A 57,671-nucleotide genomic window follows, 5' to 3' on the forward strand; every position below is an offset into this window, starting at 1 on the left:
ACAGGCTTCATGTCGCCTATCGTGGCAGGGAGTCCTCGAACCTCTACGTCTGCACCTCGGACGGCGTGAACTGGTCCGCGCAGAACCACATCACCGACAAGAATGGCGCGAAGAGCTCACATGGGCCCTCCCTGGCGGTCTTCAACGGCCGGTTGTACATGGCCTATCGCGGTGAGGACTCGTCGAACCTCTACTGCTGCAGCTTCGATGGCTCGACGTGGTCCGCCCAGACGCGCATCACCGACAAGAACGGCGCGAGGACCTCGGACACTCCCGCGCTGGCGTCCTTCAACGGCGCGCTGCACCTGGTCTTTCGTGGAGACGGCTCGTCGAAGCTCTATACCTGCACCTTCGACGGGACGTCGTGGTCGCGCCAGCAATGCCTGACGGACGTCAATGGCGCGAAGGCCGGGAGCGCGCCGACGCTCGCCATGCACGCGGACAGGATGTACCTGGCCTGGAAGGGCGAGAGCCTCACGAACCTGTGGGTGTGCTCGTTCGATGGCAGCAACTGGTCTGCCCAGACCCAGTTGACCGCGCTCAATGGCGCGAAGACCTCGGAGACACCGGCGCTGGCCTCGCTCGGTGACCGGCTGTATGCCATCTATCGAGGTGAAGGCTCGTCGACCCTCTGGAGCTGCTCACTCGAGGCGGGGCAGTGGGGCTTCCAGAACGACGTCACGGGGGTGAATGGCGCGAAGACCTCCAAGGCGCCCGCCCTGGCGGTACTCGGCAACGCCCTCCATCTCTTCTTCCGGGGAGAGAGCTCGGCCACCCTGCGCGCCTGCTCCATGTCACCCTCGACGTGACGCATGGCGGTGATGAGGCTCGAGTCTTCCCCGGGCCGTCACTTCCGGGGCGGCGGCTCGAGCGACGCGGGAGCCGTGGCGGGAGCCTCGCGCTTGAAGGGGCTCCAGGACACCACCACCTCCTTGCCCAGCGCGTCATGTCCATACAGGAAATCGAGGAGCTGTTTGATATCGCTCGACGCCTCGGAGGCGCTCACCGTCACGTAGCCACGGAAGCCCCCGTGCTCGAGCACCTCGTCCACATGGAGGGCCTCGGTCCAGGGCCGCGTGACGGTATCGGGCTGGCCGTCCCAGTGGAGGGAGATGCGCTCGAGGCGCTCCCAGGTGATGTCCGTCTCGCCCGGGGCACGGACCACCACGTCGCTGCGCCAGCCGCCCTCGGGGAGCGGGCGCCAGCGGGAGACCCGCAGCTCGACGGGGGACGGCACCTCCGAGGGAGGTTGCCCACGAGCGAGCGCGAACGCGGTGGCCTCCAGCGGCCCGCCCCGGTCGAGCCGGGCCTGGAGCCGCACGGTGAAGCTCCGGACCTCCTGGGCGCCGAGCTCCTGGAGTGAATAGGTGTGCTCGACACGAGGCTCGGACGTGGTGGCGGTGGAGCCATCGCCGAAGTCCCACGCGTACGAGACGACGCGCTCGGGTCCCGTGTGGAACGTCTGGAACTCGAAGGCCGCTTGCCCTCTCTGGGCCACGCTGAGGCGAAGGGGCTCGTTGCGCTGACTGTCCGAGTCACCGCACTGGCGCACGTCGATTTCGAGCTCGCGCTCGGCGAGCACGCCGACGCGCCGCCCCCCGAGGTCCGTGCACACCTGGAAGCGGACGAAGTACCTGCCGGCCGTCTCGGGGGCCCGCCACTGGAGCGTTGGACCGGGCTGCAGCTCGGCGCCGCCCCCGGAGACGGGCCAGACCCATCGGTAGACCGCGCCCGGCTCGGGCACGCCCCCGAGGCGAGCGGACAGTGACATGGATTCACCCGCGCAGACCCAGGGGCGATCCGTGTCGATACCCTCGACCACGACACTGGAGGCCACGGACACGCGCTCCTCGTGGAGGGCCGCGGAGAGTGCCTCCCCGGAGGTGGCCTGGGGCGCGGGCACGCGGGGTGGGGGAGTCGGCGGAGGCGTGGGAGGAGCCGCGGGCCGCACCTCGGTGGAGCGGGGACGGGGCTCGGCGATTCGGGGAGCCGGGGGCGGGGTTTCGCCGTCGGGCCGGGGCCAGAGCGCTACGGCGAACGAGAGCAGGACCGCCACGGCCACGAGCCCCCCGAGCATGAGAGCACGAGCCCTGGAGCCAGGACGTTCCGGGGTTTCGGGGGGCACGGGAGCGTTCCGCACGAGGGACTAGAACCCGAAGTCGTTCAGGTGGCGGCGATAGCCCTCCGAGTTGGGCCGGTACCACTGATTGTCCCAACCCGTGAACGCCACGTCATCGAGCAGCCACTCGGTGGCGCCATTGAGGGTGACCTGGTTGATGAGCTGCACGGCCGTGGAGCCCACGTTCCGGGAGACGAGCCGGCTCGAGGTATCGAGGTATTGATAGGCATAACGGCTGCAGTAATCCTGATAGGCGCAGCCGTTGTCGCAGGTGGTGAGGTTGTTGTAGGTGGCGTGTTTGTCTTCGGCGACGTAGAGCGTGGGCCAGCCGCGATAGGCATTGCGGGAATCACTCGCGGTGTCGTACTCGAGCTGACTGGACGAGTACCAGGCCGACGAGTCGCAGATGCTCTTGCGATGGGCGGACAGATAGGCCCAGTCGAGGTACCACCTGCCGCCGGAGTAATGGACCTCGAGGAGCTGGAACTCGGGATCTCCGTCGTGGCCGGTGGTGACACCTGTGTCGTCGAAGAAGGTGTCCATGTAGAAGATCTGCAGCGTGCGGGTGGAGAAGCTGGTGCTCTTCACCGCGTAGTAGGGGCGCCGGCCATAGCCGCTCTCGCCGCTGTCGAACCAGAAGAGGGGCATGAACCAGAAGGCGACCTGGTACTCGCAGTCGTCATTGAGCCCGTCGCGATCGGCGTCCGTACCGGAGCCCCAGCAGTTGTCACCATAGGGGATGGAGTCGAGCCCGTCGGCGAAGGCCGGGCCCGGTACGGCGAGGAGCAACCCCAACGACACGACAGCGATTCTGGTGATGCGGTCCATTCGAGCCTCCGGGGGGTGAGGAGGCGCGAAGAGTACATCGGAGCCCTCCCACGGTGGCGAGAGCGAACCGTGGGAGGAGGGAACAGCCGGCAGGGGAGGGCTCAGGACCGGGTGGGCGCCGCGGGCGACGAAGTGCTCGGAGAGGGATCGCGCATCACGAGCAACCGCAGCTCGGTCATGTCCTCGATGGCGTACTTCACGCCCTCACGCCCCAGTCCCGAGCCCTTCACGCCTCCGTAGGGCATCGTGTCGACCCGGAAGCTCGGCACGTCCCCCACGACGACGCCTCCCACCTCCAATTCGTCCCACGCCCGCATCGCCCGCGACAGGTCGTTGGTGAAGAGGCCCGCCTGCAGCCCGTAGCGCCCACCATTCACCACGCGGAGCGCGTCGTCGAACGAGGCGAAGGGTTGGAGCAGCACGACCGGCCCGAATGCCTCCTCCGCGCTCAGCGGCTCGTCGGCGGGCACGCCCTCCAGCACGGTGGCTTCCAGCAACGCACCGCGTCGTCCTCCCCCGCTCAGCACGCGAGCCCCTCGCGCCACCGCGCGCTGAATCCAGCCCTCCAGCCGCCGCGCGGCGGGTTCGTCGATCATGGGCCCGAGCGTGGTGGCCTCGTCCCTCGGGTCCCCCGCGCGCAGCGCCCGCGCCCGGGAGACGAGCCGCTCACGCAGCGCGCCATACAACTCCTCGTGCACGAGTACGTGCTGCACCGAGATGCAGCTCTGCCCCGCCTGGAAGAAGGCGCCGTGGGCCACGCGATCCGCGATGAAGTCCAGGCGCTCGCCCTGGTCGCGGTCCACCACGCAGGCCGCGTTGCCTCCGAGCTCCAGGACCACCTTCTTGCGGCCGGCGCGCGCCTTGAGCTCCCAGCCCACCTTCTCCGAGCCGGTGAACGAGAGCAGCTTCAGCCGGTCGTCCTCGATGAAGGGCCCCACGTCCTCGAGGCGCGTGGGGAGGACGGAGAAGGCACCCTCGGGGAGGTCCGTCTCGGCGAGCACCTCGGCCATGATCATCGCGCTCACGGGCGTGCGATCCGACGGCTTGAGCACGAACGGGCAACCGGCGGCGATGGCGGGCGCCACCTTGTGCGCCACCAGGTTGAGCGGGAAGTTGAACGGGGTGATGAACGAGCACGGGCCCACGGGCACGCGCTGGGTGAAGCCCCGGTAGCCCGCCGCGCGCCGGGACACCTCCAGGTTCAGCACCTCGCCCTCGATGCGCACGGCCTCCTCGGCCGACGCCTTGAAGGTGTCGATCAGCCGGGAGACCTCGCCCCGCGCGTCGCGAAGGGGCTTGCCCGCCTCGATGCAGAGCGCGAGCGCGAGCTCCTCGGCCCGCTCGCGGAAGCGGCGGACGCAGTGCTCGAGCACCTCTTGACGCGCGTACGGCGCCAGGCGCCGCATCGGGCCGGCCGCGCGCACCGCCGCGGCGATGGCCTCCTCCACGGCACCCGCGTCCGCGAGGGCGACGTGCGTCACGACCTCGCCCGAGAACTTGTTGGTCACGGCCAGCTCCGCGTTGGGCTGCCGCGGGCGGTTGGCCAGGTAATAGGGGTAGCGTTCGGCCAGCATGGTGCTCCTCGCTTTCTCTCTCGTGCTCATGGTTCAGCGCGTGGTGGCGTCCTCGTCACCGGCTCCGAGCGCGCGGGTGTTGTCCGAGTAATCGATGGGCAGGTCGATGACGTGCACTCCGCCCGAGTCCAGGCAGCGCGCGAGCGTGGTTCCGAACTCCGTGGCGCTCGCCGGACGGTGACCGCGTGCGCCGTAGGCCTCCGCGTAGCGGACGAAGTCCGGGTTGCCCAGCTCCATGCCGAAGTCCGGGAGCCCCATCTGCCCCTGCTTCCAGCGAATCATCCCGTAACCGTCGTCGCGGACCACGACCACCGTCAAATCCATCCGCAGGCGCACCGCCGTCTCGAGCTCCTGCGAGTTCATCATGAACCCACCATCGCCACAGACCGCGAGCACCTTGCGCCGCGGGTGGACCATCTTGGCCGCGATGGCGGAGGGGAGCCCCGCCCCCATGGTCGCGAGCGCGTTGTCGAGCAGCAGCGTGTTGGGCCGACGGCAGCGGTAGTAGCGGGCGAACCAGAGCTTGTACATGCCGTTGTCCAGACACACGATGCCGTCGTCCGGCAGGGCGCGCCGCACCTCGGCGACGAGCCGCGCGGGGTAGATGGGGAAGCGCTCGTCGTCAGTGCCGCGCGCGAGCTGCGCGTCGAGCCCCGCGCGGGCGCGCTCGAAGGGTGCGAAGTCCCAGTGCGTGCGCGGGCCGACGCCCTCCGCGATGCGCCACACCGCGTTGGCGATGTCGCCCGTCACCTCCACCTGCGGGAAGTACACGGGGTCCACTTCGGCCGACGAGAAGTTCAGGTGGACCACCGTGCGGCGGTGGTCGCGCATGACGAATGGCGGCTTCTCGATGACGTCGTGGCCCACGTTGATGATGCAGTCCGAGGCCTCGATGGCGCGGTGGACGAAGTCTCCGTCGGAGAGCGCCGCCGTGCCCATCCAGAGCGGATGGGTCTCATCCACCACGCCCTTGCCCATCTGCGTGCTGAAGAAGGGAATCCCCACGCGGTCCACGAGGACGCGGAGCATCTCCGAGGTGAGCTTGCGGTTGGCGCCCGCGCCAATCATGAGCAGCGGGCGGCGGGCGGATGCGATGGCCTCGACCGCCAACGCGATGGAGGCCTCGTCGGCCACGGGCCGGCGCTGGGCACTGGGCGCGAGCGGCACGGCGTCGGAGGACTCGCGTGCCACGTCCTCGGGGAGCTCCAGGTGCGTCGCACCGGGGCGCTCCTCCTCCGCGCGGCGGAAGGCCTCGCGCACCGCCGAGGGGACGTGCTCCGCGGAGACGAGTGTGCGGGTGGATTTGGTGAGCGGCCGCATCATCCCCACGACGTCGACGATCTGGAAGTGGCCCTGCTTGCCGGCCTTGATGGGCTTCTGTCCGGTGAGCATCACCATGGGCATGCCGCCGAGCTGGGCGTACGCCGCGGCCGTGACGAGGTTGGTGGCGCCAGGCCCCAGCGTGGAGAGGCACACGCCCGCGTGTCCGGTGAGCCGTCCCCAGGTGGCGGCCATGAAGCCCGCGGCCTGCTCGTGGCGCGTGACGACGAGGCGCATGCCCGAGGCGCGCATCGACTCGAGCAGATCCAGGTTCTCCTCGCCGGGCAGTCCGAAGACGCAGCGCACGCCCTCCGCTTCGAGTGCTTTGACGAACAGGTCCGATGCCTTCATTGGGGTTTCTCCTCTCGGTACGGGAGAAGATTTACGCGCCGCCGTCGATTCGTACATTCGTTTGTTCCCATGGAGTCGATAGGCAATGCCTATGATGGAAGAATGGAGCTCCGTCACCTCCGCTACTTCTCTGCCGTCGCCGACACGCTGCACTTCGGACGCGCCGCTCGGCGCGTCCACGTCTCGCAGCCCACGCTGTCGCAGCAGATCCGCCAGCTCGAGGAGGAGCTGGGCTCGCCCCTCTTCGAGCGCGCGCGCACCGGTGTGCGCCTCACCCAGGCGGGGGAGTTGTTCCGCACGTACGCCTCGCGCGCGCTGGAGGACGTGGACGCTGGCCGGATGGCGGTGGGCGCGCTGCGCGGGCTGGCCACGGGGGCGCTGCGCGTGGGCTACCCGCCCAGCATGCGAGGCGTCGTGGTGCCCGCGCTGGCCGCCGTGCTGCGCAAGCATCCGGGCCTGGCACTGAGCGCCGAGGAGGCCATCGTGCGGAGGCTGGAGCGCCGGCTCTCGGACGGCAAGCTGGACGTGGGGCTGGGGTATGCGCCTGCTCGCCTGCCGGACCTCGACGCGGAGCCCGTCTTCGACAGCAGGCTCGCGCTCGTCGTGGGCCGGGGGCATCCGCTGGCGGGAGCGGAAGCCGTGGGGGCGCGGCAGCTCGCGGAGGAGCCGTTCGCGTTGCTCTCGCGCGGGCTGCGAGTGCGTGCGCGCGTGGACGCCTGGTTCTCCGCCATGAGGCTCGCGCCGCCCATTGCGCTCGAGTCCAACGCGGTGGCCACCGTGCTCGCGATCGTTCGCGCGGGCCTCGCCGTCACGGTGCTCCCAGAGCCACGGCTCGCGGACGTCGAGCGGTTGGTGGTGAAGCGGTTATCGCCCGCACCACGCTCCGAGCTCGCGGCGCTCCTCTGGCGCAAGGGCGCGCCTCGCACGCCAGCGGCGGAGTTGTTCGCGGCGGAGGTCCGCGCACGGTCGAAGGAGGGCGGGGCGTGACCGGGCGACGTGCGGAACATTAAAGTCCTCCGCATGCGAACGCGCATCGTTGCTCTCCTGCTCCTCTTTCCGCAGCTCGCCTTCGCCGGGGGCCTGCGACTGGCGGCCGAGCTTCCAGACGTGAAGTACACGAACGTCGCGAAAGTAAGCGCGCAGCGCTTCGTCCTCGTCGGCGTCACGTGGGACCGCGACGAGAAGAACCGCGCCACGATGCCGCATTACGAGCTCTTCGATTTCCAGGAGCGCAAGGTCATCGACGTGCCCGTGCCGTTGCACCAACTCCCGAAGGCACACACCGACACGCTGGGCCGCACGAACCCGTCCGCGACCGTCATCCATCACGACGGCCAGGTCACCTCGCTCACGTTCAACGCGACGAGGGGCTACGCGGCGGTGGCAACCTACTTCTGCCAGTACGACCAACGCACCAGGCAGTTCTCCGACCTCGTGCTGCTCGGCCCCTGGGACGACACCCGCTACTTCTACGACATCGGGTTCGATCCAACTGACACGTACTTCTATTACGCGTCCGCCGTGAACCCCGCGGGCAATGTGCTCAAGGATGGCTACACCTCGTTCGAGGTCGCCCGCATCGATCTCAAGACGCGCGCCATCGACTGGACGATGAAGGTCGACTTCCCCAAGCGCGACAAGCCGATCAAGTTGGTGTCTGGTCCCAAGGTGTTCAGCCCTGACGGCAAGAAGCTCGCGCTCGTCGAGTACAACGACAGAGGTAACGAGCGCGACCACCCCGCCAAGCCGCAGCAACAAGTGCTCGTCATCGACATCCCGTCGAAGCAGGTGGACTCCTATCCAGTTCCGATCACCACCTACGGTACGGCCTTCACGTCCGACGACCGCTACCTCCTCCTCGGCTCGAACGAGCTCGGCGACGTCATCCGCATCGACCTCCAGAAGAAAACGATCGACGCGAAGACGCAGGGAATGAAGAGGGTCCACCGCTTCGTGCTCACGCCATCGGGCAAGAGCTTCCTGGTGATCTCGAATACGCAGCAGATCTCGCCGAAGGTCGTCGAAGTGCGGCGCGTCTCTGACTTGAGCCTCCAGACGTCGATCCCGATGCGGATGCTCTTCCCCGGCAACGACGGCGTCGCGGCGGAAGCCATCGTCGGGCTCAATGGGCGGATTCTCATGACCCCGTTCGTCGACGAGAAAGGTTGGCCCGGCAGGAAGGGAGTGCGGCTGTACGAAGTGCCCGACGACGTGGATTCGCCGGAAGTCGCCGGCAGCGCGGGCGGCGACTTGAAAATTGCCCAGGGAGTGATCCTCGGCAAGCAGTACGCGGACAACCACGGCATCCACTACGCGGACTTCAAGGTCGCTCCGGCCGCGACGTTCGAGCAGTTCGTGGTCGCGCCGAGCGGCGACGTCCTCCTCATCGGAACGCTCAGCGGCAATACCGACTACGATTACAAGCCGGGGAGGACGAAGCCGGTCGTCGCGCGACTGGATCCGACCGGCAAGCCGCGTTGGCAGAAGGTGCTCGTGAAGAAGGGCTTCCTCGACTACGAGGGCGGCACGGTTGCGGCGACGCCGGACGGCGGCTGCGTGGCTCAAATCCTGTCGTACGTCCACCCCGGCCGGCATCCGGTCACCCGGCTCGTGAAGCTCAACGCGAAAGGGAAGGTCCTCTGGGATTACCAATTCCGCGGCGATGGCGGACCCCAGACGCCGCTGGGCGACCATTTCGAGCTGCTGCCCGACGGCTCGGTCTTGATCACCGGCCGGTACTACGACGATGTGCACGACAAGCAGAAGCACGACTGGAAGGCGGTCCTCGACCCGAACGGGAAGGTGGTGTCCGACGAGGTTTCGCCGTAACGCTCTTCTGCACGGAATTCACAGGCGGAGAGACTGCCCGTCTTGGAGGAAACATCCGTGACCCCAATCAGGAGGAATGAGCATGTTGCTTACAATGCGTGCTGCGCAGAGCCTCGGCCCGATGGATCGTTCGGGGAGGCCCATGTTCTCACTGCCGCTCCGAGGGAGCCCATTCGGCGTCTCGGCCCGGTCTGCCCCGCTGGTGCAGCGGGCCGAGGAGTTGGTGGAGGAGACGTTCGAACGGCACGCGGCCACGGCCGAGAACATCAACGCCGCCGATACGGATCGGGACAAGAACATGACTGCCTACTCCGGCGACGGGAAGACGCTGAAGTCGTTGCTCGGCGCGCGCCCCGACAAGATCCAGTCCGACCGCCTGTTCCGGATTCTCAACTTCCTCGTCGAGGACAGGCTTGGTGGCCGCAACCGGGGCATGCACCAGTTCGACTGCGCGGAGCCGCACGCGGTCGCGTGGCAGGCGGGCTTCAACGTTCCCCTGGAGGACATTCGGGTGCATTCGATCAAGGTCGTGTCGGGTTCGAATGCCGGAGAGGAGAGGCCGCCGTGCGAAAATTGCAGTCAATGGCTTGAGCCGGATGGGAGGAAGATCGACCCCCACGGCTATCTCTCCTACCGGATCCGCCAGACGATGCTCGATCGCTCGTGGCGCGACCGTTACCGCATCGGCATGGGCAGGATGTCGGGGGCTCGGCTCAAGGAGCTCCTGAAGTAGGAGGGATGCACGCACTCGAAGTAGAGCCACGACATGCCGTCTGTCTCCAGATTCCACACTGTGGAATTCGGCAGGCTCCCGGTAACACGCAACTGCTCGGGATGGCAGCCGATAACCAGGGAGTACTCCCTACCGTCCCTGGTGTCCCGATGAGCCTGTCCCTTCTCAATCGCCTCGCTCAGTCCATCAAGCCCGCGGTCCGGCAGGTCCCCCCCGAGCTGAAGCTGCCGGCCCGGCCCACTCAGCCATCCTCGCTCCCCCAGCAACAGCTTCGTGACACGTTCTCGCCCGCCCGCACGAAGACGCTGGTCGACTTGCAAGGGGGCCCGGCGTCATCGCTGCTGACCGAGGACGCCCGGGACGCGAAGCGCAATTGCCTCGATCAGGCGGTCGACTACATTGGCAAGCTCCCCGCCAGTGAGCAGAAGAACGCCGAGTTGGTGATGCTGAAGGACCAGCGCGCGGGCGCGGAGGGAAGCTCCGGCCACGTGGTGGTGCGCCAGGGCGATCAGGTGGTCGACCCGGCGAGCGGCAAGAAGTATGCGAGCACCGCCGAGTACCTCGCGAAGAACCCGCAGTACTCGGAGGCCGGTACGGTATCGGGCGAGGACGCGATGAAAATCTTCGCGACCCGGGCTGGCAGCCCCGAGCGGCAGGCGGCACTCGACGCCGCGAAGGTGTCACCCGATTTGCAGCAGATGATGGTCGCCGACAATGAGCCCACGGTGCTGGCGCCCGAGGATCCGCAGGTCGTCCAGCAGAGGCGGACCGCGGAAGAGGCCGCGCAGTATGACTACTACAAGGCGATGATTGAACGGAACGGTGGCACGTTCGACTCGACGCCTGGCAAGCGCAACATGCTCGCCATCCGCCACGACACAAACACGAAGACCAACGACGGCAAGGGCGCCTACGACGACAAGGCCGTGCTGCTCTGGGTCGATGAGCAGGGTGGGAAGCACTGCACGTCGTACAATGCCTGCACCGAGCCGGGCGAGAAGATGTTGGAAGAGGACTACGGCGAGGCGATTGGCGGAGACGACCGGAAGGACCTCGGACGCCTGCCGGCGGGCTCGTATACGTACCACTTGCGCAATGACTACGGCCGCGAGCTCGCCGGCTTCTTCAAGCGGGGGCCGTTCGACAACGAGGGCACGCGCCAGGTTCTCGGCGCGCCCGACGGCGCGGATTGGCAGGCCGAGTACGACATCGACCACGACGGGGACTTCGACGAGAACGTGCGCGGCAAGGACGGCGAGGAGATCCTCTGGCACATGGGCCGGGACGACAACCCGCGCAGCGCCGGTTGCCAGACGATGCCGCCCGAAGAGTGGCGGCGTTTCCTCAAGGACCTCGACCTGAAGGAGGACCAATCCATCAACTACACACTGGTGCAGGAGGACACGGCGAAAGGTAATGTCGTCTATTCGCCGCCGAAGGAGGGAACGGTGGAGGTCTGAAGACTTCAGCCCTTGGTGGCCTCCACCAGCGCTCCGAGCGGGGGGCTCCGCGGGCCTGACGGCTCGGGCGGAGCCGGCCAGCGTCCCCACTCGGTTCCGATCCGCGCGGGGTCGACGGGGGCGGCCCGCCACCCGCGCCCCTCGACGAGCGTCGCCGGTTGGTCATTGCCGTAGCGCCACGGTGCGCCAAGCTCGTTCATGTACCGCAGAGGTTGATCACGAGGCTGAGCGTGCCCGTGGGCAGCACACGCTCCTTCGAGGTCGACGCGCGGCAGTCCTCCGAGAGCCAGAAGCAGGAGATGGATTCCTCGAGCGGAGGTCCCGGTCTGTAGATGAGGGCTTTCATGGGTCGTCCTGGCGGGTCTCGGCCGGAGAGGGAGTGCAGGGTCACCCACCGTGAGCAGTGCCCGGTAGCTGGCGTGCAGGGAGGCGCCCTCCAGCAAGGCGCACCGGGTGTTCCTCCCCCGGAGCGGAGGCCGAAGGCGCCATGGCGCACGTGTAGCGCCAGCGGCGTGGTGCGCGCTCATAGATGCCGCTCGTGCCCGGTGCACACTCCAGCAACAAGCGCCGGGCCAAGGCCTGCTCCCGGGTGACGGTGTAGTCGGTGGTTGTCTGGAAGCGGTGGACGGCGCGCATCCCCGTGTTCCGGTCGTCGGGTTGGATTGCCGCCCAGCCCTGCGCCCACTCGATGAAGCGGGGCGGGTGTTGGTCGAGGTAGGCCTGGGCGCCCTCCGTCAACATCTCGGGGGTGTTGAGTCCGACCATGTCCACCACGAACGCCTGGCCGAAGAAGCGCGGCGCTCCCGCATCGAGCACCCATACCACCTCGTCAGGTGAGGCCTTCGCCAGGAGACGGCCCCCCTGGACCTGCAGGTCGTCGATGTTGTGTGCGTCGTTCTCGAGCCGGGTGAGGCGAGCGGGGAGCCCCGTGGCGAGGGTGAGCGGCAGGAGCGCCGCCACGGTGGTGGCCAGCCACGGACCCCGCGTCGCCAGGCGGGCCTCCAGCCACCGGCCCAGCAGCAGGGGCGGGGCGGCGAGGAGGAAGGGAATCGCGGGCAGCAGGTAGCGCTGGACGTAGAAGATCTGCGCCGCGGGCTGCCGAAGGAGCGCTTGCGAGACGGAGCAGAACACCAGCGCCGCTCCCACGAGTCCGGCCGCCAGACGCTCGGGGCTGGAGGGGGGCACGCGACGCAACACCAGTACTCCCCCGGCCACCACCACCAGGGCCGCGAGCACCGGACCGGGCCAGGAAAGCTCCGGCACCACCCGGAAGAAACCCGCCCATTGCGTGGCCAGCAGGGGCAGTTGATTCGAGGCGCCCACCTTGGCGTAGAACGTCGCGGGCAGCGGCCTGCCCGAGGCATGCAGGTTCCACAGGGCCCAGGCGCCCCCACCGATGGCCACGCCCACCCCCGCCTGGAACCAACGCCGCAGGACGGGTTTCCACCCGGGCTGGGGCCGGACCACGAGCGGCAGGAGGAAGAGGAAGAGCCCCACCTCGGGACGCGCCAGCGGGCCGAGCACGCCGCAGAGCACGTAGAGCCAGGGCCGCTCCGAGCGCAGGGCGAGCAGGAACCCCACCGCCATGCACGTCGCCAGGGGCACCTCCATGCCGGAGAGGCTGGCGGCGATCAGGTGTGGGCTCACCAGCACGAGCAGCGCCGCGCTCGCGGCCCAACGCCGGCCCGAGTCCTGGAAGGCGATGTACAGGCCGGCGGCGGTGAGCGCATGCAGGAGGAAGCCCAGCAGCTTGGTGACGAGCACCGCCCTCTCCGCGTCCGCGTTCCCCAGGTGCGCCACGGCGAGCACCACGGCCCACAGAGGGGACGTCTCGCCCGTGGCGGGCACACCGGGGTTGTAGCTGAGCCCGTCTCCCCGGGCCACGGAGCGCGCGTAGACGGCGTGGATCCACGCATCGTCGAGCGGAAAGCCGCGAATGCGCCAGTAGTCGGGGATCAGGGCTACGCAGAGCGCCAGCACCGCGAGCACGCAGAGCACGCCGAACCACCCGCTGGCACGTCCTTGCCGTGTGGCCAGGGTGGGGGAGGGATGGGTTGAACGGTCACGCATGAGGTAGCGCGAACCTACCCCATCCGAGGTTCCCTTGATGAGGCGGCAGTGGGCCTCGGCCGGATGCTCAGCAGCCGTTCCCTCTCTGCCTGTGTATCCAAAGCTTTGCAGAGTAGCCGCCGGGTTCACCCCCTTGACGGCGGGTGCGTCTGAGCCCTGAAGTGGGCCCTGCATATCCATCAGGAGAATTCATGCACAGACTCATCGTTTCAAGCCTGCTCGGGCTGACGCTGTTTCTCGCTGCTTGTGGCTCTGACGGGGACGGCTCGGGGTGTCCCGAGAGCGGCGGTAACGGCATGCTCCAGGTGAGCGTGACCGGGCTGCCGGGCTCCACCTCCGCGGGGGTGAAGGTGCAAGGCCGGGGAGGCACCCAGACCCTCACGGGCTCGCAGACCTTGAGTCTGCCGGCCGGCGCCTACTCCCTCTCCCAAGAGCTCGTCGCCGCCAGCCATCCCCTGGTGAGGACCGCCTACCGGCCGGAGATCTCCCCCAGCAGTCCGGTCTGTGTCCGCGAGGGGAAGACCACCGAGGCCACCGTTGCCTTCTTCCCCATTCCCAGCAGCGGAAAGCTCTGGACGAGCAACGGCTCGGGCGGAACCGCACCGCTGCTCGGATTCGCCGCGGACCTGCTGGGGGCGAGCGGGAATCCCGCTGCCACGGTGGCCGCGACCACGGGAGGCTCGGAGGGCTCCGCGTTCGACCATGACGGCAACCTGTGGGTGGTAGGCGGCACGACGGCGGATCCCCCCGTGCTCCGGATCCCGGCCTCCTCGCTGGGGGCCTCGGGCAAGAAGACGGCGGACGTCACCCTCACGGGCGGCCCCCTGGAGGGCGGCTTCCCCCGAGCCCGCGCGCTGGCCTTCGATCCCAACGGGAACCTCTGGGTGACGGTGGGCTTCAACGACAAGATCGTCCGGTACACGCCGGATCAGCTCGCCACCAGCGGCAGCCCGACCCCCGCCGTCGAGCTTACCAGCCTGAAGGGCCCCTCGGGCCTGGCGTTCGACTCGGCCGGAAATCTGTGGGTCGCATTCACCGGTGATGACCGGGTGGCCCGCTACAACGCGAGCCGGCTCACCACCTCGTCCAACGCCTCGCCGGACCTCGTCCTCCAGGCGGAGACTCCGCCACCCGTCATTGGCGACCTCAGCGCGCCCTCGGGCCTGGCGTTCGACGCCGCCGGCAACCTGTGGGTGAACTACAACGGGACGCTCGCCCGCCTCACGCCCGCGGATCAATCGGGCTCGGGTACCGTCACGACGACCCCCGCTGTGCAGATCGGCCTCTCTGTCACCGCGCTGCCCGATGGGCTCGTGTTCGACGAGTCAGGGAACCTGTGGCTCGCGCTCAGCGCGGGCAAGTTCGGGCGCCTGGGTCCGGGCCAGCTCACCAGCTCGGGCAACAAGGCCCCCGAGGTCATCATCAGCAGCGCGGATGTTGGCTATGCGGGCTGGTTCTCGCTCTATCCCGCTCCCGCCAACCTTCCCCTGTTCCACCGGCTGCCATAGGACGCACGGAGAAAAGGAAGGGGGCGGATGAGTCATCACCCGCCCCCACGAACATCCATCAGGCCAGAAGCCGGATTACAGGCTCGTCTCCAGGAGATTGACAATCCGCTGCCTGCGTTCGTTTACATAGTTCTCGATGTTGCAGAAGGTCATGCCGTAGGACAGGGTCTTGTTGGCGAACTTGTAGAAGATGCGATCGTCCGGCTCGACTCCCGAAATCACATACTTGTGGAAGCCGTCTTTCAACGCCTGCTTTCCGAAATCATCAACGGCAATATCCTTCAAGGCGAGCATCAGCGGCTCAAAGTAGATCGCACTGATTCCCTGATCGAACACATGGGCCTGTCCCTCGGCCCCCAGCGTCGGCCAATCCACTTCGATCTCGAGGTGATAGCCCAGGAAGTCATCAAACTCCTTCTGCCATTTCGGGAAGGTGTTCTTCTGATACTCCGCGATGGCTCTTCTCTCGGGCAATCCCATGATGCGCTCGCTTTCGTGTGGCTGGACAACGGAATCGTACGGCGAATGAAGGCATACAATCTGATCCAAGCTGACGTACTTGGACACGCTGTAGATACCTCGAACCGGCTTGGGGAATCAACCCGGAGTGAAATAGCCCAGCCCATCAGTGGAAGGGGAAAGGCAAGCAGAAACATTCGAACGCTCCGCTTCTGGTCGGGGTACCCGCCGACCCATGAGGAGTACCTACGCATCATGGGGTCCCAGGAGCGGTGAGGAGCCCCGCCGGTCGCGTTTGGCTCGGGAAGGAGGCGGGGAGGGCCGTCACGCCCTGGTCACAGGCTACCGGGTATGTGGCGCGGCGCCTCTATTCACAGGAGAAGAATCCCAGATGCGAATCATGAAGAGGCCTGTCCACCGAGGGGTGGCGGGCGCCGTATTGTGTGCATTCCTGACAACCGCCTGCGACAACTCCGAGCAGTCCGATCTGGGGAGTCGCCAGGGCACTGAAACGGGGCAGGGTCGCAGTCCCATCCTCGGGGGCGCGAGTACCGTTCCGGATGCAAGTCACTCCGGGGTTGTCGCCTTCTCCGCCAAGCTGTTCTGCAGCGGCGTGATGCTGACGAACACGACCTTCCTCACCTCGAGACACTGTGGTGTCACGCAGGTCTTGCCGTCCCAGACGGTGAAGGTCTACATGGGCAACCTCAACGACCAGATGCTTCCCGCCGATGGCTCGGTCCAGGAGCGGAAGGTGAGCTCCGCCAAGGATCTCGAGCTTTCCCCTGGCGTGTTCGAGGATGCCACGCTCGTGACGGTGGATGCTCCCTTCGCCATCAAGAATGCGAGCGGCCAGTCGGTGTTGAACGGTTACCGGAGAAGCCTGTATCCCAAGAAGGTCACCGACATGATCGGTGAAACTGTCGAGTGCTTTGGCTATGGAAAGAATAGCGCGGAGCCAGGTGCTGGAACGGCGGGGCAGGGGACCCTCCGGAAGACGACGTTGAAGACGGAGGCGTCCGCCAGTCGTCCGAATCGGGTCCTTCTCGCGCCGCACGCCAACATGGTCTATTCGGGGGACTCGGGAGGGCCCTGCATCATCAGGGTTCCCGACCCGGACTGTGCCGGCGGGTGCCTCACGGGCATCACCGATGAGGTGGGCTACGAGCCTGGGCCGCCGATCGAGTACTTTGCCTATCAAATCGCCGCCGAAACCCTCCGAGGGTGGGTTTCCTCGAATGTCAGCGGACTTCAGCCGGGGAATGCCTCGTCGACCGACAAGGACAAGAAGCTCAAGGGATCCGCGGACGCCCCGGATGGAGGCTCGAGTGGGTTGATGGCTGTCTTCGCGGCGAGCCCGGCGACGGTCGAGTTCTGGGCGGGCGGCTCACTGATGGGCACGGCGGTGGCCAACCTGCCCACGTCGACCGGGCGGAACAATGGCTTCGAGTTCGAGATTCCGGCGGCGTACCAGACGGGCTACCGGCTCGAGGTGAAGGCCGTGGTCCGGGATGATGCGAACCAGCTCCTGCTCCACCTGGCGGGCTCGCCGATGACGATCATCTCCGGCACCCCCCAGGGCACGGACATCATCCAGCGCAAGTACGAGTCCCTGCAGGACGCGCGCGGGCCGCTGGGTTCCCCGCTGCCCTCACCGCAGGGAGACGAGCGCGAGGCTCCGGATGGAGAGGGGCGCCTGCGACACTTCACCTCGGGTGCCATCTACTGGAAGTCTCGCGCCGAGCAGCCCGCCTTCGCCGTCCATGGCGCCATCTACTCCCGCTATGAGTCCATGGGGGGCGTGCAGAGCCGGCTGGGCTGGCCCACCGCTGACGTGAAGGCGGACACCAAGGGTGGGCTCGTCGGCAGGTTCCAGAATGGCAGGCTCTATCACCACCCCAGCACGGGCACCTTCGCCATCTACAGCGAGAGGGTCCTCAGCACCTACCAGCAGCACGGAGAAGGCGGGAGCTCCGAGGGTTACCCCATCGCGGATGAGGTGACGGACTCGAAGGGTGGCGGTCTGGTGCGCATGCAGAACGGCGTCCTCCTCTACAAACTGGGGACCACCACTGCCTATGTCTCTCGTGGCGCCATCTTCCAGCGGTGGTCCTCGGATGGCGCGGAGAACGGTCGCCTCGGCTATCCCATCGCGGTGGAGGGGTCCATCACCTCGCCGAGCGGCACGCTCTTCCAGGAGTTCGAGAACGGCTTCCTCGTCCACCACACGCAGGTGGGGGCCCGGGCGATCTACACCAAGGCCATCCACAAGGCCTGGAGCACCTCCCGCACCACCTTCGATGCGGGTCTGCCCATCGCGGACGAGCGCGCCGCGGCCACCGGGGGCGCCATGGTCGAGTACCAGAACGGCGCCTTCTACTGGCACTCCCTCACGGGAGCGGTGGCCGTGAAGAACGGGTCCATCCGGCAGCACTGGAACCAGCGCGGCGCCGAGGGCGGCGTGTTGGGATACCCGGAGCAGTCCAGCACCAACGTGGGCAATGGCTATACCTACCAGTCGTTCAGGGGTGGAGCCATCTACTCCTCGGACGCGACCGGCCCCATCAGCCTCATCAATTCCATTGAAATCCATTACGAGTACCTGAGGGGGCGTAACGGAGGTCTGGGGTACCCCGTCTCCAATGTCATGACGTTCGGCGGTGGCGAGTACGTGCGCTTCACCGGCGGAGCCATCTCCTGGCACCCGTTGCTGGGCGCCTTCGAGGTGCACGGGGACATCTATGCCAAATACAAGACGATGGGAGAGTGGCAGGGGCTGCTGGGGCTCCCCGTCTCGGATGAGGAGTACGATCCGAGCACCGGCGGCCAGCTGAGCAAGTTCCTCTTCGGCACCATCCACTGGGTTCCTGGCAAGGCCACGGAGGTGCTGGGCCCCTATGTCACGGGGCACCGGTTCTTCCCCATGGACTACGACGGTGATGGGGATGATGACCTCGTCGTCCGTGGGCCCCATGGCCAGTTCATGGCCTTCCGCTCGGAAGGAGGACAGCTCTCCTTCGCTGGCATCCTGGTGAACACCTCGTGGACGGACGATTGGGGCTGGAACGCCGGTCATCGCTTCTTCGTCATGGACTACGACGGAGATGGAGACGATGACCTCGTTGCCCGCGACTCCTATGGTGTCTTCTCCGCCCTGCGGTCGGAGCGCACCCAGTTCGTCGCGACCGGAGCGCTCTTCACCAACCCGGGCATGGCGGATGAGACCGGCTGGAACGCTGGTCATCGCTACTTCGTCATGGACTACGACGGAGATGGAGACGATGACCTCGTTACCCGCGACGCCTACGGCTACTTCACCGCGATTCGCTCGGAGCGGACCCACTTCGTCGGCACGCCTGCGCTCTACATCAACACCGGTATGAACGATGCGGCTGGGTGGAATGCCGGTCATCGCTACTTCGTCATGGATTACGACGGAGATGGAGACGACGACCTCGTTGCCCGCGACGCCTACGGCCACTTCACTGCGATTCGCTCGGAGCGGACCCACTTCGTCGGCACGCCCGCGCTCTACGTCAACACCGGTCTGAAGGACTCGGATGGGTGGAACGAGGGCAACCGCTACTACGTCATGGACTTCGACGGCGACCACGACGACGACCTGCTCCTGCGTGATGCGGCTGGCACCTTCTCCCTCTTGAGCGCGGAGGGCAACGCCCTGGTTTATCGCGGCGTGGTGCTCAACACCCCGTACACGGATGCCTGGAACTGGGGCACTGGCCACCGCTTCTTCGTCATGGATTTCGACAAGGACGGTGATGACGACCTGGTGGGCCGTACCTCCGATGGTTCCCTGATTGGCTTCCGCTCCGATCGGACCGCCCTGGTGGAGACGGGGCTCCTCCTCAAGACACCGATGGTGGATGGCCCCTCCATCCCCCCGCCGCCGAACCCCTGCGACACCGATCCCTCCCTTTGTGAGGATCCGTGCGATACCGATCCCCAGCTCTGTGAGCCGAACCTGTGCGAGCTCAAGCCCTGGTTGTGTGAGCCGAAGAGTCCGTAGGCGCAGGTTCTCCTGAGTGAAGAGGGGTGGCCTTCCGGGGCCACCCCTCTGTGCATCTTTCCTACGGAGCGGAGGAGCTTGCGCCGGTGACGATACCGCCGAGATAGGTGTTCACGACCTTGATGCTCGAAATCTTGGTGGGATCGCCGCCGTTCTTGGGCTCGTAGTCGACGGGATCCTCACTGAGGACGACGAAATCGGCGACCTTTCCGACCTCGATGCTGCCGATCCATGGATCCAGCTCCTTCTCCTTGGCTGCATCGAGGGTGACAGCCCGCAGCGCGTCGCGCACGGAGATCTGCTGTGGCGCGCCGAGCACATGCTGCTGGGTGAGCTCGGGGTAGGTCCACGTCTCGCGGGTGACGGCCTGGCGGATGAACCACAGCGGCCTGGGCACCGAGACGGGCGCGTCGCTGTGGAAGCTGAAGGGAATGCCGTACTGCTTGTCGTAGCCCGTCGCGTCAATATAGGCGGCGGCGTCTTTGCCCAGTTGGCGCTCGAAGACGGCGCCCCAGTAGGCGACATGGCCGATGAGATGGGTGAAGTGCAGCCTGACCTTGGGGACGGTGTTGCCGTCGAGCTGGTAGCTGCCATTGCGCAGGTTTCCAGCATCCTTCCACAGGGACTCTTCACCAACAGTGGCGTGGATGAGGGTCGCGGTGTGGTCGTTGGGCTGCTGCTGTTGCAGGGTGGCGTAGGCATCCAGCACCATGCGAATCGAGCGGTTGCCGTTGGCATGCGTCTCGAAGCGCCAGAGGCCCGTCTTCCAGAGGGGGCTGAGCTGGTTGATCAGGTAATCGCGGGAGAAGTCGATATGGCCATCGGGAGGGGCGCACTCGCTCGACGAGAGGTATTGAGGGCCGGAGGAGGTCTGCGACAGCGCCGCCGTGCAACCCTGGGTGGAACCATCGGCGATCATCTTGATGCCGTTGACGCCCAGGTCCTTGGGCCACTGGCAGGCCGAGTCCTCGAGAGGGTTGCACGAGGGGAGGATGGGCTTGCTGTTGAGGTGTTGGGTGGCGATGTCTGCCGGCACGACGGACAGCATTCGAGTCCCGGAGGCGGGACTCATGGCGAGCAGCCGGGTCATCTGCAGCGCCGCCTTGGTTTGAGCCATGCTGGTGAGGGTGGTGATGCCCGCCTGACGCAGCTCGGAGAGGACCTGGGTGGCGCCCTTGCGCCCGTCCTGGACGTACGTGTCCGGGTGTTGCAGGAGATCGCCGAGCACCTGGTCCTCGATGGCGGGGAAGAACACGTTGTAGGCATCGAGCTCGGTCAGGAGGCCGGTGTAGTGCTTACCGCCGTCGTCGTAGGTGACGGAGCACGGGTCGGTCGCGGTGGTGGTATTCCAGAGACTGCCCGCGGAGAGCGCGGGGGGCCATGCCTGCCCGTGCGCGGTGCGGACCTTCTTGAGCGCATCGAACGCGGCGCGGTTGACGTAGCCGAAGTGACCGGACTGGTCGATGATGAGCATGGGCCGCGAGCCAGGAATGAGCTTCTCGATGTATTGAGCGGGGCATTTCTTGAATTCGGCGCTCGAGGTGACCGCGTCATATTGCTGGCGGGACGGGTCGAGGTTCATGGCGACGACGAAGGTGTTGTGCGTGTCATTCTTCAGGGATTCGCCGAGCCTCTGGAGCGACTCCGAAATGAAGTTGCTGCACTGGCCGTTGCCTTCGGCGTAGGGCTGGGGGCGGCAGGCGCCGACGAGGCTGACGAGGCCTGTCTCCTGCTGCATCAAGCCCACGACGTGCATGTGAGAGTCCAGGAAGCCGGGGAGCAGGGTCTGGCCAGAGTCGAGCTTGACCACCTTGGTCTGATCGTCGGCGAAGGCCATGACCTCCTGCTCGGTACCGACGGCGACGATGAGACCGCGCGCATCGACGGCCACTGCCTTGGCGACGGTGTCCCGGGCGTCCATGGTACGGACCTTGCCGAGGAACACACGGGAGGCAGTCTTCGCGCCGTGGCGTGCCGGGGTGCTCGCGCATGCCGCGAGGACGGAGGCCGTGAATACAGTGGCCAGGAGGGTTGTTCTGGGTGCAGACATTCGAGATGAAGTCCTAAGGGGATGAGAGAGGGTGGTCCGTGCACATGCGGAGGGGCCGCTGTGCGGGATGTGTGGCTTTCGCGGGACCACGGCCTCTGGTGTTGGTGTGACTTCAAACAACCCAGCAACGCATGTGCCACTTCGAAGCTCTCGACTCGATAGGGGTCTTTCCGCGTGCTTACGCCCGTGAGGTTCCTCGCGGCGGGTCAGTTGACGCGTCAGCCGGGGCGCTGACGCGTCAGCTGGAGTCATGACGCGTCAGCCGGAGCCATGGCACATCAGGTTTCGAGCAGGAGCTGCTGGGGCGTTCGCATCGACGCCGCAGGCATGGAGGAGGGGGCCTCCATCGCTTGGGGGGCGCACGAGCAGTTCGAGTCCTTTGCCGTGGGGCTATTGCTGAGCCCGAAGCTCCACGACTCGCTGGCGGACCTCGTTCATGTCCAGCGCGCGCACCTGGCGGATGAGTTCCTCGAGATCCGTCGCCGACAGTGCTCCCGCCCGCTCGAAGAGCATGAAGCCGTCGCGGAAGGCCATCACCGTGGGGATGGAGCGGACCGCGAACGCGTCGGTCAGCTCCGGCTCCTTCTCGGTGTCGACCTTCCCGAAGCGGATGTCCGGGTGCTGGTCGCTGGCCTGCTCGAAGACGGGGGCGAAGGCGCGACATGGGCCACACCAGTCAGCCCACCAGTCGAGGAGGACGATCCCCTCCTTCGACACGACGTCCTTGAAGTTGTCCTTGCCAATTTCCATGGTCGCCATGGCTCTCACCCTGTGTCTGCTTCCTGGAGAGTGCCAGTGCGGCCTCGAAGGCTGGTAGGGCCGCCCAGCGGGAAGGCTGCCAGACGATTGGCGCGTTGCCTGGAGTGCGCCACCCACTCCGTCGCGTTCGCACAACTCCCCGCCATCTGGAGGGGGCGCTACGCCACCCCGCTCACGTCCCCGTAGTGCCGATCGTACTGTTGCCGGAGCACGAACTTCTGCGCCTTGCCGGTGGTCGTCTGCGGCATCGCCCCGAGCAGGACGATGGACTTCGGTACCTCGAACCCACCGAGGTGCTGGCGGCAGTGGCCGATGATGTCGGCCTCGGTCGTGGAGGCGCCGGGCTTGAGCACGACGAAGCCGGTGACCGCCTCGGACCAGCGCGGGTGCGGCAGGCCCACGACCGCGACCTGCAGGACCGCGGGGTGACGCAGGAGGATCTCCTCCACCTTGATGGACGGGACGTTCTCGCCGCCGGTCTTGATCATGTCCTTCTTGCGGTCCACGAAGAGGAGCTGGCCGTCGGCGTCGAACATGCCGAGGTCACCGGTGTGGTGCCAGCCGAATGCGCGCGCCCGCGCGGTTGCCTCCGGGTCCTTGTAGTAGCCGAGCATCACGTTCGGCCCGCGATGGACGATCTCTCCCACTTCGCCGCGCCCGAGCAGCCGGCCTTCATCGTCCATGATGGCCGTCTCGTTCGTCACGACCGAGTCGCCCCAGTACGAGCCGAACCGCTTGAGCTGCTGCTCCGGCTTGAACATGGTCGTCGCCGGGTACATCTCCGTCTGCCCCGACGCGAGCGCGAAGCCTCCCGGGCAGAACTTCTCGATGAGCTCCACGAGCAGCGTGCGCGCCATGGGCGCCATGACGTAGAGGCACAGGCGCAGGCTGGACAGCTTCGTCGCCGGACGCGCCGGGTGCGCGAGCATCGCGCCGTACATGATCGGCAGGCCCAGCAGGAGCGTGATGCCGCGCTGCTCGATGGTCGCGAGCATCGCGCCCGGCTCGAAGGCGCGCCGCACGACGATGGTCGCGCCGGCGAGCAGGAACGACATCGAGACGGCGTGCTGCGCGCAGTGGAACATCGGGAGCACGCAGAGGGTCGAGTCGCTCGGCCGCAGCCCGAGCTCGAAGAGGTTTCCGCTGATCGCCGCGTGCACCGACGCGTGCGAGTGCATGACCCCCTTCTGCTGGCCGGTGGTGCCACTCGTGTACATGATCTGGGCGAGCTGGCCGCTCTCGATGTCCACCTCCGGCAGGGTGCCGCGCTGGCCCTTCAGCGTGTCGAGGAAGGCGGTCGTGTTCCCGCCGGGCGAGGCCTGCCCCTCGGGGACGCAGACGATGATGCGGGTGCCGAGCGCGTCGAGCACTACCCGCAGCTCCGGCTTCGCGAGGAACTCGGCGTCGATGACGACGTGCGTCGCCTCGGCATGCTCGAGGATGTAGCGGACGGCATCCACGGCGAGGCCGGTGTTGATGGGCACCCAGACGAGGCCCGCCTTGTAGATGCCGATGAACGCCGTGACCATCTGCGCCGAGTTGCCGCAGAGCATGGCGATGCGAGCGCCCCGGGGAAGGCCCTGCGCGAGCAGGTAGTGCGCGAACGCGTTCGATCGCCGGTCGAGCTCCGCATAGGAGAACTCGAGCTCGCCGTCGACGAGCGCCGTCTTCTCCGGCCAGCGCAGCGCCGACCGGTGGATGACGTCTCCCAGAGAGACTCGGCTGATGCGCCTGTACTGCGCTTCCTGGGTCGCGGACATCGGTGCTTCACTCATGCTGCCTCTTTTCCTTTGGGCGAGACGATCGCGACGACGTGGCGTGTCGGCACTTGCGCCCCGACCGTGACGTTCACCGCCGTGACGACGCCGTCCATGGGCGCGACGAGCGGCGACTCCATCTTCATCGCTTCGAGCACCACCAGCACGTCGCCCCGCGTCACGGTCGCGCCGACCTCGGCGTTCACCCGGATGATGCGGCCATCCATCGGCGCGCGCAGGCGGCCGTCGCTGGCGCGCTCGCGCTCGGAGGGGAGCCGGAAGGAGACGTCGCGGAGGTGGCGCGTGACGCCGTCGAGCGAGCACCACAGCGTCCCCCCCGCGCGCCGGTACCGGACCGCGCGGCGCCTTCCTGCCACTTCGAGCTCGGCGTGCTCGGCGGCGATGGAGCGCAGGGAGAGCGCGACACAGGTGTCGCCGATGCGAACCTCGTACTCCGCCGGCGCAACGGGGCGGACCGATGCGCGGAACTCCGATGCCCCATCATTCAGGACGATCGGCACGGGCAGGGAGTAGGAGCTGCTCCAGCCGGCGAGCGGTACGTCGAAGCCTCCCCGCTGGGCGAGCGCCACCGCGTCGTCGTGGAAGAGCAGGGCGGCCAGGACGGCCTGGTCCTCGGCGGACGCCTGCCCGAGCGTACGCAGCGTCTCCGGGGGCAGGTGCGCGGCGACGAAGCCCGTGTCGTACCGGCCGGAGCGGAACGCCTCGTGTGCGAGGACGTGCTGGAGGAAGGTGCCGTTCGTCGTGACGCCGAACGCCGTCAGCTCCCGCAGCGCCGCGGCCAGCCGCTCGCGCGCCGTCTCGCGGTCCGGCCCGTGCGCGATGAGCTTGGCCTGCATGGAGTCGTAGAACGGCGTGATGTCCTGGCCCTCGCGCACGCCGTGGTCGACGCGGACGCCCTCGCCGGCCGGTGGCACCCACGCGAGGAGCCGTCCCGTCTGGGGAAGGAACCCCTTGGCCGGGTCCTCCGCGCACAGCCGCACCTCGATGGCATGCCCGCGGAAGGCGATCTCTGGTTGCGTCAGCGGGAGCGGCTCGCCGTCGGCAACACGCAGCTGCCACTCGACCAGGTCGAGCCCCGTCACGAGCTCTGTCACCGGGTGCTCGACCTGCAGGCGCGTGTTCATCTCCATGAAGAAGAAGTCGCCGTTCGGCGCGAGGAGGAACTCGATGGTACCCGCGCCGCGGTAACCGATGGCGCGGATCGCCTGCACCGCCACGGCCCCCATGCGCTCGCGAAGCGCCGGCGTGACGGCCGGGGACGGGCTCTCCTCGACCACCTTCTGGTGCCGCCGCTGGATGGAGCAGTCGCGCTCGCCGAGGTGCACCGCGTTCCCGTGCTCGTCCGCGAAGACCTGCACCTCGACGTGACGCGCGCCTTCGAGCGCTCGCTCGAGAATGAGCTCGCCGCTGCCGAAGGCGTTCGTCGCCTCCGAGCGCGCGGAGCGGATGGCGTCGAGCAGTGCGCCGGGCTCGCGGACGAGGCGCATGCCGCGCCCGCCACCGCCTGCCGCCGCCTTCACCATGAGGGGGAACCCGATGCGATTGCCCTCACGGACCAGGGCCTCGTCGTCGAGCGACTCGCCGGGACGGGCCGCCTCGTAGCCGGGGATGCACGGCACGTCGGCGGCCTGCATGCGCAGCTTCGCCTGCCGCTTGTTTCCCATCAACTCGATGGCATCCGCCGGCGGCCCGATGAACACGAGGCCGGCCTCCGCGCACGCGCGCGCGAAGTCTTCGTTCTCCGAGAGGAATCCGTACCCGGGATGGATGGCGTTGGCGCCGGACGCCGCCGCCGCCGCGAGCACCCGCTCGATGGAGAGGTACGACTCCTTCGCTGGCGCCGGTCCCAGGTGCACCGCCTCGTCGGCGAGCCGCACGTGAGGCGCGTCCCGGTCGGCGTCGGAGAATACGGCGACCGTGCGCAGGCCGAGGCGGCGGCAGGTCCGCAGCACGCGCACGGCAATCTCGCCCCGGTTTGCCACCAGCACTTTGTGAATGCGCTTCATGGTTTCCCTCGCTACAGCCGGGCGACGCCGAAGGTGTTGGGCGAGAGCGTGCGGCGCGCGGCCTCCTCGCACGTCGCCAGGATGAACCCGAGCACCCGCCGCGTGTCCCGCGGGTCGATGACGCCGTCGTCGAACAGCCGCGCGCTGCAGTGGAAGGCATCCGACTCGCGCTCGAACTGCTCGATGAGCGGTCGCGACATCTCCTTCAGCGCCTCCTCGTCGACAGGCTGGCCGGAGCGCCGGACCTTCTCGGCGAAGACGATGGACAGCACCTTTGCCGCCTGCTCGCCACCCATCACCGCCGTGCGCGCGTTCGGCCAGGCGAAGATGAATCGCGGGTGGAACGCGCGGCCGCACATGCCGTAGTTGCCAGCGCCGAAGGCACCACCGAGCAGGATCGTCACCTGCGGCACGGTCGCGTTGGCCACCGCCTGCAGCATCTTCGCGCCGTGCTTCACGATGCCACCCTGCTCCGATTGAGTGCCCACCATGTAGCCGGTCGTGTTCTGCAGGTAGACGATGGGCGTCCTCGCCTGACAGCAGAGCTGGATGAACTGCCCCGCCTTCGTCGAGCCCTTCTGAGTGATGGGCCCGTTGTTGCCGATGATGCCAATCGACCGGCCCTCGATGCGCGCCCAACCGCAGACGGTGAGCGCGTCATAGTCGTCCTTGAAGGGTGCGAAGTCCGAGCCATCCACGAGTCGCGCAATCACCTCGCGGCAGTCGTAGGGCCGCCGGTGGTCGATGGGCACGACGCCACACAACTCCTCCACCGCGTAGCGGGGTGGCTCGAAGGCAGAGCGCGCGGGCGGCGGCAATGCGTCGTTCCACCCGAGCGACGCGATGATCTCGCGCGCGATGCGGATGCCATCGGCGTCGTCCTCGGCGAGATGGTCAGCGGTGCCGGCAAGGGTGGCGTGCATCTCCGCGCCGCCGAGCTCCTCGTCCGTGGCGACCTCGCCTGTGGCCGCGAGTAGGAGGGGCGGGCCCGCGAGGAACACCTTCGCCTTCCCGCGGACCATGACGACGTGGTCGGAGAGCCCCGGAATGTACGCGCCGCCAGCGGTGCTCGAACCGTGGACGACGGTGACCTGGGGGATGCCGGCCGCCGACAGCTTCGCCTGGTTGTAGAAGGTCTCCCCGCCCGGGACGAAGATCTCCTGCTGGTAGAGCAGGTTCGCGCCGCCGCTCTCGACGAGCGACACGACGGGCAGCCGGTTCTCGAGCGCGATCTCCTGCGCGCGCAGCGCCTTCTGGACTCCCCAGGGCGTCGCGGTGCCGCCCTTCACGGCGGAGTTGTTCACGAACACGAGGCAGCGCACGCCCGAGACGAAGCCGATGCCGATGATGGTGTTGCCGCCGGCAAGCGAGCCGTCGGTGTCGTCGTGGTGCTTGTAACCGCAGAGCGTCGAGAGCTCGAGGAAGGGGGAGCCACGGTCGAGCAGTAGCGCCAGCCGTTCGCGCGGCAGGAGCTGTCCGCGCTTCTGGAACTTCTCGCGGGCCTGCTGCTCGGTGTCACGCGACTTCTGCTCGATGGCGCGCAGCTCGGCGACGCGGGCGAGCATCTCCTTCCGGTGCGTGGTGAAGGCGGAGGAGGTCGGTTCGATGCGGGAGACGAGCGTCGGCATATCACTCCTCCTTAGCCGCGCGACTTGCGAGGCTGGGTGCCCATTGTCTTGCTGATGATCCCGAGCATCACCTCGTCGGCTCCGCCGCCGATGGAGCCGAGGCGCAGGTCGCGGTAGGCGCGTGCGAGGGGGTTGTCCCAGGTGAAGCCCATGCCGCCCCAGTACTGGAGGCACCCATCGGCGAGCTCTCGGGCGAGGCGGCCCGACTTGAGCTTGCACATCGAGGCGAGCTTCAAGACCTCGGGGTCGTCCTTGTTCTCGACGTACAGCTCGACGGTCCGGTAGATGAGCGCCCGGAGTGCCTCGACCTCCGTCTGCAGCTCGGCGAGCCGGAAGTGCACGGTCTGGTTGTCGAGAATCGGCTGACCGAACGCCTTGCGCTGACGCGTGTACTCGGCCGTCTGCGCGATGAGCCGGTCGAAGGTGACGAGGGTGCTCGCGGACACGAAGAGCCGCTCCTCCTGGAACTGCTGCATCTGCATCGCGAAGACGCGCCCCTCCTCGCCGATGAGGAAGCGCACCGGCACGCGCACACTGTCGAAGAAGAGCTGCGCCGTGTCGGATGCCCACATGCCGAGCTTGCGGATCTTCGACTTCGTGATGCCGGGGCGGTCCATCGGCACGATGATGAGCGACTTGTTCGCGTGCGCCGGCCCGCCGCCCGTGTTGGCGAGCAGGCAGATCCAATCGGCCTGCATGCCGTTGGTGATCCACATCTTGCTGCCGTCGATGACGTAGTCGTCGCCGTCGCGGCGCGCGGTGGTCGTCACCCCCGCGACGTCGGAGCCGGCGCCAGGTTCGCTCACCGCGATGGAGCAGACGCGCTCGCCGGCGAGCGTCGGCGCGAGGAACTCCCGTCGCAGCGCGTCGCTGCCGAAGCGGGCGAGGGCGGGCGTCGCCATGTCGGTGACGACACCGATTGCCATCGGCAGCGCGCCGCAGGTGCAGTGGCCGAGCTCCTCGGCGAAGGCAACCGAGAACGACGCGTCGAGCCCGAGCCCTCCAAACTCCGACGGCTTCGTGATGCCGAGCAACCCGAGCTCACCGAGCTTCCGGAACACCTCTCGCGCCGGGAAGATCTCAGCGGCCTCCCAGGCGTCGACATGCGGGTTCAGTTCCTGTTCGACGAACTTGCGGACGGTCTGGCGGATGGCGCGGTGTTCCTGGGTCTGCTTCATGGGCTTCCTCGGTGGACTCGAGAGCGTGCGAAGGGTCAGAGAAGCTGTTCCGGTACCTCGACATGGCGCGCGCGCAGCCATTCGCCGAGCGCCTTGCCCTGCGGGTCGAAGCGGGTGGACGACGCGACGCCTTCACCGAGGAGGCCCTCGATGACGAAGTTCAAGGCGCGCAGGTTCGGAAGCACGTGCCGGTGAATCGTGAGCTCGCGTGTCTCTGGCAGCAGCGCGCGCAGCCTCTCCTCCGTGAGGGTGTGCACGAGCCAGCGCCACGCCTCCTCGGTGCGGACCCACACGCCGATGTTCGCGTCCCCGCCCTTGTCCCCACTGCGTGCCAGGGCCACCCGGCCGAGCGGCACGTGCTGGGTGGGCCCCGATGGCAGTGGCGCCGGCAGCGTCGGCGCCGGAACCGCTTCGAGCGCGCGCGTCTCGTCCGGCGGCGCCACGTCGGTGCGCGTCCCATCCGGGAGCACCGCGACGTGCGGCACCTTCCGCGCATCGACCCAGGCCGGCGTGTAGACGCCGAAGGGTGAGGCGTCGCCGGGCGGCGTGGTCATGAAGAAGCCGGGGTAGCTGGCCAGCGCGAGCTCCACCGCGGCGCTGCTGAAGTGGCGTCCGACGACCTTCGCATCGGCATCCTTCGTGGTGACGCGCAGCGTCGCCGAGGCCTGCTCCTCGCTCGGTGCGTCGACGTGGTCAGTGCGAGCGAGGGTGTAGACGACCTCGGCCGGTCGCGGGTCGAGCGCCGCATCGAACTGCGCCCGCACGAGCGCCGCTTTCTCCTCGATGTCGAGGCCGACGAGCACGAAGCTGGCCTCGTTGCGGAACCCGCCGAGCCGGTTCAGGCATACCTTCACGTTCGGAGGAGGCGGTTCGCCGCGCACGCCCGACAGGCGCACACGGTCGGTGCCAGCGGCTTCGACCGTGATGGTATCGAAGCGCGCGGTGGCGTCGGGGCCCGCATAGCGAGGGCTGGCAATCTCGTAGACGAGCTGGGCCTTCACGGTATCGACGGTGACGGCGCCGCCGGTGCCCGGATGCTTCGTGATGATGCTCGAGCCGTCGGCGAAGATCTCCGCGAGCGGGAAGCCGGGCCGGCGCGAGTCGAGCTCACCGAAGAATGCGAAGTTGCCACCGGTGGCCTGCGCTCCGCACTCGAGGACATGGCCAGCGACCATGGCGCCAGCGAGGCGGTCCCAGTCGTGGCGCTTCCAACCGAAGTGGGAGGCGGCGGGGCCGACGACGAGCGAGGCATCGGTCACGCGCCCCGTGACGACGATGTCCGCGCCGGCGTCGAGGCACGCCGCAATGCCCCAGCCGCCGAGGTACGCGTTCGCCGTGAGGGGCCGGCCGAAGCCGAGCTCGTCCGCTCGTCCCACGAGGTCATCGCCTTCGACGTGCGCGACGCGGACGGACAGGCCGAGCTTCGCGGCGAGCGCGCGCAGGTCGTTCGCGAGCCCCCCCGGGTTGAGGCCGCCGGCATTCGCGACGATGCGGACCTTCTTCTGGACGGCGAGGCCGAGTGTCTCCTCGAGCTGGCGCAGGAACGTCCTGGCGTACCCACCTGCCGGGTTCTTCTGCCGGTCGCGGCCCAGGATGAGGAGCGTCAGCTCGGCCAGGTAGTCGCCGGTGAGGACATCGAGCGGGCCGCCCTCCAGCATCTCACGGAACGCGGAGAAGCGGTCGCCGTAGAAGCCGGATGCATTGCCGATGCGCAGCGATCGAGCGTCCATCGCACCTCCCGTGCCAGTGAGTGAAAAGTCTGTACCCCCCATCCGGAAAAAAGCAAGCGTGATTGCTTTTTTCTGAGCAATGCAACAGGGTAGGCGCATGAGCGGTACGGCGAACGGCGCGACGAGGCAGGAGCAGGAACGCAGCCGTGTGACGCGGCAGAAGCTGATGGCGGCAGCCATCGAGGTGCTCGTGGAGCAGGGCTGGGCGGGGGCGACGACCGGCGCCATCGCCGAGCGGGCGGGGGTGTCGCGGGGCGCTTGCCAGCACCACTTCCCGACGCGGGCGGCCCTCGTCGCGGCCGCGGTCGAGCATGTCTTCCACCAGCAGACCGAGGAGATTGCACGGCGCGCGAAGGGCCTGCCGCAGAGCCGGCGACGCGTCGAGCCCCTGCTGAACCTGCTCTCTGACGTCTACGCCGGTCCGCTCTTCACGGCCGCGACGCATCTGTGGGTGGCGGCCGTGGTCGACAAGGAGCTGAAAGCACTTCTGCTGCCGCTGGAGACGCACTTCGGCCGGGAGGTGCACCGGCTCACCGTCGAGCTGCTCGGCCTCGATGAACGCGACCGCGATGTCCGTGACGCCGTGCGCGCGACACTCGACCTCCTCCGTGGTCTGGCGCTCGCGAACCTGCTCCACGACGACACCGCCCGGCGCCGCAAGGTGCTCGCCCACTGGGCGCGTACACTCGAGGCGCAGCTCACGCCGACGAGCGCGACGCAGACTGACTGAGGCGCAGTCCGAGTGGAGCTGGAACGCGAGCAGCCGACCATGCCCTGATAGCTAGGAGCCAGCACCCCTCGGCGTCGACCCTGGCCTGTGGGCGACGGGCCAGACGCCGTGGACCCCGCGCGGCGTGTTCCACCACCTCAGGTCAGATCCAGAATTCGCTGGAGGCTCTGCTGCACGGAACGAAGATTGGCCGGCCAGTCGGCATCGTTCAGATGACCGGCATAGTCCGTCGCCCATTCGAGCGTCCAGTGGACGTACAACCGCATGAGCCCTCCGCGGTGAGACGCATCGAGCTGCCGCTCCTGCTTCAAGTAGGCGGGGATGCAGCCCATGAGGAATCCGTATCCCTTGTCGAGCATCTCATCCCGCTGGAATCCGCTGTCCCGCCTCTCTTCGAGAACGTCGAGGATGAATGCCTGCCAGATGAAGTAATCGTTGGGATCGACCCAGTCATTTCCCTCCGCCTGGCCCGATTCGTAGAGACGGTTGGCTTCATCCATGTCGTCGAGCATCTGCTTCGCAATCACGTGCAGATGCCGCGTGAGGGATGCCGGTATGAACTCCTTGGGCGAGCCCTCGTCATGGAGCGTCCGGAGATGATTCCTGAGCGACTGGATGACGGGCAGGTCGTTGCTGGTGTCGCCGTCCTTGGCCTCGAACCGTTCCTCGTACACTCTCAGTGCGGCGAGGAGATGCGCCAGCTGCTCCTTGCTGAGCTCTATTCTTGCCATGCGCACAGCATAGGGCCGCCATGGCCACACCGTCGGAGGAGACCTACGATGGCCGGTCCTTCCGAAGGCCCGCGACACGGAGCCCGTTCGTGAACTGAACCTCGCCCTTGACAGGAGCCTCGCGAGAGGGGAATGTCTCGGTGGTTTTTGAGTTTGATTCTCAAAATCAGTATTCCGGCCAAAGAGGGTCCCGGTGACCTCTTGGGATGGAGTGGGGTTGTCATGAGGAATCCAGCCTTCTCGTTGTTGCTCATGAGTTCCGTTCTCGCGAGCTCCCTCGTCCACGCGGAGCAGTTCAAGGGCGTCGACGGACAGACCGTGGAGATGGGCCCTCCGAAGCGGGTGGTCGCGGTCAACTCCTCGCTGGTGGAAATCCTGTTCGGACTCGGCAAGGGGGACACCATCGTCGGAACCGACGTGGGGGGGACCTACCCGCCCGAGCAGGAGAAGATCGCGAAGGTCGGCCACCCCTACCATCCCAGCGTCGAGGGCATCATCAGCCTGAAGCCGGACCTCGTTCTCGCGACGGAGGAGAACCTGACGCCCTCCACCGCCACGCAGCTCCGGAGCGCCAAGATTCCCGTGTTGATCCTCGAGAACTCCGCCAGGGATGGGATGGACGGCTTGAAGAGGCGCATCGATGTCGTCGCGCGGCTCTTCCATGCCCAGGAGGCCGGGAAGCGGATGACCCAGGAGCTCGACAAGCAGTGCGCGGAGCTGGGGAAGAAGAGCTCCTCGGTGAAGAAGAAGCCCCGGATCCTCTTCCTCTACGCCCACGGCCCTGGAGAAGCCTTCGTCTACGGGAAAGACACGGGCGTCCACGTGCTCATCGAGCTGGCGGGAGGTCAGAACGCCGCGGACTTCACCACGGGAACCAAGGTGCTGACGGCGGAGGGGATGGTGCTCGCGTCCCCCGATGCGATCATCATGTTGAACCGGGGCCTCGAAGCGGTGGGCGGAATCGACGGCGCCCTGAAGCTCCCGGGTGTGGCCCTGACTCCAGCGGGCCGGAACAAGAAGATCCTGGCCGTGGACAACAGCATCCGCTGGGTTGGTCCCCGCTTCCCCCAATTCGCTGACGCGATCTTCACGGCAATCCATGCGAAGCCTCAGCAGTGAGCTCATCTCGCGGCCGGGCGAGCACGCTCCGACGGCTCTCGGCAAGAGGACGAAGGGTCTGCTCGTCCTCGGACCGCTTCTGCTGCTCTGCGTCGTGATCTCCCTGGGGGTTGGGGCCGTCTCCATCAGCCCCGCCCAGGTGGTGTCCATCCTTCTCGAGCAGGTCGGTCTGCCTCCGTTTGCCGCGTTCACGGAGCAGCAGGCGGTGGTTCTCTACGCCATCCGCTTGCCGCGCGTCCTCCTGGGCGTCCTGGTCGGGGCCGCGCTCTCCGTGGCGGGCGTGGCCCTCCAGGGACTCTTCCGCAATCCGCTCGCAGATCCCGGTCTCCTCGGGGTGTCGGGCGGAGCCTCGTTCGCCGTGGCCGCCGTCACGGTGTTCAAGCTCCAGCTCCTCGGCTTCTACACCCTTCCGGTGGCGGCGTTCGTCGGGAGCCTCGTGGCCATCCTGCTCATCGCTTCGCTGTCCCAGGAGAACGGGAAGACCAACGTCGCGATGATGCTTCTGTGCGGGGTCGCCATCAACGCGCTCTGCGTGTCCGGAACGGGCCTCTTCACCTATCTCTCGACCGACGATCAGCTGCGGACCCTCACCTTCTGGCAGCTCGGCTCGCTCGCGGGAGCGACGTGGCCCCTGGTCTCCACCATCACCCCCCTGGTGCTGCTCTGCGCCGTGGGCATGCTGTTTCTCGCGAACCCCCTCAACGCCCTCCTCCTGGGCGAGGCGAACGCGCATCACCTGGGCATCTCGGTGGAGCGCACCAAGTGGAAGATCGTGGCGCTCGTGGCCCTGGGCGTGGGGGCGGGAGTCGCCGTCTCCGGGATGATCGGTTTCATCGGGCTCGTGGTTCCCCATCTCATCCGGCTGTGGCTCGGTCCCAACCACCGTGTCCTGTTGCCCCTTTCCGCGCTCCTGGGCGCGGCGCTCCTGGTCCTCGCGGATCTGCTCGCCCGCACCGTCGTGGTTCCTTCCGAGTTGCCCATCGGCATCGTGACGGCGCTCGCCGGTGCGCCCTTCTTCCTGTACCTGCTCTTGCGACAGCGAAGGACCCACGTCCTATGAGCCCGGTACTCGAGGTCCGCGACCTCCATTGCCAGCTCGGTGAGACGCGGCTCCTGTCCGGCATCCACCTGACCTTGGCGCCTGGCGAGCTGCTGGTGGTCATCGGACGCAATGGGGCGGGAAAGAGCACGCTCTTCAAACACCTGACGGGAGAGCTGAGCAGCCAGAGTGGCGAGGTGCTCGCCTTCGGCTCCCCCCTGGGCCACAGCTCGCGGACGGAGCTCGCCCGGAGACGGGCCGTGTTGCCCCAGAGCACGAACCTCCAGTTCGCCTACGAGGCCCTGGAGGTCGTGATGTTGGGGCGGATCCCCCACCAGCAGCACCGTCCGGAGTCGCGGGAGGACGTGCGGATCGCTCGCGCCTGCCTGGCGCGGGTCGGGCTCGAGGGGTATGAGGCGCGCAACTACCTGACGCTCTCGGGTGGAGAGCAGCAGCGTGTCCACCTGGCACGCGCACTCGCCCAGATTCATGACACCGCGGGAGACCGGTTGCTCCTGCTGGATGAGCCCACGAGCAGTCTGGACATCGCCCATCAGCACAAGGCCTTGCAGCTCGTAAAGGAGGCGACCCGGGAAGGCGTCGCGGCGCTCCTCATCCTCCATGACCTGAACCTGGTCGCCCAATACGCGGACAAGGTCCTGGTGCTCGCCGAGCGGAAAGCCATTGCATTCGGGGAGCCTCGCTCGGTCATGACGACAGACATCCTCACCCGGGCTTTCGACTACCCCATGAGCACCCTCCCGCATCCCTGGCTGGATTGTCCGATCATCGTTTCAGGCGAGCGTTCGTCGACACCCTCCTGAAGCGAGAGGGCCTCCGTCGATGCCCGACAGGACGAGGGAGGGGAAGGCCTTCTCTTGCTTCCCCGGGCAACAGGATTTCCGGACATTGATGTGATATCCTGGCTCGATTCCTGGGAAGGGGGCCTCACGCGATGCCGCTCGTGCCAGATGGTTACGGGGAGTTCGTCGTCATCAAGAGTCGGCCGGGACATCCACTGGGCCGGCTGAGCAGCGCGGAGTACCGGGACATCTACCGGAACATCCTCCACCCCCATTCGCCTTTTCACATCGTCCACCAGCACCGACTGAACGTGACGAATCACGTGATGAACGAGGTGCAGGCCGCCACGGCGGTGGAGCAGGCGGTCAGGAATCGCGCCGCCACGGTGCAGCAGCAGCTCACCAACCGGAACGCCACGATTCATCCCTATTCCTACGGGCTCGTCTTCATTCCGAAGACGCTCTACGAACTGGTGTTCCTCAACGAGCTGATGGAGCAGGAGGAAACGCTCGCGAGGTATGACCAGTGGGCCCTGGAACCGATGGCCCAGTACGAGGCCGCCCACGTCGACCCCGTCATCAACCTGGATGCGGAGAACATCGGCTGCTCGCTCGGGATGAACGTCCTCATCACCGACAAGCTGCGCGCCCTCCTGACGGTGCACGATCGGCACTTTCCGCTCTCCGGCGCCCAGCTCTGGAGCCTGATAAACCCGGAGCTGGCGCGCTTCAAGGCCCACATCCTTCGCGCGGCGGCCCGGCAGTCCCGCTTCAGGTATTTGAACCCGGCGAATGTGGCGAGCCAGATCAGCCTGGGCGAGCGCCTCAACGGGAGCCTGCCGCTGCGCACGAAGGTGGACATCCTCGTCCGGAGCCTGCGCGCCGCGATGCGGGTGGAGATGGAGAGCGCGGGGAGTCTGCTCCTCTACCGGGGCTCGGACTACGACGTCGACTCCCTGGTGGGCAGCAACGGGTTCCCCATCTCCTACAACACGAGCCTGTTCGCGACGCTCGTCTATGACCGGAACTTCAACACCTCGACGCCGGCCTTCATGCTGGAGAACCAGCGCAATGGGCACTGCATCCCCATTCCCTATCAAGACATGGTGCGCGCGAGATTTCCCTTCCACATTCCCTTCGGGAACACCTTGAAGCAGTTGCACGGGCACGACCAGGAGTCCCACGCCTGGACCAAGACGACGACGGCCTACTACAACAACCAGCTCGGCATCCTGGCGGCGAACTTCCCGGCGACGTCGCACCTGCACTACATGCAGTACCCCGTGAACAACCTGCAGACGTTGAACACCGAGTACCAGAACAACTACGTGCTGAAGAAGCGCATCATCTACAAGTGGAACGTGCCGGATCCGGAGGTTTCGAGCCGGAACCTGATGTGCAACTCCTGCGACGCCGTGCACGGAAGGTTCCCGTCCCTGGCGCGGCGTTGGCACATCTGTGACACGTGCAGCGCGGTGTACTGCTGGGCCTGCGGCTTCAGGCTGAAGTATTACCAGTTCCGGGACATGGACGAGGTCATCGGCGCGATGGACCGCGACTACTCGAACCCCGGAGTCCGCGCCTGCAAGTCCTGCGAGGGAAGCACCCGGTTGTTCAGCTGACCCTCTCCAGTTGGGGGTCTGAAGAGGCGGCGGCCGCCCTCCTGTTTAGGTGCCAAGACGGACGGGCGATGGGCTCACGCTCGGGAGGGGGAGGTCCTCGAACCCGGTCCACCCCCGCCCCGGCGCGCCAGCTCAGCGATCGTCCTCGTCTTCATCCTCCTCGTCTTCGTCGTCGTCTTCGTCCTCCTCCTCCTCCTCGTCTTCGTCTTCGTCCCCGTCCTCGGCGACCTGCCAGAGCTCGATGAGCTCATCGAGGAAGCTCTCCTCGTCTTCCGAGAGGTCATCGGCGCTCACGACCTCCTCGAGCCGGGCGACGATTCCGGCGAGTGCCGCCTTGGAGAGGTGATTGCCGAGCAGCTCGACGGTCTCCTCGAGCAGGTCCTCGTTCTCGATGTACCTGAGGCAGTGCTTGAGGACCTTCTGGGGCTCGAGGCGCAGGCCCATGGCCTCGAGCACCTCGCCCAGGTACTCGGCGATGCCCTCGAGCTCCTCGTCGGAGATGTCCCCGTCGACGCCCGCGGCCTGGAGGAAGAGCACGGCGAGCCGGGTCTCCAGGGGAACGTCACCCATGGCATCGAGCAGCGCGTGGTAGGCCTTCTCGTCCATGTCCGCGAGCTCGTGGGAGAGCTCCTCGATGACGGGCGAGTCGTCGCCCCAGGTGTCCTCGTCCACCTCGAGCGTCTCGAGCCGGCGGATGATCCACGAGTCGCCGCCGTTGTGCTTCTCGCTGATGAGGTAGCGATAGGGGATGTAGCAGTAGCCGTTGTCGCCCCAGTTGGTGCCCCACGAGTTGCGGACGATGAAGACCTTGTCTGCGTCCGAGTAGCCCACGCACAGCATCGCGTGGCCCCCGTGCGAGCCGCGCGCGGCCTCCTTGTCCGTGGGCATGGGCACCAGGCCCTTCTGGCGCTGCGCGTCGAAGGACTTGTAGAGCGAGATGCCGAAGATGATGGGGTAGCCCTCGGCGAGGCAGCGCTTCCAGGCCTCGAGGTTCGTGGGCACCTGCTCGGTGTCCTCGATGACGAACTGCTGGGCCTCCTCGTAGGCCTCCTCGCTGGGCTCCTCGTTGACGGTCTCCTTGTCGAAGGGCCAGGTCTCCTCCGAGCAGGCGCCGTGCTCCTTCAGGCCCTCGATGGCGTTGGCGATGATGGAGCCCTCGTCCTTGATGTCATCTCTCTCGAGGGCGCGGGCGTTGTAGTAGATGAACAGGCGGCTGACGTCGTACGCGTCCTCCTCGAGGTGGCGCTTGACGAGGTACTCGTATGCCCCCGCCACCGCGTTGGCGACGCAGCTGTTGGTCTCGCCCTGGTTCTCGATGGTGGTCAGGTACGGGCGGAGATCCACCTTGGGCGGGAGCGCGCGATTGCCGAGGCGCTCACCGCCATACTTCTTCGTCCCCGGCCTGGGTGCCGCGAACTTGTAACCGGAGACACGTCGCGCCGAGCCATCTCCGCGCTGGATGATGAATGACATGCTACCCCTTGCCAGCCGCCAATGAGTGAAGAGGTCGGGCGATTCGCCGTGGCGGCTCCAGGCGCGACTATGCCGCGTTGCCCGGGGCGAGGGGAGGTGGAGTGTGAGGCCCTCAGTCGATGCCCGTCACCAGCCAGGTCACCGCCTGCCAGCGTCCGTCCGGAGGCCCGGCACGAGGTCATGTCTCCTTGCCACGGTGCTGGCGCGCCAGCTCGATGGCTCGAGCGAGCCGCTGCACGGCATCGCGGGCTCGGGAAGCGGGCAGCGCGGCGAATCCGAGCAATAGTCCATCGAGCCGCTCCTTCGCCGGGCTGGCCTGATGGAGCGACAGCGATCCTGGCGCGAGGCCGAGAGCTTCCGCGTGGGCCACCACCGCGTCGTCGCGGACACCCGTCAAGCGCACGAGCAGGTGGAGCCCGCTCGTCGCGTGCTCGATCTGGAGGTACGGTGAGCCGAGCTCGTCTAGAGCGCGCAACAGAGCCGCGCGCCGCTCCGCGTAGAGCGTGCGCATCCGGCGCACGTGACGAGCGAAGTGCCCCTCTCCGAGGAAGTCGGCAGCCGCGCGCTGCAAGGCGAGCGGTGGGGCGGGATGCAACAGGTTGGCGACTCGGGCGAGCGGTTCACGAGCCTTGTCCGGCACGACGAGGAAGCCGAGCCTCAGGGTGGGGAACATCGACTTGCTGAAGGTCCCCGCGTAGAGCACCAGCCCCCTGTCGTCGAGGCTCTTGAGCGCGGGCAGGGGCGTCGAGGCGTACTGGTACTCGCCGTCGTAGTCGTCCTCGACGATCCACGCGCCCGAGCTGCGCGCCCAGGCCAGGAGCGCCAACCTGCGAGGCAGCGAGAGCGCCATGCCCAGCGGCATCTGGTGGCTCGGCGTCACGAACGCGAATCTGGCGTTCGGGGCGAGCGCGACGCCCCTGGCAACGTCGATTCCCTCGGCGTCCACGGGCACGGCAGCGAGCCGCAGCCCCGCGAGCAAGAGCGCGCTGTGTGCCCGGAAGTAGCCAGGGTCCTCTATCCACGCCTGATCGCCCGGCTTCGCGAGCGCCTGAGCCATCAGCCCGAGTGCACCGTGAAATCCGCTGGTGATCACCACCTGGTCCGCATGGGTGATGACGCCGCGAGACACCGCCAGGTGTGCGGCGATGGCCTCGCGCAGCGTGCTGTCGCCGCAGGAGTCGGAGTAGGCGAGGTCAGCGGCCCGGGCCCGGCGTGAGTGCCGACCCAGCACTCGCGACCAGGTCGACACGGGGAATGCGGCGACCGCCGGGATGCCAATCCGGAACGGTCGGAGCGCCTCGCGGGCTCGAGGCTCGGCGCGCTGTGGCTGCACAGGCGCCAGGGAGGCTCCGCGAGGAGGCAGGGGGAGCGCTCCCGTGACGAACGTGCCTGCTGCGCCGCGTGTCACCAGGAACCCCTCCACGGTGAGGCGTGCGTACGCGACATCCACCGTCCCGCGCGCGACACAGGCCTCCTGTGCCATGGCTCGCGCCGAGGGAAGGCGAGCGCCGGGTGGCAGCGTCCCGGTGAGGATGGCCTGACGGATCCTGTCGTACAGCTGGACATGCAGGGGGCTGTCGCCCCGCTGCCGCCGGATCGAGGGATGAAACATGGCTCCGCGAGAACTCATGATGGCCCAGTCATTTTCATCTTTCTTGGCCCTTTTGCTACACCATCGAGAATCTATCCTGCCGCGCATGAACACTGAATCCACTCGAATCGACCTGGACGCATTCCAGAGCCTTGCTCCCGAGACCTGGCGTTCGTTGATCGCGATCTCCACTGCGGCGGGACAGAGCGGTCTCGGCGCGGAGCTCATCGATTTCATCAAGCTGCGCGCTTCCAGGGTGAACGGCTGCCACTTCTGCATCGCAATGCATACGAGTGCGGCTCGCAAGAAGGGCATCTCGGAGGAGCGGCTCGCTGCACTCGAGCATTGGCGCGACTCGTCGCTCTTCACCCCGCGCGAGCGTGCGGCGCTTGCCTGGACCGATGCGCTCACTCGCCTGACGAACGGGGATGTGCCCGACGTGCTGTACCGCGAAGTGTCGGGTCTCTTCTCGCAGGCCGACCTGGCGGCGCTCACCTCGGTCGTGGTGGCGATCAACTCCTGGAATCGCATCGCGCTGGCCTACCGCTTCCCGCCAGAGGCCCTCACGGCGGTTCGCCGATGAGCCCCGCCTCTGGCGATGTGGCCCGGTTCCGAGCACTCCACGCTCCGGGTCAGCTCCTCGTCCTGCCGAATGTCTGGGACGCCGTGAGTGCCCGTCTGGTCGAGGCCGTGGGAGGTGTCGCCCTCGCAACCAGCAGCGCGGCGGTGGCTTGGGCGCGCGGGGCTCCCGATGGTGAGCGACTTCCGTTCGACCAGGTGCTCGCCGCGACCCGCGACATCGTTCGAGCGGTGCACGTACCGGTCAGCGTCGACTTCGAGCGAGGCTACGCAACGAGCCCAGCAGGCGTGGCCGACGCCATCTGCCGTCTCGCGGAGGTCGGAGTGGTCGGCGTCAACCTGGAGGACGGTACCGAGCCGCCCGAGGTGCTCGCCGCGAAGCTGTCGGCAGCACGTGAGGCGCTCCAGCGCCAGGGGCTGGATATGTTCCTGAACGCCCGGGCCGACGTGATCCTCCGCCGCATGTTGTCGGGCAGCGAGGCTCTCGATGAGGTGGTGCGGCGCGGGAAGCGCTATGTGGAGGCGGGTTGTGACGGCTTCTTCGTGCCGGGCCTCGCGAAGCCCGAGGAGCTGGTGCGGATCGCCGAAGAGGTGCGAGTCCCGCTCAACGTCTGGGCTGCGTCGACACTTGCGCCCGTCGAGCAGCTCCGAGCAATGGGGGTGCGCCGGATCAGTGTGGGGCCACGCCTCGCACTGGCTGCGCTCTCGGCCGCGAGGCGCGATGCGGAGCAGCTCCTGGCGGGGCGTTGGGCACCCACGTTCGATGGACCGATGCTGACCTATCCCGAGGTCAATCGCTGGTTCGAGTGAGCGGCGTTCTGCCAGCGCTGCCTGCGTTGGAGGAGTACGCGCCACATCGAAGTTCTCTCAGGACGCGATGGGAGAGCCGACAACGTGGCCATCACTCATCGCGTGTGATTGCACGGAGGATGAACTGGGGCAGCAGCTCCTCCCGGAACTTCCTCCAGATGGCCACATGGTTGTAGTTGCCAGCGGTGAACATGACGACGAGGTCGAGCTCGGGGACGACCATCACCAGCTGCCCACCGTTTCCGCTCGCCTCGTACTCGGAATAGACGCGGTCTCCGACGCGGATGTCTTGGCGCCACCATGTGTACCCGTACGTCCGGCCTGGCTCCAGGGTCGCGTGGTTCGCCGTGGAGCGCTCGACCCATTGCTGGCTCACGACCCGCCTCCCGTTCCACGTGCCGCCGGAGAGGTAGAGTTGCCCGAGCTTCAACGCATCACGCGGGCGCATGTAGATGCCCCCACCCAGGTACTGCTCCCCCGATGGCATCAGGTCGAGATGGTACCCACGCATCTGGAGCGGCGTGGCCAGGTTGCGCTCGAAGAACTCCGGTATCCAGGTGTGCGTGGCGTTGCGAAGAACGCCCCCCAGGAGGTTGATGTTCGCCGAGCAGTACACGCCCTTCTCTCCCGGCGCCCTCACCATCGGCAGGTCGAGTGTGTACTTGTACCAGTCCGCCACGTCGTCCTCGAGCCGATCCTCGTTACCCGGAGAGGACGCATCCTCGTCGTCGCACGCCAGGCCCGTGGACATCGTCAGCAGGTGCCCCACCGTGAGCCCGCGCTTGCGCTCGTCCAGGTTGGCGATGCCGCCCTGGTACTCGGGAAACAGGGAGACCACGGGCGTGTCGATGGAAAAGGCAGCGCCCTGGTCGAGCGCGATGCCAATCAGCACCGATGCATAGGTCTTCGCCGCGGAGCGGAGGTCGTGCGGCCGCTCCTTGTCGAAGCCGTAGAAATACTCCTCGACCACCAGCTTTCCATGGCGCGCGATGAGGAGCCCCTGGATTGCAGGCGCCGGGCTGGGACCGGGCTCCTGATCGAGGATTTGCTGCACGAGCTGGCCGATGGGCTGGGCATCCATGCCGACGTCGGCGAGCGAGGCCGTTGCCCAGCCATCCTCCTCCGCGATGGGTCTGCGGTAGACGTACGGGCCCGGTGCGGGCGTGCGCGGGTAGAGCCCCACGGCCTGGTTCCGGTCGCGCCGCGTGAAGTCGAAGGTGCGGCCCAGGGGTGGGTAGAGCAGCGACAACCGTTCGGTCTGCGCGTCGAACGTGCCCTCGAGGCTCATCCCTCCCGAAGTGGAGACGAGGCGGACCACGCCCTCCTGGAGGGTGACGCGAAATATCAGCCTGTTTCCGAAATTCCTCTCCGGGTTGCGGAAGAAGGCACTGATGGATCCATCCGGCTGCCTCTGGACCACCAGGTACAGTGAGAATCGGTCCTCGAGCGGAGCTACCTCTCCGCGCCAGACGTCCGCTTGAAGGGAGCGCAGTTCCACCGGAGTGGCGAACCGCATCCCGCTCATGAGTACGCGCGGTTGCAGCCAATGCCCGCGGATGCTCTTCCCGTCCTCCGCCAACATTCCTCGCAGTTCCCCCTGTCCTCCCGGAAGAACGACAGAGACCTTTTTCCCCTCCACCCGTGCTGGCACGTCGAAGCCCGCGAGGCGGGCACGCCACGCGCCCGCGCCACGCACCACGGTCAGCTCCCCACGGACTTCCGGACCCAGGCGCTGCTCGCTGCCCCACGTCCCGATGAGCCGTTCGGCTGGAGCTCGCGGCGCCGGACCCGCGACCACGAATGCGGGGAACAACGTCAAGAGGAGCCAGGCCGTCCGGAAGGCTCGAGCAGTCTCGTTGCGAGGCACGTTCATGGCGCGATGCTGCCACGGCTCGCACTGCGGGTGCAGCGCGTAGTGCGCCGCCGGCAAGGGGGTGTTCGAGTTGCCGGCCGGCGGATGTCGTCGCTGCTCGGGTCCGTGCCTCCTCCTGTTATTGAACCGTCACGGAGATCGCCGCGGACGTGGTGACATTGCCCACTGCGTCGGTGGCCCTGGCCGTCAGCGTGTGCTTGCCCTTGCTCACCAGCAGGGTGCTCCAGCCCACGCTGTAGGGCGCCGTGGTGTCCGTGCCGATGACGGTGCTCCCATCGTAGAACACCACCTGGGTCACGCCGCTGGTGTCGCTCGCAGTGGCTTGAATGGTCGTGCTCAGGAACACCGTCCCTCCGTTCTGCGGGGAGGTGATGGCCACGGCCGGGCCGGTGTTGTCCACGATGACGGTGCGGGAGGCACTCCGGACATTCCCGGCGGCGTCATAGGCCTTGATGGAGAGCGTGTGGCTGCCATCGGGCAATCCCGCAGTGTCCCAGCTCGCGTCGTAGGAGGTCGAGGTGACCGTCGCGAAGAGCGTCGGACCATCATAGAACTCGACCTTCGCGACGTACTGGTTGTCGCTGGCGGTGGCCGTCACCTGCACGGTTCCCCGGACGTACGTGGCCGTGGGAGAGGTGATCGACGCGGTCGGAGCGGTGTTGTCGACGAGCACCGTGAGCCCAGGGGAGGTCCCCGTGAGTCCAGCGCCATCGTAGGCCTTCGCCGTGAGCGTATGAGTCCCCTCCGCCACTCCCACGGTGTTCCAGTTCATGGTGTACGGCGCGCTGGTCGCGGTGCCGAGCAGCGTCTGCCCGTCATAGAACTCGACCTTGGCGATGGCCTGGTTGTCGCTGGCATTGGCAGACACCTGGAGAGTCCCCTGGACGTAGAAACCCGTGGGGGCGGTGAGCGAGACCTGCGGAGCGGTGTTGTCGATGATCACCGTGAGCCCAACGGAGGTCCCCGTGAGACCAACGCCATCGTAGGCCTTCGCCGTGAGCGTGTGAGCGCCCCCCACCACGCCCGCGGTATTCCAACTCACGGAGTACGGCGCGCTGGTCGCGGTGCCGAGCAGCGTCGGGCCATCATAGAACTCGACCTTCACGACGCCCCGGTTGTCGCTGGCGGTGGCCGACACCTGGACGGTGCCCTGGACGTAGGTGGCCGTGGGAAAGGTGAGTGATGCGGTCGGAGCGGTGTTGTCGACGACCACCGACACCCCCGCGGAGGTCCCCGTGAGGCCCACGCTGTCGTAGGCCTTCGCCGTGAGCGTGTGAGTGCCCTCCGTCACGCCGGCGGTATTCCAGCTCACGCTGTAGGGCGCGGACGTGTCCGTCCCCAGCAGCGTCTGGCCGTCATAGAACTCGACCTTCGTCACGCTGGTGTCGTCATCCGCCGTGGCCGCCACCGTCACCGTGCCGCGCAGCACGGCATTGCTGGCCGGTGAGGTGATCGCCGCCGTCGGGGGCGTCACGTCCGGCAACGGCGGGCCCACCGCGAACACCAGGTCGTCATGATCGTCGGCGGAGCCGGTGCTGCAGGCAGAGGGGCCGCTCCCGCCATACCGGAAACCGGCTCGCACCGCCTGCAGGCTCCCCGTGGGCAGGACGTACTGCGCCGAGAGGATCTGCGTGCCCGTCTGGCTCGCCCGGAGCGTGGTCAGGTACGTCCACACCGGCGCGGCGGCATCGCTCGCCGTGTAGAGGTCGAGCGAGTCGGCGGCGGTGCTGACGACCTCGACCCCGACGTCGATCCGGACGCGCTGGCCTTCCGCCAGGGGAACCCCATTCACGCCAGAGACCCTGAGCCAGCGAATCTGCTCGGTCTGGGAATACGAGCTCCCCGTTCCATCGGCACAGCCATCGAGCGTGTTCGGCTGGTGGAGCTCGGAGCCATACACATAGGCTCCGCGGCCCTGCAGGAGCGACTCGGAATCACAGACATTGGAGGACTGGGTGCACACGGGGACCTTCCACGTGGCGTCGTAGACGGCGGTGCCGGGCTGGGTCACGCTTACCGTGACCGCGGCGCTCGTGGTGGAGTTGCCCCCCTGGTCATAGGCCCTCGCGGTGAGGGTATGGCTGCCGTTGCGCACCGAGTGGCTGTCCCAGTTCACGACGTAGGGCGGCGAGGAGACGCTCGTGACGTAGGAGCCGTCGACGTAGAAGGCGACCATGTTCAGGGCACGGTCGTCGCTCGCGCTCGCCTGGAGGGAGACCACCCCCGCCACACTCGCGCCCTGCGCGGGCGAGGTGAGGGCCACCGTCGGAGGGATGAGGTCATTGTCCACGGTGAAGGAGCGCGTGGCCGAGACGCCCACGTTCCCGGCGGAGTCGTAGGCCTTGGCGACCAGAGTGTGTGCACCATTCGTGACGCTCCGGCTATTCCAGATGTAGCCGTACGACGGGCCGTAGGGAGTAGATCCCAGGGACGTTCCATCGAGGAAATACTCCACCCGGGACATGAGGTAGTCGTCGACGGCGTTCGCCGACAGGGAGACGGAACCGCTCACGGTGGCGCCCCCCGTGGGTGAGGTCACGGAGACCGTGGGCGGGGTGACGTCCTTGCTCACCGTCACGAGCACTCCAGGCGAGGTCCCCACGTTGTCATAGATGTCGTACGCCTTGGCTGTCAGCGTGTGGTCTCCATTCGCCACGGAGCTCGGGTTCCACGCGATCGCGTAGGGCGAGGTGGAGCTGGTGCCGGCCAGGGAGCCGTCCACGTAGAGCTCGACACGGGAGACCTGCGTGTCGTCGGTGGCACTGGCCTGGACCGTCACGGTCCCGCGCACCGTGGTGCCCGCCGAGGGCGAGGTGATCGACACCGTGGGCGCGGTGGTATCGCGAATAACGGTCACGTTCACCGGCGCGGAAACCTCCACGTTGCCCGATGCATCGTAGGCGCGGGTGCTCAGGGTGTACGGGCCGGTCGGCTCGGTGACGGTGTTCCAGCTCGCGCTATAGGGAGACGTGGAATCGGTGCCCACCAGGCGTGTCCCCGCATAGAACTCGACCCGCGCCACCTTGCTCGGGTTGCCGGCCGTGGCCGAGAGCGTCACCGTTCCCGCCACGGTCGCCCCCTCCGTGGGGCTGGTGAGGGGGGCGAGCAGCGAGGCGTGATCGTTGTTCACTGTCACCACCACGGGGCTCGAGGGGCCCGCGTTCCCGGCGGCGTCCCGGCCCATCGCGGTCAGGGAACGACTGCCATTGGGGGTGTTCCAGGTGTTCCAGCTCACGCTGTACGGCGGCGTGTCATCGGTCCCGATCAGGGTCGTTCCCTCGTAGAACTCCACGCTTGTCACGTCGTAGTCATCGCTCGCGGTGGCCGTCACCGTGGCAATCCCTGTCAGCACCGCGCCCGCGGCCGGAGAGGTGAGCTGCGCGGACGGCGGCGTGGTGTCCGGCTCCTGGGCGAGCGTGAAGACCAGGTCATCGTGGTCGTTTTCGCTGCCGGAGCTGCACGCGTTGGCGGTCGTGGTCTTGCGATAATTCGCGCGCACCGCCTGCACGCTTCCGGAGGGCAGCCGGTACTCCGCGGAGAGCGTCTGCGAGGCATTCACGCTCGGAGTGAGCGTGGTCAGGTACGTCCACGACGGGTGGGCCGCGTCACTCGTGTAGTACAGGTCCAGGTATTCCTGGGCCGGGTTGTAGGACCAGACGTTGACGTCAATGCGGACCCGCTTTCCGGCGGCCAGGTGCGTCCCGTCCGGCCGCGACACGCGGATCCGATCGATGGACAGCGTGGACGAGTGATAGGTCCCCGTGGTGCCGTCGGCGCACGCGTCCAGGGTGTTGGGAGTGTGGGGCTCGGAGGAGCCCTTTCCGTTGAGCTGCTTGCCCGAATCGCAGTAGTCGGACACCGTGGTGCAGGTCGGAGCCTTCAGGGTCGCATCGTACGCCGCACCGCCCTGGTTGCTCAGGTTGACGGTGACGGCGGCGCTCGTCGTCGAGTTGTATTGGGTATCGACGGCCTGGGCCGTCAGCGTATGGCTACCATTGGTCTCGATCGTCGAGTCCCACGTCGCGACGTAGGGCGCCGAGAGGCTTCTGCCGATCCAGTTTCCATCGACATAGAAATCCACCCAGTAGATCTGCCGGTTGTCATTCGCGGAGGCCTCGACGGAGACCTGGCCGCTCACGGTCGCTCCAGAGGCCGGCGAGGTGACGGCCACCGTCGGAGGCGTGTAGTCGTTGTCCACCACCACGTGCAGCGGCCCCGAGATGGTGGCATTGCCGGCCTCGTCATAGGCCTTCACGTAGAGCGACATGGTGCCGTTGGCATAATTTCCGCGGGTGCTCCAAGACACGCTGTAGGGGGCCGTCGAGCTGCTGCCCATGAGGCTGTAGGGGGAGGGCGGGTTCGTATAGTAGTACTCGACACGCACGCTCCCTCCCCGGTCATCACTGGCGCTGGCACTCATCTGTACGTACCCGTTCACCACCGCTCCCTCCGCGGGCGAGAGGAAGGACACCTGCGGCGGGACGATGTCGTTGTTGACGATGACGTCGACAGGGTCCGACGTGGTGTTGAGGCCCACGGCGTCGTAGGCCCGTGCCGTGAGGCGGTGGGTGCCATTGGGCAATCCCTTCGTGTTCCACTGCATGGAGAAGGGAGGCCGGGGGGCGCTGCCGACGAGGGTCGTGCCGTCATAGAACTCGACGCGCGCCACTCCGAAGTTGTCGCTCGCCGTCACTCCGACGGTGACGATGCCTTCCACCGTGGCGCCCGCTGCGGGAGAGGTGATCGCCACGGTGGGCGGAACACTGTCCGTCTCCTGACCCACCGCGAAGACCAGATCATCGTGGTCGGAGAGGGTCCCCGTGTTGCACGCCTGGGCACTTCCCTGGGTGCGGTACACACCGCGGATGGCCTGCAGGCCTCCCTGGGGGAGGAGGAAGGTGGTTGAGATGACCCGGTCGCGAGACCCTCCGGGATAGAGGGTCGCGAGGAACTTCCAGTCCGGGTTGCTCGCATCGGCGGCGGAGTAGAGATCCAGGTATTCCACTCCGTACTGGTGGCTGGCGCGGACCGTCGCCTGGAGCGTCACCTGCTTGCCCTCGGCGAACGCGGTGCCATCGGCCCGGATGACGGCCAGCCGCTGCAGCGCGGGGGCGGGGAGATCCGGCCGATCCGCCCCATCCGCGCAGCTGCCCCCCAGGGTGTTTGGGGCATGGAGCTCGGGACCGAGCGGTCCCCGTCCCTCGAGCAGCCACACCGAGTCACAGCGGTTGCCCACCGTCGCGCAGGCGGGTACCTGCCACTGCGCGTCGAAGGTCGCGTTGCCCGCGTTCTGGATGGACACGTCCACGGGCGCGCTCTGGGTCCAGCCGCAGCTGTCGTCGTACGCCCGGACGGTGACGGTGTTGGGGCCGTTGCTGGCGGTGGTGGTGTCCCAGGTCACCTCGTAGGGCGGCGACGTGTCCGTACCGAGCAGGTGCGAGCCGGCGTAGAACTCGACCTTCACGACGCCCACGTCGTCCGTGGCCGTGGCCGTGAGGGTCACCGTGCCGCTCAGCGCCGCGCCGGCCGCCGGTGCGGTGAGGGCAACCTGTGGTGGCTGGGTCGTCTCCAGCACCGGGCAGGGGGTGTACAACAGCCGGTTCGGCGCGCCCTGGGTGTCGGAGACCTTGTCCAGCGTCGCGCGGCCGATGAGCCTGTCGGCGACCTGCTCGGGCGTGGCGGTGGGGTTGCCTTCCAGGTAGAGCGCGGCCGCGCCGGCCACATGGGCGGCGGCCATGGAGCTGCCGGTGTACAGCCGGGTGACTTGATTGACGGGGTAGGAGGAGCCCGGCCAGGCTGACGTGATGTCCGTTCCCGGCGCGAAGAGATCCACGCAGCTGCCGAAGTTGGCGTACGGGTCCCGGCTGTCCGTGGATTTGGTCGCGCTGACCGTGATCGCGGCCGGTAGCTTCGCGGGCGAGCGGAAGCACGCATCCGTACCGTAGACGAAGGAGCCGCTCGTGGTGTCGCCCGAAGCGACGACGTAGGTGATGCCCGCGTTGATGGAGCGGGTGATGGCTTCCTCCAGGGAATCCATCTCGGCCCAGGCGGTCAGGCTCATGTTGGCCACCGCTGGCTTCACGTGGTTCGCCGTCACCCAGTCGATGCCCCGGATGGCATCGGAGACGTAACCCATGCCATCACAGCCCAGCACGCGCACCGCGTGGAGCTTCACCCCCTTGGCGACGCCATAGGTCTTGCCCCCGATGATTCCCGCCACATGGGTGCCGTGGCCATTGCAGTCCGGGTTGCCCTGACTCCAGCTGTAGCTGGCGACGTCGTATTCGAAGCGGGCGCGCCCCTCGAACTCGGCATGGGGCGTCCAGATGCCCGTGTCGAGCACGTAGACATGCACCCCACTGCCCGTCCGGTTGTAGGAGTAGCCCTGGTCCAACGGCAGAGCCCGCTGATCGATCCGATCCAGGTTCCACGGGGGCAACGCCTGCGTGCCGGCGGCCGTGATCAGTCCGTCCTCCTCGACGTAGCGGACACGGGGGTCCAGGCTCAGCCGCCGTGCGTTGGCCTCGGACATCGTCGCGACGAACCCCGGGAGGGCGTGCGAGTACACGTGCCCGACCTCCGCTCCATGGCGCGAGGCCAGCTCGGACGCCAGGCGTTGCGTCGGCGCCTGGCGCGCGGCCTGGTCGTCGAGGACGACGATGTAGCGCCCGGGGCGAGCCTTCTCGCTCTTCAACAACCGGGTGCCGGTGACGAACGCCTTGCCTCCCGGGCGTGAGAACAGCGGGGTCTCGGCGTCCGCCGTGCCGGAGGAGGTCCGCGAATCACAGGCCAGGAACGTGAGGCTCACGGCCACCAGGAGTGGAAAAATTCGCATAACCGTAATTGCGCGACGGGGGTGAAGATGGATCGCGCTACGGCTGAGACGCGCTCCTGCGGGCCGATGCCGCAGTGCGTCACTCCTGGGGAGTCCTACAGGACTCGTCAGTCACTCGGGCCTTCCCCGGCGCTACCGGCGCCGGCCACCGCCACCGCCCCGGAAGCCACCGCCGCCTCGGGCGCCACCGCCTCCCCGGTAGGAGCTCCCGCTGCTGCGGCTTCCTCCGCTCTGGTAGCTCCCGTAGTCACGCGTGCGCTGCGCGCCCTCTGAGCGGGCGCTGAAGTCGTGGTTGAGCTGGTCGCGGGTGGTGCCGCTCAACGCGGACTCTCCGCTCCTCGTGGGCCGGTCCGCGTTTCCCCAGGACCCGTTGTCGTACTTCTGCCAGCTCCCGCCCTCGTTGCGGTACACGTTGCCGTCGCGGCCGGCGTAGACGTCGCCGCTGCCCGTGCGTGCCACTCCCCCCGAGCCACCCGTTCCGCTGCGCGTGATGGCCTCGCCTCCGCCACTGGTGCGCGTGGTCCGCGTAGTGGCTCCGGTCGCGCGGTTGGTCACGCGGTTGGTGCTCGCCCACTGGTTGCCGCGCTGTACCTGGGTGCTGCCCCAGCTCCCGTAGATGTTCGAGCCCTGGCGCGTCTGGCCGAAGGTGCCGGTTCGCGGGTTGTACGCCTGGCCGGCGGCGCGCGAGCCGTAGGGCCCGTAGGCCGCGGCGCCGCGTGAGTAGGTGCCCGTCCTGGGGTTGTAGCGCGCCCCGACGCCGGCGCCGCCGTAGGGGCCATAGGCCACCGCGCCGCGGCCGTAGGCGCCTGTCCATGGGTTGTACGCAGCGCGGTAGCCGTACGTCGGGTAGTAGCCGAAGTAGCGCGGGTAGCCCATGTAGAAGCCGCCGAAGAAGGGCGGGTAGTACCAGCCGGTGCCCCAGACGGCACAACCCCACGCGACCATCACGCCCGTGTACATCGCCGCCGCGGCGAAGGTCACCCATTCGTCGGTGCTGTCCTCGACGGTCACGTAGGTGACGTTGTAGGCGGGCGAGCTGATCGGGATCTTGTAGATCTCCTCCGGCACCTTGCTGGCCACCGCCCAGGGGCCCGTCGGGCTGCCGCCCGTGAACCACACGCCCTCGTAGCAGAGGTAGTACGTGTCGCTGACCTTGAGGATGCTCTTGTCGGTGTTGACGGCGCGCTCGACCTGGGCCCCCTCGATCTTCTCGAACTGCGGCTCGCCCTGGTACTCGACGTCGGGCGCCTTCGCCTCCTTCTTGTTCACGCGCGCGGTCTGGGGGACCTGGGCCAGCAGCACCGCCTCCGCCGCCTGCTGGGTGCCGGGAATCGAGGCCAGCACCCGCGAGCGGGGGTGCTCGAGAGGGATCTTCTTGAAGTCGGCGGGCAGCTCCAGCGAGGCGAACTTCCAGGGGCCCTTGAAGTCGGGCGCCGAGAACCAGCGCCCCGCCACGAGGAAGTAGAGGGTGCCCGTCTTGCCCGTTCGGAACACGTCGCTCTCGGTGTTGCTGACCCAGAGCAGGGAAGTGCCGGAGACGGGTTGGTACTTCGGCTCGCCGCTGAGCAGGATCATCTCCGCGGGCTTCGTGCTCACGAACACCTGCGGCAGCTTGCTCGCGGAGAGCTTCTGGCCCGGCAGGGCGGCCTTCACGTCCTTCCAGTTCTCGTCATCCGGAAGCTTCTGGAAGCTCTCCGGCAGCTTGCCAGCGGCGGTCCACGGGCCCTTGATGTCCTGGGCCTGGAGCCAGCTCTTCTCGTTGCGCAGGTAATAGATCTTGGTCGGCTCGTGGAGGAAGAGGTCCCAGTTCGTGTTGACAGCGAACTTCAGATCGTTGTCCTTGATCGCGCTCCAGATCGGGTCGCCGTCGAGGTTCACCAGCACCGCCGGCTTCTTGCTGAAGAAGATCTCCGGCGGGTCCGCCTTCACGTCCGGCGTCTCCTTGGGAATGATCTGACTGCGGTCGATGCTGGCCAGCACGCGGTCGAGGCCGAGCACCCGGTCCTCCACCGGGAACGACTTTTCGATCTCGTCCACGATCTCCTTCATCTGCTCCTTGGACAGCGTCGGGAAGTGGGACTCCGTGATCTTGAAGTCGCGGAAGCTCACCAGCCGCTCTGGCACCGCCACCTCCGTGTCGGCCTCGACCTTCACGGTGCCCAGGGTCGGCTTCGTCGAGTCCTTGGCCTCGTACGACACGGCCGCGTAGGCGGCCATGTGCTTCTGGCCCTCCCAGCTCGCCACCTGCGGCTGGTAGACGACGATGCGCCCGCCCTTCGGTGTCGTGTAGGCCCGCGGCCAGCCGCCGTCCGGCGGAGTCGAGGACTCTTCGGGATTCGCGACCGGGGCGTCCTTGGGAGGCGGACTGGCCGCGGGCGTCTCCGGTGCGGCGGTCTTGTCCGTGGCCTGGAGCGGCGCGGCCAGGAGTGGCACGGGTGGCGACAGGATCAGCGACGCCGCGGTGACGATCGCCACCGTACCCCGTCGCGCGAAAGGATGGGTCTTCACACAATCCCCCTTGCCGTCATCAACGGCCGAACACGAACCCGAGCAGGAACGTGACCTCGGAATAGAGGAACCGCGAGCCGGGGTCGGCGTTCGGAACGCTCTCTGTGTAGAATCCGAAACGAGACGCCGCCGCTCAGGTGGGAGAGGTTCCAGTATGAGACGGCGGCGTGGGCCCTTGCGCTTCCCTGCGATGCCGAGAAATGAACGCCGAGGTGCCCGTGGTCCCCTTCGCGGCGAACCGATCGGAGTTCTGGGCCCTTTTCGCGGCTTGCGATTTAGTGAAGACCTTCTCTTGCCATGCCGGGGGCACCATGTCTGCTTCGCCGTACGAGCTCGTCATCTCCAACGGACTCTTCTTCGACGGGTGTGGCAGCCCGCCTCGTGTGCGGCACCTGGGCATCCGCGAGGGCAGGGTGGCGGCCATCAGTGAATCACCGCTGCCCGCCGGGCCGGACACGCGCGTCATCGACGCGACGGAGCGCTGGGTGATGCCCGGCTTCATCGACCTGCACACCCACTACGACGCAGAGGTGGAGCTGGCTCCGTCGCTCTCCGAGTCCGTGCGCCACGGCGTGACCTCGGTGATGGTGGGCAGCTGCTCGCTGAGTCTCGCGGTGGGCACCCCCGAGGACCTTGCCGACCAGTTCTGCCGGGTGGAGGCCATCCCCTACGACACGGTGCGCTCGCTGCTCGAGCGCAAGAAGGATTGGGAGACGCTCGGCGAGTACCTCACGCACCTGGACGGGCTGCCGCTGGGCCCCAATGTGGGCTCCTTCGTGGGCCACTCCGCCCTCCGGGCGCACGTGATGGGAATGGAGCGCAGCCTGGATGCCCGGGTGAAGCCATCCCCGGAGGAGATGGACCGGATGGATGCCCTGCTGCGCGAGGGGCTCGACGAGGGCTACGCCGGCTTCTCCATCATGACGCTGGGGTGGGACAAGATTGGCGGTAATCGCCCCATCCGCAGCCGTCCTCTGCCCTCCACCTTCGCGAGCTGGTCCGAGTACCGCCGCTTCACGCGCATCCTCCGCGAGCGCGGCCGGGTCTTCCAGGGCGTGCCCAACATCACCACCAAGGTGAACGTGCTCCTCTTCCTCTGGGAGAGCATGGGGCTGCTGCGCAAGCCGCTGAAGACGACGGTCATCTCCATGATGGACACCCGCGCCAACCGGGGCGTGCACTGGCAGATCGGGCTGCTGTCTCGCTTCTTCAACCGGATGCTGAAGGCGGACTTCCGCTGGCAGGCGCTACCGGACCTCTTCGACCTGTGGTCGGACGGCATCGACCTGGTGGTCTTCGAGGAGTTCGGCGCGGGAGCGGCGGCGCTGCACCTGCAGGACGCGGCGGAGCGCAAGCGCCTGCTGGAGGACCCGGAGTACCGGGCGTGGTTCAAGCGGCAGTGGAAGAGCCGGTTGCTGCCCAAGGTGTTTCACCGGGATTTCAACCAGTCGCGGGTGCTGAAGGCGCCGGACGCGTCGTTGGTGGGGCGCTCGTTCGCGGACATTGCCCGCGAGCGGGGACAGAACGTGGTGGACACCTTCCTGGACCTGGTGGCGAGGTACGGCCCGGAGCTGCGCTGGTACACGGTGATGGCCAATGACAGACCGCGCGAGCTGGAGTCCATCGTGAGTCACCCGGACGTGCTCATCGGCTTCTCGGACGCGGGCGCGCACTTGCGCAACATGGCTCACTACAACTTCCCGTTGCGGATGCTGCGGCTGGTGCGCGAGGCAGAGAAGCGCGGCGAGCCGGTGATGCCCATGGAGCACGCGGTGCACCGGCTTACGGGAGAGATCGCGGACTGGCTGGGGCTGGACGCGGGGACGCTCGCGCCGGGCCGCAGGGCCGACGTGGTGGTGCTGGACCCGGAGCGGCTCGGCGCCGGGCTGGACGAGCCCCGGGAGGCCTCGATGGAGGGCTTCGATGGCTTCGTGCGGCTGGTGAACCAGAACGGTGGCGCCGTGGAGACCGTGCTCATCAACGGGCGGCTCGCGGTGCACGGCGGCGCGACCACGGCCGAACTGGGCCGGGAGCGCGGCTTCGGGCGCGTGCTGCGCGTGGGCACCGGGTCCGCCCAGGCCCCCCAGTGGATACACGAGTCCTCTTCTCAGGACCCCTTGTCGAGCAGGGTGCTGCGATAGACCGTGAGGTTCCCGGAGGGGGGAGCCGCGAACGTGAGCCACGGGCGGGGCGGCAGTGACAGATCGACGCAGCAGACGCGAATCGGTCTCGTGCGCGCGATGGGCTCGAGGTCGTCCAGAATCTTCTCCAGTCGCGCGCCACTGAATGGGCAGTACAAGAAGAAGATCGACCCGATGGTGATGCAACCGGTGAGCACCGTCGCATCGCCCTGGATTGGCGAAAAGCGCAACGCGTTCAAGCGCGTTGTGAGGTCACGTGAGGCGTGGACGAGCGCGGGCTGAATCTCGATGCCAATCGCCGCGGCCCCGGTCAAGAGGTGCACCAGCGCGGCAGCCCGCCCCGTGCCCGAGCCAACGTCGACGAACACGTCGGAAGCCTGCACTGCCGCGCACTCCACCATTCGAAGAAGGGCATCGACAGGACAGGGCAGGTAGGGAACGCAGCCTCGCGGAAGCTCGGGGCCATCGTCAGGTAACGAGTCGAGCCCCAGGACCCGATCGAGCCAGGCATCGCGCTCGGTGGGCGGAACACTCATGAGGGCCGTGCGGAACACAGCCGGGGTGGCCTGAGCGTTCGAGAGCAGGGAACGAATCCACTCGGCGCTCTCGCGGTGCGTTTCTTCCACGGGCTCCAACGTACCGGACGTCTGGCATGACGTCGAGCCCTGGGCTCTCCACAGCCCGCGACGTGGTGACAGCGGTGCTCGTCCGGATGCCCGCGGCGCGCTGCGCGGTGGCCGCTGGCACGCTTGCCCTCCCCCCCAGCCTGCAAGCGCTTGGTTCATCGGGGCCGCTCGGGGCTTTTTGCCACCTGGACGAATTCAATTCCTGGGATGCAGCAGTGCGCGGTCCCATCCCCGGAGCCGCAACTGGCAGAACCCACAGAAATCGGTCGCGTTCTCGTGGTAGCCCATCAAGCAATTGCTCATGTTCGCGTCGTGGGCGTGAGGGTCCGGATCCCTGACGATGCCGCCCGGCGCGTGGCAGAGAAACAGTCCGTGTCCAATCTCGTGAGCCGCCGTGGTCTCATCGCTACGTGCGAAGACCACGTAGAGGAGCTTGGAGCCGTCCAGTCCCGAGAGGGGTTGCGCGTAGGCCATGGGTCCCTCCTCATCCTCGTCCATTTTGTAGAGCGCCGAGAACGAGAACACGTAGATGCCGGCGGCACCGGTGAGCGTGCGCTCGGCAAATTGGGCGAGGAGCCGCTTCGCCCAACTCCGGCAGCTCTCCTTGTAGAGGTCGTCGAAGAATTTCTTGTCCAGCTCACTGCTCTTCAAGAGGCTGTCGCCCTTGCTACATGCCTGACCATCCGCGGCGTCCGAGGTCGGTCCGAAATACTGCTCGGCCCAGAGCAGTGCCGCATCCAGGCCCCCTTTTTTCTCCTGGATGTTCTCCCAGAACGCTTGAGGCGTGATGAACTCCAGGGCGTGCTTGCCGTTTCTCCACGTCTCCGTGTCAGCGATGGCGAGCCGGATGATCGGACTCTGCTCGGCGAGCTGGAGGATGGTGTCGTGATAGCCGTCGAGTTCGGCGGACGCGCGCTCCTCCTGTGTATTGACGTGGATGAACGCGCGGTTGAGCCGCGAGCGAATGGCGGTGAGCTCCGTTGCCCAGGTCGCGCGGAGGTTCAGGAGCTGGTTCTTCACCTTGCTGACGTCAGTGACAGAAGGATAGATCTCACAGAACCTGGTCCCTTTGTATTTGTCCTTGGCGTCCTGCGTCGCGAGCGCATTCCAAGCCTCCGTCAGCTCGGGATCTTCCATATCTTCGACGAACTGAGCGCGCTCATCACGGAACCCATTGAGTTTGAGCTGAAGAGCCTCTTCTTCGGGCGCGAGCTGCAGCCTCTCGACGATGTCGATCTGCTTCCAGATCTGGAGAATGCCCGTCTGCCCCTTGCTGGTGGACTCGATGGCTTCCGCAGTGTCCATCCGGCGGGCACCATCCCCATCGGGCGAATAGTGGAAGTGCACGGCTAGTTTGTAGGCATCCCCCGCCATGCGGGAGGGCTGGAAATATACTCCCGCCTTGCCCGAAGCGAGCACCTTGCTGAATGCGGCCCAGTGGCGGGTTTCTGGATATGAAACGTCGTAGTGGCCTGGGTTCTCCCCGGAGCGGGGGACCGCGGCGAGGAGGAGCCGCTGGTCCGAGCCGCGCTTGCCTCCAAAGTCCACATGGCAGTTGATGCCCGCGGGGGTCGTGGGCTTGAAGCTCTTGTAGTGTTGAAGGTACGTGCGGATGACCTGTGCGTCGCTCACTCCCTCGAGCTCGTCAGGCGCATCCTGCCCGGCGTCCGCAACGTCCCAGAGGAGCGGGGTACCCCGGGTTCCCTCGGGGGAACTGATCGCCTCGCCCTTCGAGTCCTCGATGAGGAGCTCGGCCGTGAGCGGGAGTGTCGGCCCCTGGTCCCACATGGCGGCATGTCGCTCGAATGAGCAGTCCGCGCCGTGCCACACCATCGACTCCCCGTTGGCGACGCCTCGGAACTCGTCTCGGGTCTGGGCGAACACGTTGCCTGGCAGGAGCACCCTTGCGAGCTTGTCGGGATTGCCGAGGACAGTTTCATCAATTGTCTCCAGCACTGCCTTCTCCTTCGCGGAGACGGTGATGTCCTTCGCGAGATGCAGTGCGAGCCGTTTCACCACGACGTCGAGGTAGATCCACGCGCAGGAGACCGTGGCATCAGCATCATCGGCGGGGGTGATCGACAGCTCGAGCCGGTAGGGGGCCCGGCACACATTCGGCCACCCATCGCCGCCCTTCAGGAGCTCGTTCAGGGGGAGGGTTCCCTCGTCCCCCTCCAGGGCGAGGTCGCGCGACCAGAGTGGAAGGGTGGGCTCGGTCGTGCGCTCATAGAGCGCCAGCGTGGCCGATCGGATGGCGCTGACGTTCGAGAAGCTGAAGTGGATGACGTCAGTATTCGCGGCGCCCGGCGCGAAGCGGTAGCGGCCGGCGGCGTTCGCCGCGAGCTCACCATGTTCGGCTGTGAATGGCGCGCTCTTGGGATGGGGGTGCAGCCACAGATCGACGATGGAGCACTTGCGGGACCTGACGCACTCATCCGCAGAGAGGTCCCTGGAGGGAGGCGAGGCGATCTTGAAGTCACTGTACCCGATGCTGGGGGGATAGCTCATTGAATGCTCGGCTCCATGCTTGTACCCCACGTCGCGTCATCCCGCGCATACCGGACTTCGGCCCATTCCTCCTGGGTTGTGCGCGCGACCATCTCGCTGAAGCGCCACTCGGCGGACCTGCCGCCCTCCGAGAGCCTCGCGCGAATGTGCTCGTGTTCGTCGAAGTTGGGGGCGTGCTGGAACATGAGGATGATGAACTGGGCGAGCTTCCGCTCATCCCGGAGCCCATGCCCCAGGGCTCGCGCCAGCCCGACGAGCACGCGGCGCTCGAGGTCC

Annotated in this window: 39 protein-coding genes (2 of these 39 only partly in view); 15 read left to right on the top strand and 24 right to left on the bottom strand. The window is 67.2% G+C overall.

Translation table 11 applies throughout. The features are described 5' to 3' along the window. Window positions 1-809, top strand: partial view of a phosphatidylinositol-specific phospholipase C domain-containing protein gene (locus tag DAT35_RS30275; RefSeq protein ID WP_108071423.1) — the 3' end only. It extends 1,081 nt beyond the left edge of the window; the window shows 809 of its 1,890 coding nt (coding positions 1,082-1,890); the start codon falls outside the window, past its left edge; its stop codon occupies window positions 807-809. A gap of 38 nt (window positions 810-847) precedes the next feature. On the opposite strand, the gene DAT35_RS30280 is transcribed toward DAT35_RS30275, so the two are convergent. The 4 genes from DAT35_RS30280 to DAT35_RS30295 all read right to left on the bottom strand — a co-directional run bounded on the left by DAT35_RS30280 (window position 848) and on the right by DAT35_RS30295 (window position 6,192). Continuing rightward, window positions 848-2,056 (bottom strand): PKD domain-containing protein, encoded by a 1,209-nt coding sequence (locus tag DAT35_RS30280; protein WP_233261803.1) that lies wholly within the window; start codon window positions 2,054-2,056, stop codon window positions 848-850. 90 nt (window positions 2,057-2,146) lie between these two features. Next, a complete protein-coding gene (locus DAT35_RS30285; protein ID WP_108071427.1) occupies window positions 2,147-2,947 on the bottom strand; it encodes a hypothetical protein in 801 nt (266 codons plus the stop codon). Window positions 2,948-3,048: 101 nt separating this feature from the next. After that, a complete protein-coding gene (locus DAT35_RS30290) occupies window positions 3,049-4,521 on the bottom strand; it encodes an aldehyde dehydrogenase family protein (RefSeq protein WP_108071429.1) in 1,473 nt (490 codons plus the stop codon). 33 nt (window positions 4,522-4,554) lie between these two features. After that, window positions 4,555-6,192 carry an acetolactate synthase large subunit gene (locus DAT35_RS30295; RefSeq protein ID WP_108071431.1) on the bottom strand — a complete coding sequence of 546 codons (1,638 nt, stop codon included), beginning with the start codon at window positions 6,190-6,192 and terminating at the stop codon, window positions 4,555-4,557. Window positions 6,193-6,294: 102 nt separating this feature from the next. Here DAT35_RS30295 and DAT35_RS30300 point away from each other — a divergent pair, with 102 nt between their 5' ends. The 4 genes from DAT35_RS30300 to DAT35_RS30315 all read left to right on the top strand — a co-directional run bounded on the left by DAT35_RS30300 (window position 6,295) and on the right by DAT35_RS30315 (window position 11,214). Further along, window positions 6,295-7,179 (top strand): LysR substrate-binding domain-containing protein, encoded by an 885-nt coding sequence (locus DAT35_RS30300; RefSeq protein WP_108071433.1) that lies wholly within the window; start codon window positions 6,295-6,297, stop codon window positions 7,177-7,179. Window positions 7,180-7,212: 33 nt separating this feature from the next. Further along, complete coding sequence (locus DAT35_RS30305; RefSeq protein ID WP_108071435.1) at window positions 7,213-9,021, top strand: hypothetical protein; 1,809 nt, start codon at window positions 7,213-7,215, stop codon at window positions 9,019-9,021. Between the two features lie 142 nt (window positions 9,022-9,163). Continuing rightward, a complete protein-coding gene (locus DAT35_RS30310) occupies window positions 9,164-9,754 on the top strand; it encodes a hypothetical protein (RefSeq protein WP_108071437.1) in 591 nt (196 codons plus the stop codon). Window positions 9,755-9,903: 149 nt separating this feature from the next. Next, window positions 9,904-11,214 carry a hypothetical protein gene (locus DAT35_RS30315; protein ID WP_108071439.1) on the top strand — a complete coding sequence of 437 codons (1,311 nt, stop codon included), beginning with the start codon at window positions 9,904-9,906 and terminating at the stop codon, window positions 11,212-11,214. A gap of 5 nt (window positions 11,215-11,219) precedes the next feature. Here the strand turns inward: DAT35_RS30315 and DAT35_RS58340 are convergent, their stop codons facing one another. Genes DAT35_RS58340 through DAT35_RS30320 form a run of 3 tightly spaced genes read right to left on the bottom strand, consistent with a single transcriptional unit; the run spans window position 11,220 to window position 13,284 of the window. Then, window positions 11,220-11,414 (bottom strand): hypothetical protein, encoded by a 195-nt coding sequence (locus DAT35_RS58340; RefSeq protein ID WP_146209949.1) that lies wholly within the window; start codon window positions 11,412-11,414, stop codon window positions 11,220-11,222. After that, complete coding sequence (locus DAT35_RS59210; protein ID WP_158501953.1) at window positions 11,411-11,560, bottom strand: DUF6597 domain-containing transcriptional factor; 150 nt, start codon at window positions 11,558-11,560, stop codon at window positions 11,411-11,413. The genes DAT35_RS58340 and DAT35_RS59210 overlap by 4 nt, the downstream gene beginning before the upstream one ends. Before the next feature lie 41 nt (window positions 11,561-11,601). Further along, window positions 11,602-13,284 (bottom strand): hypothetical protein, encoded by a 1,683-nt coding sequence (locus tag DAT35_RS30320; protein WP_146209950.1) that lies wholly within the window; start codon window positions 13,282-13,284, stop codon window positions 11,602-11,604. 191 nt (window positions 13,285-13,475) lie between these two features. Between DAT35_RS30320 and DAT35_RS30325 the strand changes: the two genes are divergently transcribed. Then, entirely contained in the window at window positions 13,476-14,792 is a 1,317-nt protein-coding gene (locus tag DAT35_RS30325; RefSeq protein WP_199243042.1) for an NHL repeat-containing protein, read from the top strand. A 75-nt stretch (window positions 14,793-14,867) separates the two neighbouring features. Here the strand turns inward: DAT35_RS30325 and DAT35_RS30330 are convergent, their stop codons facing one another. After that, complete coding sequence (locus tag DAT35_RS30330) at window positions 14,868-15,359, bottom strand: hypothetical protein (protein ID WP_146209951.1); 492 nt, start codon at window positions 15,357-15,359, stop codon at window positions 14,868-14,870. Window positions 15,360-15,651: 292 nt separating this feature from the next. On the opposite strand from DAT35_RS30330, the gene DAT35_RS30335 reads away from it, so the two are divergent. Next, the gene (locus DAT35_RS30335) at window positions 15,652-19,278 is read left to right on the top strand and encodes an FG-GAP-like repeat-containing protein (RefSeq protein WP_158501954.1); all 3,627 of its coding nucleotides are present in this window, start codon (window positions 15,652-15,654) and stop codon (window positions 19,276-19,278) included. A 61-nt stretch (window positions 19,279-19,339) separates the two neighbouring features. Here the strand turns inward: DAT35_RS30335 and DAT35_RS30340 are convergent, their stop codons facing one another. From DAT35_RS30340 to DAT35_RS30370, 7 genes are all read right to left on the bottom strand, one after another. Next, complete coding sequence (locus tag DAT35_RS30340; protein ID WP_158501955.1) at window positions 19,340-21,328, bottom strand: amidohydrolase; 1,989 nt, start codon at window positions 21,326-21,328, stop codon at window positions 19,340-19,342. Between the two features lie 390 nt (window positions 21,329-21,718). Beyond that, window positions 21,719-22,087: a co-chaperone YbbN gene (locus tag DAT35_RS30345; protein WP_108071449.1), complete on the bottom strand. Its 369-nt coding sequence runs from the start codon at window positions 22,085-22,087 to the stop codon at window positions 21,719-21,721. A gap of 158 nt (window positions 22,088-22,245) precedes the next feature. Further along, window positions 22,246-23,862 (bottom strand): AMP-binding protein, encoded by a 1,617-nt coding sequence (locus DAT35_RS30350; protein WP_233261804.1) that lies wholly within the window; start codon window positions 23,860-23,862, stop codon window positions 22,246-22,248. Continuing rightward, window positions 23,859-25,871, bottom strand: a complete 2,013-nt coding sequence (locus DAT35_RS30355) for an acetyl-CoA carboxylase biotin carboxylase subunit (protein WP_108071453.1) — start codon at window positions 25,869-25,871, stop codon at window positions 23,859-23,861. The genes DAT35_RS30350 and DAT35_RS30355 overlap by 4 nt, the downstream gene beginning before the upstream one ends. Window positions 25,872-25,882: 11 nt before the next feature. Beyond that, entirely contained in the window at window positions 25,883-27,499 is a 1,617-nt protein-coding gene (locus DAT35_RS30360) for an acyl-CoA carboxylase subunit beta (RefSeq protein WP_108071455.1), read from the bottom strand. Between the two features lie 11 nt (window positions 27,500-27,510). Beyond that, on the bottom strand, window positions 27,511-28,677 hold the full coding sequence (locus DAT35_RS30365) for an acyl-CoA dehydrogenase family protein (protein ID WP_108071457.1): 1,167 nt from the start codon (window positions 28,675-28,677) through the stop codon (window positions 27,511-27,513). A gap of 35 nt (window positions 28,678-28,712) precedes the next feature. Further along, window positions 28,713-30,407: an acyclic terpene utilization AtuA family protein gene (locus tag DAT35_RS30370; RefSeq protein WP_108071459.1), complete on the bottom strand. Its 1,695-nt coding sequence runs from the start codon at window positions 30,405-30,407 to the stop codon at window positions 28,713-28,715. A 97-nt stretch (window positions 30,408-30,504) separates the two neighbouring features. Between DAT35_RS30370 and DAT35_RS30375 the strand changes: the two genes are divergently transcribed. Further along, complete coding sequence (locus DAT35_RS30375) at window positions 30,505-31,137, top strand: TetR/AcrR family transcriptional regulator (RefSeq protein WP_108071461.1); 633 nt, start codon at window positions 30,505-30,507, stop codon at window positions 31,135-31,137. Between the two features lie 137 nt (window positions 31,138-31,274). Here the strand turns inward: DAT35_RS30375 and DAT35_RS30380 are convergent, their stop codons facing one another. After that, a complete protein-coding gene (locus DAT35_RS30380) occupies window positions 31,275-31,868 on the bottom strand; it encodes a hypothetical protein (RefSeq protein WP_146209952.1) in 594 nt (197 codons plus the stop codon). Between the two features lie 222 nt (window positions 31,869-32,090). Between DAT35_RS30380 and DAT35_RS30385 the strand changes: the two genes are divergently transcribed. From DAT35_RS30385 to DAT35_RS30400, 4 genes are all read left to right on the top strand, one after another. Continuing rightward, a complete protein-coding gene (locus DAT35_RS30385; protein WP_108071465.1) occupies window positions 32,091-32,987 on the top strand; it encodes a hemin ABC transporter substrate-binding protein in 897 nt (298 codons plus the stop codon). Next, window positions 32,968-34,047: an iron ABC transporter permease gene (locus DAT35_RS30390; protein WP_108071467.1), complete on the top strand. Its 1,080-nt coding sequence runs from the start codon at window positions 32,968-32,970 to the stop codon at window positions 34,045-34,047. Before DAT35_RS30385 ends, DAT35_RS30390 begins: the two co-directional genes overlap by 20 nt. Further along, a complete protein-coding gene (locus DAT35_RS30395; protein WP_108071469.1) occupies window positions 34,044-34,850 on the top strand; it encodes a heme ABC transporter ATP-binding protein in 807 nt (268 codons plus the stop codon). The genes DAT35_RS30390 and DAT35_RS30395 overlap by 4 nt, the downstream gene beginning before the upstream one ends. Window positions 34,851-34,981: 131 nt before the next feature. After that, window positions 34,982-36,451, top strand: coding sequence for a hypothetical protein (locus DAT35_RS30400; protein WP_108071471.1), 1,470 nt, complete (start codon window positions 34,982-34,984; stop codon window positions 36,449-36,451). A 132-nt stretch (window positions 36,452-36,583) separates the two neighbouring features. Here DAT35_RS30400 and DAT35_RS30405 read toward each other — a convergent pair whose 3' ends face one another. Together DAT35_RS30405 and DAT35_RS30410 are read right to left on the bottom strand one after the other, a co-directional pair. Next, window positions 36,584-37,924, bottom strand: a complete 1,341-nt coding sequence (locus DAT35_RS30405) for a C1 family peptidase (protein WP_108071473.1) — start codon at window positions 37,922-37,924, stop codon at window positions 36,584-36,586. A gap of 178 nt (window positions 37,925-38,102) precedes the next feature. Next, a complete protein-coding gene (locus DAT35_RS30410) occupies window positions 38,103-39,536 on the bottom strand; it encodes a PLP-dependent aminotransferase family protein (protein ID WP_158501956.1) in 1,434 nt (477 codons plus the stop codon). A 16-nt stretch (window positions 39,537-39,552) separates the two neighbouring features. Between DAT35_RS30410 and DAT35_RS30415 the strand changes: the two genes are divergently transcribed. Beyond that, complete coding sequence (locus tag DAT35_RS30415) at window positions 39,553-40,098, top strand: carboxymuconolactone decarboxylase family protein (protein WP_233261805.1); 546 nt, start codon at window positions 39,553-39,555, stop codon at window positions 40,096-40,098. Then, window positions 40,095-40,904, top strand: a complete 810-nt coding sequence (locus DAT35_RS30420) for an isocitrate lyase/phosphoenolpyruvate mutase family protein (RefSeq protein ID WP_108071480.1) — start codon at window positions 40,095-40,097, stop codon at window positions 40,902-40,904. The genes DAT35_RS30415 and DAT35_RS30420 overlap by 4 nt, the downstream gene beginning before the upstream one ends. A 91-nt stretch (window positions 40,905-40,995) precedes the next feature. Here the strand turns inward: DAT35_RS30420 and DAT35_RS30425 are convergent, their stop codons facing one another. The 3 genes from DAT35_RS30425 to DAT35_RS30445 all read right to left on the bottom strand — a co-directional run bounded on the left by DAT35_RS30425 (window position 40,996) and on the right by DAT35_RS30445 (window position 52,120). Further along, the gene (locus DAT35_RS30425) at window positions 40,996-42,777 is read right to left on the bottom strand and encodes a serine hydrolase (RefSeq protein ID WP_108071595.1); all 1,782 of its coding nucleotides are present in this window, start codon (window positions 42,775-42,777) and stop codon (window positions 40,996-40,998) included. 118 nt (window positions 42,778-42,895) lie between these two features. After that, window positions 42,896-49,585: an Ig-like domain-containing protein gene (locus DAT35_RS61065; protein WP_233261806.1), complete on the bottom strand. Its 6,690-nt coding sequence runs from the start codon at window positions 49,583-49,585 to the stop codon at window positions 42,896-42,898. A 159-nt stretch (window positions 49,586-49,744) separates the two neighbouring features. Beyond that, window positions 49,745-52,120 (bottom strand): hypothetical protein, encoded by a 2,376-nt coding sequence (locus DAT35_RS30445; protein ID WP_146209953.1) that lies wholly within the window; start codon window positions 52,118-52,120, stop codon window positions 49,745-49,747. A gap of 311 nt (window positions 52,121-52,431) precedes the next feature. Between DAT35_RS30445 and DAT35_RS30450 the strand changes: the two genes are divergently transcribed. Further along, a complete protein-coding gene (locus tag DAT35_RS30450) occupies window positions 52,432-54,261 on the top strand; it encodes an amidohydrolase family protein (protein ID WP_108071597.1) in 1,830 nt (609 codons plus the stop codon). Here the strand turns inward: DAT35_RS30450 and DAT35_RS30455 are convergent. From DAT35_RS30455 to DAT35_RS30465, 3 genes are all read right to left on the bottom strand, one after another. Then, window positions 54,228-54,896: a class I SAM-dependent methyltransferase gene (locus tag DAT35_RS30455; RefSeq protein WP_146209954.1), complete on the bottom strand. Its 669-nt coding sequence runs from the start codon at window positions 54,894-54,896 to the stop codon at window positions 54,228-54,230. The two genes, DAT35_RS30450 and DAT35_RS30455, sit on opposite strands and share 34 nt — an antisense overlap. A 186-nt stretch (window positions 54,897-55,082) precedes the next feature. Further along, entirely contained in the window at window positions 55,083-57,395 is a 2,313-nt protein-coding gene (locus DAT35_RS30460) for a hypothetical protein (RefSeq protein ID WP_108071486.1), read from the bottom strand. Next, a protein-coding gene (locus DAT35_RS30465) for a hypothetical protein (protein WP_108071488.1) crosses the window boundary here: on the bottom strand, window positions 57,392-57,671 show its 3' portion. The gene runs 125 nt beyond the window's last position; the window shows 280 of its 405 coding nt (coding positions 126-405); its start codon lies off the right edge, out of view — the gene reads right to left on this strand; it ends in the stop codon at window positions 57,392-57,394. The genes DAT35_RS30460 and DAT35_RS30465 overlap by 4 nt, the downstream gene beginning before the upstream one ends.

This window comes from Vitiosangium sp. GDMCC 1.1324 (assembly GCF_003044305.1).
Classification (GTDB): Bacteria; Myxococcota; Myxococcia; order Myxococcales; family Myxococcaceae; genus Archangium.

What these genes read in the sequence shown, in the direction of transcription:
- DAT35_RS30285 (WP_108071427.1), bottom strand. Translation starts at nt 2,947, where the DNA reads ATGGACCGCATCACCAGAATCGCTGTCGTGTCGTTGGGGTTGCTCCTC.
- DAT35_RS30290 (WP_108071429.1), bottom strand. Translation starts at nt 4,521, where the DNA reads ATGCTGGCCGAACGCTACCCCTATTACCTGGCCAACCGCCCGCGGCAG.
- DAT35_RS30295 (WP_108071431.1), bottom strand. Translation starts at nt 6,192, where the DNA reads ATGAAGGCATCGGACCTGTTCGTCAAAGCACTCGAAGCGGAGGGCGTG.
- DAT35_RS30300 (WP_108071433.1), top strand. Translation starts at nt 6,295, where the DNA reads ATGGAGCTCCGTCACCTCCGCTACTTCTCTGCCGTCGCCGACACGCTG.
- DAT35_RS30305 (WP_108071435.1), top strand. Translation starts at nt 7,213, where the DNA reads ATGCGAACGCGCATCGTTGCTCTCCTGCTCCTCTTTCCGCAGCTCGCC.
- DAT35_RS30310 (WP_108071437.1), top strand. Translation starts at nt 9,164, where the DNA reads ATGTTCTCACTGCCGCTCCGAGGGAGCCCATTCGGCGTCTCGGCCCGG.
- DAT35_RS30315 (WP_108071439.1), top strand. Translation starts at nt 9,904, where the DNA reads ATGAGCCTGTCCCTTCTCAATCGCCTCGCTCAGTCCATCAAGCCCGCG.
- DAT35_RS58340 (WP_146209949.1), bottom strand. Translation starts at nt 11,414, where the DNA reads ATGAACGAGCTTGGCGCACCGTGGCGCTACGGCAATGACCAACCGGCG.
- DAT35_RS59210 (WP_158501953.1), bottom strand. Translation starts at nt 11,560, where the DNA reads ATGAAAGCCCTCATCTACAGACCGGGACCTCCGCTCGAGGAATCCATC.
- DAT35_RS30320 (WP_146209950.1), bottom strand. Translation starts at nt 13,284, where the DNA reads ATGCGTGACCGTTCAACCCATCCCTCCCCCACCCTGGCCACACGGCAA.
- DAT35_RS30325 (WP_199243042.1), top strand. Translation starts at nt 13,476, where the DNA reads ATGCACAGACTCATCGTTTCAAGCCTGCTCGGGCTGACGCTGTTTCTC.
- DAT35_RS30335 (WP_158501954.1), top strand. Translation starts at nt 15,652, where the DNA reads ATGAAGAGGCCTGTCCACCGAGGGGTGGCGGGCGCCGTATTGTGTGCA.
- DAT35_RS30340 (WP_158501955.1), bottom strand. Translation starts at nt 21,328, where the DNA reads ATGTCTGCACCCAGAACAACCCTCCTGGCCACTGTATTCACGGCCTCC.
- DAT35_RS30345 (WP_108071449.1), bottom strand. Translation starts at nt 22,087, where the DNA reads ATGGCGACCATGGAAATTGGCAAGGACAACTTCAAGGACGTCGTGTCG.
- DAT35_RS30350 (WP_233261804.1), bottom strand. Translation starts at nt 23,862, where the DNA reads ATGAGTGAAGCACCGATGTCCGCGACCCAGGAAGCGCAGTACAGGCGC.
- DAT35_RS30355 (WP_108071453.1), bottom strand. Translation starts at nt 25,871, where the DNA reads ATGAAGCGCATTCACAAAGTGCTGGTGGCAAACCGGGGCGAGATTGCC.
- DAT35_RS30360 (WP_108071455.1), bottom strand. Translation starts at nt 27,499, where the DNA reads ATGCCGACGCTCGTCTCCCGCATCGAACCGACCTCCTCCGCCTTCACC.
- DAT35_RS30365 (WP_108071457.1), bottom strand. Translation starts at nt 28,677, where the DNA reads ATGAAGCAGACCCAGGAACACCGCGCCATCCGCCAGACCGTCCGCAAG.
- DAT35_RS30370 (WP_108071459.1), bottom strand. Translation starts at nt 30,407, where the DNA reads ATGGACGCTCGATCGCTGCGCATCGGCAATGCATCCGGCTTCTACGGC.
- DAT35_RS30375 (WP_108071461.1), top strand. Translation starts at nt 30,505, where the DNA reads ATGAGCGGTACGGCGAACGGCGCGACGAGGCAGGAGCAGGAACGCAGC.
- DAT35_RS30380 (WP_146209952.1), bottom strand. Translation starts at nt 31,868, where the DNA reads ATGGCAAGAATAGAGCTCAGCAAGGAGCAGCTGGCGCATCTCCTCGCC.
- DAT35_RS30385 (WP_108071465.1), top strand. Translation starts at nt 32,091, where the DNA reads ATGAGGAATCCAGCCTTCTCGTTGTTGCTCATGAGTTCCGTTCTCGCG.
- DAT35_RS30390 (WP_108071467.1), top strand. Translation starts at nt 32,968, where the DNA reads ATGCGAAGCCTCAGCAGTGAGCTCATCTCGCGGCCGGGCGAGCACGCT.
- DAT35_RS30395 (WP_108071469.1), top strand. Translation starts at nt 34,044, where the DNA reads ATGAGCCCGGTACTCGAGGTCCGCGACCTCCATTGCCAGCTCGGTGAG.
- DAT35_RS30400 (WP_108071471.1), top strand. Translation starts at nt 34,982, where the DNA reads ATGCCGCTCGTGCCAGATGGTTACGGGGAGTTCGTCGTCATCAAGAGT.
- DAT35_RS30405 (WP_108071473.1), bottom strand. Translation starts at nt 37,924, where the DNA reads ATGTCATTCATCATCCAGCGCGGAGATGGCTCGGCGCGACGTGTCTCC.
- DAT35_RS30410 (WP_158501956.1), bottom strand. Translation starts at nt 39,536, where the DNA reads ATGTTTCATCCCTCGATCCGGCGGCAGCGGGGCGACAGCCCCCTGCAT.
- DAT35_RS30415 (WP_233261805.1), top strand. Translation starts at nt 39,553, where the DNA reads ATGATGGCCCAGTCATTTTCATCTTTCTTGGCCCTTTTGCTACACCAT.
- DAT35_RS30420 (WP_108071480.1), top strand. Translation starts at nt 40,095, where the DNA reads ATGAGCCCCGCCTCTGGCGATGTGGCCCGGTTCCGAGCACTCCACGCT.
- DAT35_RS30425 (WP_108071595.1), bottom strand. Translation starts at nt 42,777, where the DNA reads ATGAACGTGCCTCGCAACGAGACTGCTCGAGCCTTCCGGACGGCCTGG.
- DAT35_RS30450 (WP_108071597.1), top strand. Translation starts at nt 52,432, where the DNA reads ATGTCTGCTTCGCCGTACGAGCTCGTCATCTCCAACGGACTCTTCTTC.
- DAT35_RS30460 (WP_108071486.1), bottom strand. Translation starts at nt 57,395, where the DNA reads ATGAGCTATCCCCCCAGCATCGGGTACAGTGACTTCAAGATCGCCTCG.